A 57671-nucleotide genomic window follows, 5' to 3' on the forward strand; every position below is an offset into this window, starting at 1 on the left:
CTAAATCCTTATCTGGCAAGGGATTTAATTGATTAGTTCGCTCTAGACGAAAATAATTGACAAAAATCGCTAAATGCCTTTCTACATAGGGGTTCCATCCCTTATAACCCCCGTCCATTGCATAACACAAACCGAAGAGCCAGAATTTAAAGCAAGATATCCCGCAGTTCCTTGGCGAGATGCCAGCGATCTAAGAAACTTAACTATTCATGAATATTTTCGTATTAATCTAGAGATTATTTGGGATATTGTTGAAAATGATATTCCTCCTCTAAAAGGACAAATCGAAGCTATTTTACAGGAATTTATTTGACTAAACCCAACCCAATTACTTAAATTTCGGGTTTCACTATCGTTCAACCCCACCTACTTTATTCTTCGATTTACTTGATGGCTACCGGCAAAAGATAGCCACCAGCAATTATATTAATTTATCAAAGTTTTAACTTTTCCTATTCCCCTTGAGTCGCTTGTCTAACCTGTTCGATCTCTAATTCTAAAGCTTGTGCTATCTGTTCAAAGTTTAATCCTAAGGCCAATAAGCGAGGAATAGAGGCTAATTTTGCCGCTAATTCGCCTTCTTGTCGGCCTTCCTCTCTACCTTCCTCTCTACCTTCCTCTCTACCTTCCTCTCTACCTTCCTCTAAAGCTTCCTGATACACTTTAGTTTGTTTTAAATCACTTAAACTAAACATCGCTTCTATCTCCTTTCTACTGACTTGGGGTAACTTATAAACCAAGATTGTCTCTATCAATTCTAAAAGTTCTTGCTGTTGTTTGAACTTAGGGAATTCTTGTCTAATCCGTGGAATTAATTGTTTTCCTTGCTCGATCGCTCTGGCGGTTGGTGCTATAATTAATTGTAACATCGATATTCCCAGGGATTCCCCTTCTCTTAATTCCTCGAGATAAAAACGTAAAATCCTGCCTGAGTTGATTAACTCCCCATAACGAGCCGTCTCTACGCTTTCCACTGAACGCCGAGGATAAATAACTACTCCCTGCCAGTTGTTGCTTAAGTCCGTTTGGTGGAGATAGAGGAATATCTCACTGAGGTTATAATGTTAAATATTTAGACTATTGAGAGGTTTTTGATGGCTTCCATTACTGTTAATATCTCAGATGAGCAGTTTCGACGATTACAACAGTTAGCTCAGAACAGCCAAGTTTCCCCTGAAGACTTACTCAGTGCCAGCATAGAAGATTGGTTGGTGGGTCCTAAAAACGAATTTACTCAAGCATCAAGCTATGTACTCAAGAAAAACGCTGAACTTTATCGTCGTTTAGCATGATACGCTATCTAACATTAGTGGAAGTCCTCGATTTACATGATCAAATTATTCAACAGTCCCAAGGAGCTATGGGTATTCGTGACCTAGGTTCTCTAGAGTCTGCTATTGCTCAACCACGCATGACATTTGGTGGGCAGGATCTTTATCCGACAATTGTTGATAAAGCTTCAGCTTTGGGGTTTTCAATTGTGATGAATCACCCATTTCTTGATGGCAACAAGCGCACTGGTCATGGGGCAATGGAAACATTTCTGGTGTTGAATGGACTAGAGATTAATGCTTTTGTAGATGAGCAAGAACGAGTCATTTTAGCTTTAGCCTCTGGTGAATTAGAACGTGATGCCTTTACCAACTGGTTACGGCAAAACGTTGGAGCAAGCTAACACCGTGTTGGATTCGACCTTACCAAAGTGATTTATAAAAGCCAAAGTTTGGCTGTAGCAGCTCATCTCAATCGTTAGAGTGGGATGATGAGGTAAACGCTTTTTTGGCAAATTGTCCCCAATTAAGAGAAGGCTTGAGGGATTTTCGGTGTTGCTGATTTTTACTTGATGGCTACCGGCAAAAGATAGCCACCGGCAATTGTATCAATTTGTAAAAGATGGTTGACGTTTGTGCCAATCGGTGGCCTGTTCGTAGGCGTGGGCGACGTGAAATAATTGATCTTCGCGCAGCACATTACCCACTAATTGTAAACCAATTGGCAAACCTTGCCCATCAAAACCGCAGGGAAGACTTAACCCGGGTAAACCGGCTAAATTGACGGGAATAGTCATTAAATCCGATAAATACATACTCAGAGGGTCCGCCGTTTTTTCCCCGGCTTTAAAAGCTGTGGTCGGTGAAGTGGGAGAAACTAACACATCTACCGATTGAAAAGCTCGATCGAAATCCTCTTTGATCAAAGTCCTCACCTTTTGTGCTTTCAGGTAATAAGCATCATAATAACCCGCCGAGAGGGTATAGGTTCCCAACATAATCCGGCGCTTGACTTCCGCACCAAAACCCTTGGCGCGAGTCTTGGTGTACATATCAATCAAACTATCGGCATCTTCCCGAATACCGTATTTAACCCCATCGTAACGGGCTAAATTCGCCGATGCCTCCGAGGGGGCGATAATGTAGTAGGTGGGCAATCCGTAACGGAAACGGGGACAGGAAATCTCTTTAATTGTGGCACCGAGGGCCTTTAACTGCGCTAAAGCTTGATTAACTGCCTCAGCAACCACCTGATCCAAACCTTCCCCGAAAGTTTCCTTAATTACGCCAATTTTTAACCCTTTTAAACTGGTTTTCAGGAATTGGCTATAGTCGGGAATCGGCACATTGAGACTGGTGGAATCTTGGGGATCGTAACCTGCGATCGCTTGTAATAAAATCGCCGCATCTTCTACGGTACGACCAAAGGGGCCGATCTGATCAAGAGAAGAAGCGTAAGCCACCAAACCAAAGCGAGAAACTAAGCCATAGGTCGGTTTTAGCCCAACAACGCCACAAAATGAAGCCGGTTGACGAATTGAGCCACCGGTATCCGATCCTAGGGCCACCACGCATTCTTGAGCGGCCACAGCCGCAGCCGAACCCCCGGAAGATCCCCCCGGCACCCGGGATAAGTCCCAAGGATTAGCAGTAACGTGATAACCGGAGTTTTCGGTGGAACTACCCATGGCAAACTCGTCTAAATTGGTTTTACCGACGATAACTGCCCCTAAATCCCGTAATTTTTGGGTAACGGTGGACTCGTAGGGGGGGACAAAATTCTCTAAAATCCGAGAAGCGCAGGTGGTGGGGATACCCTTGGTGCAGAGATTATCTTTTAATGCGATGGGAATACCTGCTAACAGATGCAGAGATTCACCTCTGGCGATTTTCTCGTCCACTTTTTGGGCTTGTGCGAGGGCTAAATCCGGGGTTAAATGGAGAAAGCTTTTTACTTGTGGTTCGATCGCTTGAATACGAGCGAGAAATTCTGTGGCGATTTCGACGGCTGTTTTTTCTTTATTAACGAGTTGTTGATGCAGTTGACGAATCGAAGTCATGTTCAGTTACCGGTTACAACCACCGTCAGGAGCAAGCAACAACCCCGGACAGCAAAGACTATTTTAGCGTCAGTTTGGCTGTCGGTCAGCTAATCCCCTAAAATTAAAGGAAAGCCTGGGAGGAAAACTAGAGTTATGACTTTTAATATCCGACAATTAGATAATTTGGACTACGATGAAGCCGAACCCTTACTAGAAGATTATATTACTGGAGCGATCGAAGAATATATCAATTCGCCCGAGGGAGAAGCCTATTATCAAGAAAAACAAGAAGGTTGTGGTTGGATTGCTACCTTTGTCGAGTTGGGCTATCTCTATGAAGGTTATACCCTTGCTACCATGACTAAAGCATATGTGCAGATCTTAATGGAGAAGATTTTACCACGCAAAATTACTATCCTCGATCCGACGGAAACCGAAGATGCTATCCCTGAATTAATTAGTTTTTGGCAATTTTTGGGACGAGAATATAAATTAACTCAGGCTAAGGCTATTATTAAATATTTAGAGCAATTAGGCGATCGCTTTGGTCAACTGATGAACGATCCCAACAGTGCCGGTTTTATGAAAAATCTCCTGTTACAAGCGCATCAGCAGGGTTTTGATATCACCAGTCAGGAGGGTTTAACAGCTTTTCAAGAAAAATATAATGCTGAACAAAGTGCTAAACAGCAAGCGGCAGCAACATTGAAAAAAACGCCCCCAGCTGTTCCTAAATCGGAAAATGTTCCCAAGGCAATGCAGGCCAAATATCAAGAAATTACCGCTATTACCGATAAATTTGCCGCTAAATATCTTAATGAAGAATACGCCCAACTTATTCGCCAATTAACCGCAACTTTAGCTCGTAAGCGTCCCTCTCCCCTAGAAAAAGGTAAGGCTAATTCCTGGGCTGCCGGCATTACTCACGCCCTAGGAATGGTCAATTTTCTCTTCGATCCTACTCAAAATCCCCACATTTCGGCCACAGAACTTTATAAAGCTTTTGGGGTTGCTCAAAGTACAGGACAAGCTAAATCAAAACAAGTGAGAGATTTACTGAAGATGTCCTATCTTGACTCAGAATGGGCTTTACCAAGCAATTTAGAGAACCATCCTAGCACTACTGTCCGGCAGTTAATCAGTACCATGCTCGGTGATAGTTAGGGTTTGCGATAAAAAGTCTGTTGGTGGAGTCAGGAGGCACTCTTGCAGCAGTAGATTTCTGAATGACCCAATCTCGATCGAGCTTGCAGACTAGACTCTAGTTACCTCTCCAGTTAAACTATAGTAGTCAATAGTTATAAAGTTTTAAACGATCACCTATTGTCAGCCTTTTTAACTGGTCACTTTATTACCTACCTATGTTAGACAGTTTCTCCCCCCAAACCTCTAGCGTCGTCCTCGCTTCGGTGGCGGACTATTTCAAAGTCCTGTCGGAAGTCAGTCGCCTACAGATTCTCAGTTGCTTGCAATTAGGCGCGATGAATGGTAAAGAAATCGCTGAAGCTACCGGACTAGGTCAAGCCAATCTCTCCAAACACCTGAAAGCTTTAACCCAAGCGGGAATTATCTCGCGGCAACCCCAAGGAGTCAGCGTTTACTATCAAATTACCGACCCCGTGATCTATGATCTCTGTCAGGTGGTTTGCGATCGCATTAGTCAGCAAATGCGTCAACGGGCCCGAGAATTCGAGAGTCTGCCGGCTTTCCATCTCCCTAAATAAAAATCGCTAAACCCTTGACATTTTGCCTCAATTATGATAAGGAAAAATTTCCATGCTCGTAGAAAAACTTTGTCAACGCTATCGGGAGGGAGAAAGAGATTTTCAGGGGATTAATTTGCGGGAAGGCGACTTAACTAATATTTCCCTCCCAGAAGTCGATTTTTGCCGTGCAGATCTGCGACAGGCCCGGTTAGGAAAAATACGCCTCGCGCGATCGCTGCTGAGGGAAGCGGATTTAAGTGAGGCGATTCTCTGGGGAGCAGATTTAAGTCAAGTGGACTTTTATCGAGCTTGTTTACGCGATGCGGACCTAAGCGGAGCTAATCTCATCGAAGCCAATTTAGAAGCCACTTATTTAACCAAAGCCGTCTTAAACGGTGTTAATCTCAACAGTGCTAATCTCCAGCAGGCCCTATTAATCGATACGGATTTTCGCTCCACTTCCGACCAACGCACGGACTTGGGCAAAACTAACTTTTGCGGAGCCGATCTCAACTATGCTAATCTGAGCGGATCCCTGTTATATCGAGCCAATTTCGCTGATTGCCGACTTTGCCGGGTTAATTTTCGTGCTAGTCCCGAAAGAGACGGATTTATCACCGATCTCACCGGGGCCAGTTTCCGGGGTGCGGATCTCAGTTATGCGGATTTGCGCGGGGCAATTTTAGAAGATGTGGACTTAACTGGTGCTGATTTAACCGGGACTTTGTTTTAATCTGGGAAGCTTTTTCAGTAAACAGTAATCAGTAAAAAGATGTCATTTCACTTAAAACTCAAATCTGATCACTGATAACTGCTCACTGATAACTGATAATTGAAAGTCGATTTATTTAAAACCGACGGATGCTTGCCAAACAAAGGCCAGCAAGAGGAAAAATAGGGGAATCAGGGGCAACACATCGACTAGGGGGTCGAAAATTTGGTATGCTTCCGGCAATTTGGCGAACAAAAGTGCAGTTTCCATCTCTCTATCTACCTTGACAAGAAAATTTTCAAACGTTTCCTGAAATTTTATCACGTTGGGGTAACATCTACGGCATCCTCAAGCCAAGGGGCAAAATCTTGGGCAAAAGTCCCCCCTAAGATAGATTGACGAATTTCACGGGTAAATCTGATTAATTCGGCGATATTGTGCAGAGATAAGAGAATATAACCCAACATTTCCCCCGATTTAATTAAATGATTCAGATAGGCACGGCTAAAGTGTTGACAGGTGTAACAGGGACAAGTCTCGTCTAAAGGGGCGAAATCCTCCTTAAAACGGGCATTTTTGAGGTTCCAACGCTCTCCCCGCACCAAAGCTGTGCCATGGCGACCAAAACGGGTGGGAATAACGCAATCAAACAGATCTATGCCACTAGCGATCGCCTTGGCCATTTCTCGATAGGTTCCCACTCCCATCAGGTAACGGGGTTTATTTTCGGGGAGTAAAGGGGCAGTTATCTGGACAATGCGATGAATTAGGCTCGTTTCTTCCCCCACACTCACGCCACCGATAGCATAACCGGGTAAATCGAGTTTTACTAAAGATTCCGCCGCCGCTGCCCGTAAATCCTCATAGATTCCCCCTTGTACTATGGCGAATAAAGCCTGTTCTTGAGGTCGTTGATGGGCCGTCAGACAGCGCTCTAACCAGCGATAGGTGCGTTCTATAGATGCTTTCATGGTCTCATGACTGACTCCCGTGGGGGGACATTCATCGAAGGCCATAATCACATCAGCACCGAGGGCATTTTGAATCTGAATCGATTTTTCCGGCGTGATTTCGATTATTCTACCGTCCCGGGGCGATCGAAAGGTGACTCCCGACTCTTTAATTTGCCGGAGTTGACTGAGGCTAAATACCTGAAATCCACCCGAATCTGTTAATATTGGCTGATTCCATGCCATAAAGTCGTGTAAACCTCCCGCTTTCTCGATGATACTTTCTCCGGGCTGCAGATGCAGGTGATAGGTATTAGCGAGAATCATTTGCGCTCCCGTGCTGGCGATTTGAGCGGGGGTCAAACCTTTCACCGTGGCCAAAGTTCCCACAGGCATAAAACGGGGTGTTTCTACCGGTCCGTGGGGAGTATGCCAAACCCCAACCCGCGCACCAGTTTGGGGACACTGGGCGATTAATTCAAAGGAAAATCCCACTGTTTCAGTTATCAGTTATCAGTTATCAGTATTTTTGCTCGCTGCCTAAAAGGGGCAATCGTTGTCGTCTTCGTCTTCAAACTGCACATCCCACTTAGCAGAAAGAACCTGAGTAACCATAGCTTCAAGGGTATCGGCATTGAGACGGGCTTTCATATCGGGATCTTGCAGTGGATTACTCAGGGGAATTAGCCGTAATTGCCGATTGTCTTGAACCAGATCAAAATAGGTTTCACCGTCGGGAGAGCGGGTTAGACGCAGATAATCGAAGCTATAGGTATTCAGATAAAGACTGTAGTTAGCAACTAGGGTGCTTTGCTGATAATCGGCGAAAACTTCCACTATCCATCCCTCTCCTTCACTCTGAATCACCCCTTCGAGACTATGGATGTAGCGAACTCGTCCGATATCATCGAGGAGACGACGCATATCTTCTTTAGCGATGACCACGCCAGAGTCAATAATACAGGGGGCGGGCAGGGGCTGTGAGGGCGGATGATAGTTCATAGGGATTGCCAGTAAAAAAATTTTCGTTAATAACCCACCGGAGGGGTTTCCACCGATTCCTGTTGCAATTTTTTTCGGGTTACGTCTCGATCTTAACCCAATCCGCTAGAACTTTTCACTGTTACTTAAGATTAAGACCGAAGAGGGATGATTAATTTCTGCTTACTAAATATTTACCTAAAATGTCGGCTTGAAGGAACCCTCGGTTTTACCCTATCCCTTATGGATAACTTTCTTAACAATTTTGTCAGTAAGCACTCCAACCCTTATCCTGACTTGATTTCAGTTTTTTCTTTGTCAGTAAGGGTGTCAACAAGGAATATTACAGATTGTTAACCGAATCTTGAAAGCGCTGTGGTACAAAGGGTTGAAATGTTAAGAAAGATGTGACTAATGGACAGGGTTTTACCGAGGGATGAAAGGCCAACCAGTATAGAACAGCACTTCGACACATTTCGACTGCCAGCTAATGCTAAAACTCGATATTAGAGATATAACCCCACAATTAGAGCCTACTAAAAAATGTGTAGGTTTAGACGTGGGACTAAAAGATCTTGATGCTGACAGCAACGGGAATACAGTAGAGCCTCCTAAGTATTATCGAAAATCAGAAAAACGCCTTAATAAACTGAATAGAAGAAAGTCGAAAAAGTTTAACAGAAGACAAAAGCAGTCAATAACTACAAAAAAGCTAGACAAAAGTACGCCAAGGGACATTTTAAAGTAAGTAGGCAGCGAGAAGAGTTTGCTAAAAAATTGGCACTCCGTTTAATTCAGTCAAACAACTTGATAGCTCAGGTCGATTTAAAAGTCAAAAACCTTGTGCGTAATCAAAAACTAGCCAAGAGTATTAATGACGCAGGTTGGTCGCCATTAAGAAAATGGCTTGAGTATTTTGGTATTAAATATCGCCGATTAACTATTGCAGTTAATCTAGCCTATACAAGTCAAGAATGCCTTAACTGTGGTCGCTTAGTCAAAAAGTCTCTATCAGTCAGAACTCATGTTTGTTTGTGTGGGTATATGGAAGATAGGGACAAGATGGCGCCATTAAATATACTCAAAAAAGCTACGATAGGGCATATTGGAAACTGGCACCTCGACTTGCGCTCGGTTTGGGGAGATTTAAGCTCTATCTTGGTTGGTAGTAATACGGCTCGAGTGAGCCTCACCGAACTCCTACCAAGACAGCTTAAGTCAATCAACCAAGAATCCCTCGCATGATTGCGATGGGAGTGTCAACTCACTGGTCCAGGAAAGCTCAACTTTTCTCCTTGTATATAATGCTACTGACCGATGATCTACTTCTAGACTACCAACGTTGTCAACGCCGTGGGTTTTTAAATCTCTACGGCAATAGCCAAGAAAAAGACCCTGAGCGAGATTTTTTGCTTAAATTGCGTCAGGAGAGTCAAAGTCACGTTAAAAAAGTCCTGCAAGACTCCTATCCGGATTATTGTTCCTTGACTACTCCCAGCACGGATATTTTGGCCGCCGCTAGGGAAACGGAAGCTTTGATGGGTCAGGGGGTACCCTGTATTTATCACGGAGTCCTTTTACAATCCGGCTATCCCGTCTCTTTAACCGGTTCCCCCCATTTATTAATTAAACAGACAGGAGAGTCGAAATTTGGCGATTGGATTTATTATCCCCTCAATATTCAACTCGGTCGCCGTCCTAAGCCTGAATATAAGATGCTGGCTACTTTTTACGCCTATTTATTAGCCAGTATGCAGGGAGTTTTTCCCAATTACGCCGAAATTGTCCTACGTCGTCATAATCGCTATCGGGTGGAATTGAATCTCTGGTTAACTAAACTAGAGGAAATAATCAAAAAGTTCGGCGAAATGGTGATTAATCGGCAAGAACCAGAAGTTTTCATCTCGCGTCAGCGTTGCAGTTTATGTCATTGGTATAGTCACTGTTATGGTATCGCCCAAGCGAGTCAACATCTTTCTTTAGTCCCGGGGGTAACTCCCAGTCGTTACCAATTTTTACAGTCTTTGGGGGTTTCCACCATGGAATCCCTGGCACTTACCTGTCCTACTCGTACGCGGGAGGGGATGGGGTTAGAGGTGGCTAATCAGTTACAATTACAGGCCCAAGCAATTATTGAAAATCGGGCCTTTCGCAAAAGCAACGGCAAAACTGCCTATTTGTCCCCCCTACCGAGGGCCGAGATTGAATTTTATTTTGATATCGAAGCGGAACCAGAACAGAATTTAGATTATCTTTTGGGGGTTTTACGCGTTGATTATCGGGTTAATACCCAGCAATTTTATCCCTTTTTGGCAGAAAAGCCAGAAGATGAAGGCAGGATTTGGCAGGAGTTTTTAACCTTAGTCATGCAGGATTATCAAGCACCAATTTTTCACTTTTCTGAGTACGAAGTGGAAACAATTAAACGATTAGGTTATCTTTATAAAACCCCTTCTTCTTTGATTAATCAGTTAGTTTCTCGCTGTTTTGATCTGCACTATCATGTAGTTAACTCGGTAACTTTTCCCGTGGAAAGTTATTCTTTAAAATCCCTGGCTAACTGGATTGGCTTTCAATGGCGCGATCGAGGAGTAAGCGGGGATCAATGCGTTTGGTGGTATGACCAGTGGTTAAAAACAGGAGATCGGACTTTATTGGCGGCTATTTTACGTTACAATGAGGATGATTGTCGCGCCACCTTTAGGCTAAAAGACTGGCTTGTAAACTTTTTAATTTGATTCTAAAGATTTATGACAAATAGGGAAGAATGTAACCGCTGCTACCCGTAGCCGTCAAGGGAAAATGATAGGCTATGGATGTGAAAACAGTCCCCTCACCCAATGGTGATCCCCATGTTCTCCCCACTTTTTCCGCTTCTACTCCTACTGCTTTCCTTCCTTAGTCTTCTCTGGTATCAAAAGACCGATAATGATATTTTTAAAGCTCTTGCCGTTAGTAGTTTGATTTTTGCAATTATTTGGGGCTTAGTTCTCGTTCATTGGTCAATTCACCTGCTGGGACTGCTGTTATTGTTAAAATTCAGAACCCCCGCTTTCAGTTTGGTGCGCGTGCCTAGATGGTGATGGTTTGACCCTAATCTTCTAACTGTTGGCTAGGTACTTCGATCGCCTGTACATCGATCGTACCGGGAGGGGTGAGAATAATAAACTTACCCCCTGCCACTTTTAATGGTTCACCACAGTTAGGACATTGGCATTCCGTGCGATTAAAACCCGTAAATTCGTAGCTACAGACAGGACAGCTATCTTCAACTAAATTGCGTCGTAACCACCAGCGAAAAATCCCCCAAGCAATGACGGGGGAAATTATTAGGAATGCCACGAGAATTAAAAAACTATTGACTAACCAACCTAGTCCGATCGAGCCTAACAACAATCCGACTAAAATCAAAGATAAGAAACAACCCAAACCAGAATCATTGACAGAATAGCTGCGGAAAAAGTTGTTATTCACGGCTCAACCCTCGATTCATCAAAGCTGCAATTATCTTTAACCTAACACACTCCCAACACATTGCCACGGTTAAATTTTCTTTTTGACTCACCGGTTCCTCACTCTATTCTGCCTTGGCTTTAGTTTTGAGCGAGATTATCCGGAATAAACTACCTCAACCCGCTATGCTGAGGAGTGGGTCGTCTGCTGGCTTCAACTTGTTATAATAGTTACTGCCTACCCACCATATCTCTAAAAACCATGAGTGATCCTCGTTTATCTCTAGTGGCAGCTGCCCGAAGATTTTATCAACTGGGTTGGATGCTTGGCACGGCAGGTAATTTGTCCGCTAAAGTTGATGATCATAGTTTTTGGATTACTGCCAGTGGCAAAAGTAAAGGTAAACTCACAGAAGAGGATTTTGTGCGCGTGGATCTGACGGGAAAAGTCAGGGAATTAGCTCATCTGGATAATCGTCCTTCGGCAGAAACTAGCATTCATCAGGTGATTTATTGTCTCTTTCCCGAAGCACAAGCTTGTTATCATGTTCACTCGGTGGAAGCGAATTTAGTTTCCCGTTTTGCTCGTGAGGACAAGTTATCTTTACCTCCCTTAGAAATGTTGAAAGGTTTAGGTATTTGGGTAGAAAATCCTCAAGTATTTATGCCGGTTTTTGCTAACTATCTCGATGTGCCGAAAATTGCCGCAGAAATAGAAAGTAGATTATCAACTTTCCCCCCAGAAATTCCCGCTTTACTGATTTCCTACCATGGCGTGACGGTGTGGGGTGAGTCTCTAGAAACTACCGAGAATTATTTAGAGATAGTCGAGTATATTTTTCGCTATTTAGTGGCAGCCTATCAAGTGAAACCTTGCTAAACCTTCATTTAGACAAGGCAATCAGAAAAAAAATTGCCGATATTTGCCAAGGCGCCACCCAGATTCGAACTGGGGGTAAAGGTTTTGCAGACCTCTGCCTTACCACTTGGCGATGGCGCCGATCAATCATTATTCATATTAGCATAACAGATGACAGTTTGCCAAGAGTGGAATACAAGGGTCAAGCGATCGATCTATAATTTATGGAGCGGTTCTCTAATCTAGTGGGGTATTTTAGGCTTTAAAAAGCGATTATGATGAGAAATCCAGGATATTTACTAACTTTTATCGGTTTATTGGCTTTATCCTTGCCAGTAAAGGCTAATAATGCCGTTTACCTTAGCCAAAGTTCTAATACTGCCGCTACTTTCGACAGTTATCGTCAAGAATGTTTACAAAGAGCGCGTGGGGAGGGATTAGCTGCTGATGTGGCAAAAGATCTATGCGACTGCACGATTAAAAAATTCCAGGCTCGTTACAATCTACAGCAATTCCGCGCCCTCGTGCAGAAGTCGAAAACCGATAAGGCTGCCGCTAGGACTTTATCCAGTGTGGGAGAAGCTTGTTTTGATGAGATTTTGTATGAATAGCAGTTATCAGTGATCATTTATCAGTAAACAGTTATCAGTTATTAGCTTTTTCTCTCCCTTCTTCCCGCTCCCTTCTCCCTTCTCCCCAATTCATAATTCATAATTCATAATTCCCCTTTCCCCTCTCCTAGGGTGTTGAAAACGCTTACAGACCTTTTTAACCGCAAACACGCACCCTACAAGCTGTATTAAGATTAAACTAATACAAGTATATCAGAGGCGGTAAGAGTGGGTTTAGAACTAAGAGTTGCAATTTGAATAGCTGCTAGTGTACCTGTCCCGTCCCCATCAAAGAATAATCCTCCAGTGATTGTATTATAAATAAAGCGATTGCTGGCATTTAATGCAGTTGTTCCTAACACAAATTGAGCAGATGTAAGGGGAACTCCTGCGGCTAAACCACCGCCAAAACCCGCAGCAGAGACAGTAATTTTATCCCCCTGACTGGAGAGAAAATCAGTAATTGTGTCAATCCCTTCATTGCGGTTGTTGAAGGTGAATTTATCGCCACCCGCACCCCCTGTTATGGTATCGTTACCAGTACCACCAATCAAGGTATCATTCCCATCACTACCATTAAGGATATTGTTACCACTATTACCGGTGATAATGTTATTTAAGGTGTTACCAGTTCCATTAATATTTGTAGTACCAGTGAGGGTGAGGTTTTCTAGGTTATTACCGAGGGTATAAGTAACCGATGATTGAACAGTATCTGTACCTTGGTTGGCATTTTCCGTAATCGTATCGGTAGTAGTATCAACTTGATAAGTATCATTCCCTAAACCACCTACCAAAGTATCAATTCCTGTTGCACCATTAAGGATATTGTTACCACTATTACCGGTGATAATATTATTTAAGGTGTTACCAGTTCCGTTAATATTTGTAGTACCAGTTAACGTGAGGTTTTCTAAGTTATTTCCCAGGGTATAAGTAACCGATGATTGAACAGTATCTGTACCTTGGTTGGCATTTTCTGTAATGGTATCGGTAGTAGTATCAACTTGATAGGTGTCATTTCCTAAACCACCGATGAGGGTATCAATTCCTGTGCCTCCATTAAGGGTATCATTTCCCGCACTTCCTGTAAGGGTATTTTTACCACTATTACCCGTCAGGATATTGTTAGCAGCGTTACCTGTCCCGTTAATATTTGTAGTCCCAGTTAGGGTCAAATTTTCCACATTAGCAGGTAGGGTAGTGGTGACATTAGCGTTTAAGGTGTCGCTGATGGTGACAATTCCCTTGTTATTGGTAAGAGTTGCATTGACGGGATTACTGAGGTTAATGGCAAAAGTTTCGTTTGCTTCATTAAGGTTATCATTGAGGATGGGGATGCTAATAGTAGCAGTAGAAGTATTAGCAGCAATGGTGAGAGTTCCAGTTTTGCTAGTGTAATCTACATTAGCGGTAGCGTTAATGGGTGCAGTAGTATAATTGACGCTAATTGGTTGTGGATTGGGGTTGTTGACAGTGACGGTGAGGATGGCATTATTATCTTTACCCTCGACAACGGTGATATTATTGATGGAGAGTTTGGAGAAATCATCATTGGTGATTGTCCCAGTAACTGGAGTGGTTGTACCTACTTTATAACCTGTCCCCGCAGCGAGGGTTAAAATAACAGTTTCGTTACTTTCTACTATTGTGTCAGGAGTGGGGTCAATTGTTACGGTAGCAGTGGTTGAATTAGCAGCAAAGGTGACTGTATTGTTAGTCCCTGTACGAGTGTAGTCGGTATTAAGAGTCGCTGTCCCTCCCAGGGTGTAATTGACGGTTAAGGGATTAGTGGTTACTCCGTTACGGGTGAAGGTATAAATCAGATTTGTTGTCCCGTCTTCGGTAACGCTTGCGGGAGCAACTGCTAGGGTGATATTACTTATAACATCACCGACACCGAATAATTGAACTGAATCAATTTCTTCCCAAGTCCTAGTATCATGATCAATATCAACGTTTATTTTTGCGCCAACAACCAGATAATTAGTTGGCTGAAAATTGACTCTAAAATTGACTGGATTTCCTGGTAAACTAGGATCAACTCCAGACCAAATAGAGTGATAAACACCTTGATTATCTAATAAATCAATGCTTCTGACAAATCCATTTCCCCAGGTTTCGCGAATTTCTATACCGTCAGCATAAACTGGTGTAGAAAAACCAACGGTGATAAATTCATCAGCTTGTGCATCTCCATCACCATTTCGTGTGGATGGGGCCCATGATGTTGAAATATCTCCATAGCTAAAAGTATTGGGTTGACCTAAAGCTTGTTCTGCACTCCATGAAGATGAAGAATATTGAGAACTAAAAGCAATAACACTAGAAGCATATTGTCCAGTTGCAGAAGCGTTGGTAATTGTCCCCGTCACTGGAGTGGTGGTCCCTACTGTATAACCTGTCCCGGCAGCGAGGGTTAAAGCGACGGTTTCGTTACTTTCTACTATTGTGTCAGGAGTGGGGTCAATTGTGACGGTAGCAGTGGATGAACCAGCAGCGAAGGTGACTGTATTGTTAGTCCCTGTACGAGTGTAGTCGGTATTAAGGGTAGCTGTCCCTCCGAGGGTGTAATTGACGGTTAAGGAATTAGTGGTTAATCCACTACGGGTGAAGGTATAAATCAGATTTGTTGTCCCGTCTTCGGTGACACTTGCGGGGGAAACTGCAAGAGTAATACTAGGGAGTTCATCATCATTAATTGTCCCCGTAACTGGAGTAGTCGTACCTACTGCATATCCTGTCCCCGCAGCGAGGGTTAAAATAACAGTTTCATCGGGTTCAACTATTGTGTCAGCAGTGGGGTCTATTGTGACGGTAGCAGTGGATGAACCAGCAGCAAAGGTGACTGTATTGGTAGTCCCTGTACGAGTGTAGTCGGTATTTAAAGTAGCTGTCCCTCCGATGGTGTAATTGACGGTTAAGGAATTAGTGGTTACACCAGTACGAGTGAAGGTGTAAATGAGGTTCTGGGTGCCATCTTCTTGAAGACTGCTAGGAGAAACAGCCAGGCTGACACTGGCATCGTCATTGATAATTGTTCCTGATACCGCGTTCGTCGTTCCAATTTTATAGGAACCAGATGTCAAGGTAAGGGCAACAGTTTCATCTGGCTCTACAGTGGTATCTACGGTAGGATCAATTGTGAGAGTGGCTGTACTAGAACCAGCAGCAAAGGTCATTGTCCCAGAGGTGGCGGAAAAACTCGTCCCTCCGGTTTGGCTGTAATCCGTATTAAAAGTAGCCGTACCGCCAACTGTGTAATTGACTGTTAAGGCCTCGCTTGTATTGCCCGATCGAGTGAAGGTATAGATGAGATTGGGTGTACCGTCTTCTTGGACATTGCCGGGAGAGACCGCCAAGGTAACGGTAGAATCGTCATCCGCGATCGCCCCCGCTACAGCGCTTGTGGTACCGATGTCGTATCCTGTACCCAGTGCCAAGGTGAGAACTACGGTTTCATTGGCTTCAATTGTGCTATCGGCGGTGGGGTCAATCGTTACGGTCGCTGTACTTGAACCCGCCGCAAAGGTAACAGTGCCAGCCGTCGCGGTATAAGTTGCGGCTCCGGTTTGGGTGTAGTCAGTGTTGAGTGTAGCTGTACCACCAACGCTGTAGTTGACGGTTAGAGGCGTTGACAGCCCTCCTCTGCGGGAAAAGGTGTAAACGAGGTTGGTTACACCATCTTCAGTGACAGAGGAAGGGGATACAGCGAGGGTAACAGCCCAGTTATTGCCGACTTCAACCGATCCCCCCTCATTGAAAATCCCGTTCAGTGTTTGATTGCTGAGGATTGCACCGGAATTGTAGATAAACTCCCCTAAAGCAACGCCACCTATACCCGCTGTTCCTGGATTACCACGGGCTGCAAAAGAGCCACTGGCATTGCGCCCACCTGAGCCTCCTGAACCAGCAGAGCCGCCCGTTCCATCGGTGACGGAATGGCTGCCAACGACTACATTGGTGAGCGATGCCTGACCAGCATTGAAGATGCCACCACCCCGTGCATCACCGCCATCACCGCCATCACCCCCATCACCCCCGCGACCGCCGACAAAGTTGCCGACACCAGCGGCCCAACTTCCACTGCCGCCACTGCCCCCAAAACCGCCACGACCGCCTTTCGCTTGGTTATTACCGATGGTGCTGTCGGTAATTGTCATGGAGCCACTGTTGTAGATTGCACCACCCGCAACATCACCTCCATTGCCACCATTACTTCCATACCCTCCTTGGCGCGTCCCATTACCACTTCGTGCATCACTGCCCCTTGTGCCATTAACGCCGTCAATACCCAAGGCTTGACTATTTTCAATCTTGCTATTATGGATTCTCAGGTTGCCGCTGTTGTAGATGGCTCCTCCAGAGGTTGATCGTCCATTGATGATCGTTACTCCCGAAAGAATAAGAGAGGCACCGCTATGAATTTCAAAGAAACGATCCAAGCTGTTACCATCAAGAATAGTTAGATCCTTGCCTTGTCCTTGAATCCTTAGGGTTTTGCCTTGAAGCTGAATGTCAAGGTCATCGGCGGTGGCGAGTGTGTAGCGTCCCTCTCCCAACAAGATGGCTACATTGATGTTAGCGGTATTGGCTTGGGCAATAGCCTCTCGTAGGGATAAAAATCCGTCTGTACTGCTGGTGATGTCTTGCAGAGTGGTGACGATTTGGGTCGGCGTCGCAGATGAGACTACGCCAATGGTGAAGGCTTTATCAAAACTCAAACCGCCCTGGTCGGTGGTGCGAAGGCGGATGTTGTAGCTATTTTTAGTTTCAACGTCAAAGATTGTGTTGGTTTTGAGTTGGTTATTGGTAATGGTGAAGGCGTTGTTGTCGGTGCTTCCCGTCCCTGCGACTAGGCTATAGGTGAAGGTATTGCCAGTGTCGGGATCGGTACTGATCAGTTCACTGACCACTGTACCCACTGGTTGATCTTCAAGAATGTTCAGGTTAGCGAGGATGAGGTTTGTCGGTGCGTCGTTGTTAAGAATCGTGCCAGTGACGGCGTTAGTAGTGGCGATCGAATAGCCCGTTCCTGAAGCGAGGGTTAAAGCAACGCTCTCGTCACTTTCTACTTCAGCATCATTCGTGGGGTCAATGGTTACTGTGGCTGTACTTGCGCCTGCCGCAAAGGTGACTGTTCCTGTCGTCGTTGTGTAGGCTGTCGCGCCAGTTTGGCTGTAGTCGCTGTTGAAGGTGGCAGTACCGCTAACCGTATAGTTGACGCTGAGGGCGTTGCCAATAGATCCTGTGCGGGTAAAGGTATAAACCAGATTGGCGGTGCCTTCTTCGGTGACAGTGGAGGGAGAAACCGCTAGGGTAACAATCGTATCATCGTTGACAATCGTGCCTGTTACTGGGGTCGTCGTACCAATGGTGTAACCGGTTCCTGATGCGAGACTTAAAATAATCGTTTCATCAGCTTCAAAATTGTTGTCAGCAGTAGGGTCAACTGTAACTGTAGCGGTGGATGAACCAGCAGCAAAGGTGACACTTGAGCCAATGCTACTGTAATCATTGCCATTGATTGCCGTCCCCCCAATGAAGTAGTTAACTGTTAAGGCATTACTGGTGAATCCATTGCGAGTAAAGGTATAAACCAGATTTGTAGTCCCGTCTTCCGTAACACTGGCAGGAGCAACCGCAAGGGTAACAATCGTGTCATTATCAAGAATGGTGCCTGTTACCGCAGCGGTGGTGCCAATGTTGTATCCAGTTCCAGAAGCTAAGGTCAGAGACACTGTTTCATGGTCTTCCGGTGTTGTGTCAGCGGTAGGGTCAACTGTGACGGTAGCGGTGGATGACCCAGCGGCAAAGGTGACGCTTGTGCCAATATTATTGTAGTCACTACCGTTGGTTGCAGTTCCTCCAATAGTGTAGTTTACCGTGAGGGTGTTAGTGGTGGAACCAGTGCGGGTGAAGGTGTAGATGAGGTTCGATGTGCCGTCTTCTGTAACACTGGTGGAAGAAACAGCCAGGGTGATGGTTGGGAGGTCATCATTGGTAATTGTTCCTGTGACTGCACCTGATGTGCCAACGGTGTAACCTGTTCCTGATGCTAAAGCTAAGGTGACAGTTTCATCCGCTTCCCCTATGGTGTCAGCAGTGGGGTCAACTGTAACGGTAGCGGTGGATGACCCAGCAGCAAAGGTGACGCTTGAGCCAATGCTACTGTAATCATTGCCATTGATTGCCGTCCCCCCAATGGTGTAGTTTACTGTTAGGGCATTACTTGTGAATCCATTGCGAGTAAAGGTATAAACCAGATTTGTAGTGCCGTCTTCCGTAACACTGGCAGGAGAAACCGCAAGGGTAACAATCGTGTCATCGTCAAAAATAGTGCCTGTTACCGCAGTGGTGGTGCCGATGGTGTAACCTGTTCCAGAAGCTAAGGTCAGAGATACGGTTTCATGGTCTTCTGGTGTGGTGTCGCCAGTGGGGTCAACTGTAACTGTAGCGGTGGATGACCCAGCAGAAAAAGTAACGCTTGTGCCAATATTGTTATAGTCAATACCATTAGTTGCTGTACCCCCAATGGTGTAGTTGACAAGGAGGGTGTTAGCAGTGGGACCAGTGCGGCTGAAGGTGTAGATGAGGTTAGATGTGCCGTCTTCTGTAACACTAGTGGGAGAAACAGCTAGGTAGATGAAAGTTGAAGGAACCAGGCGATCGTCATTAAATGGGTCGGCAAAGGATACCACCCCACTGGTCAATTGACTGCTCACACTACTGCTGTTCCCTCCCCCATCAGAGGAACCCCAGGTAACAACAGAGCCATCGCTTTTTAGCGCCGCAAAGGCAGCACCATTGGAGAAAATCTGGGTGACGCCGGATGTGAGTCTGCTGCTCACACTACTGCTGTTCCCTCCTTGGAACGACTTACCCCAGGTGACGACAGAGCCATCGCTTTTTAGCGCCGCAAATGCCCAACCATTGGAGAAAATCTGGGTGACACCGGATGTGAGTCTGCTGCTCACACTACTGCTGTTCCCTCCATAGTCATTGTAACCCCAGGTGACAACAGAGCCATCGCTTTTTAGCGCCGCAAATGCATATGTATTACCAACCTCATCCCGTGTCGCATAGTATCCATTTGCAATACTTCCCCTAACCACAGTCCCCGGCGCCACATCGTTATCCAAAATGGTGCCAGTCACCGCACTACTACTACCTATCGCATATCCCGTCCCTGCTGCCAAGGTTAGTGCTACCGTTTCATTCCCATCACTGACGGCATCCGAACTGGGATCTAAACTGAGAATAACCACACTAGAACCTGCGGCAAAAGTGACACTACCGGAAGTCGTGCCAAAACTGGCGGCTCCCCGTTGCACATAGTCGCTGTTAAAGGTGGCATTTCCACTGACGGTGAAGTTAACCGTTAGGGAATTGGTGGTATCCCCAGTGCGACTAAATACATAAAATAGGTTTTGTGGTCCATCTTCTGTAACCGTGCTGGGTGAGGTGAGGGATAAACTCACTGTTGGGTTGTTATACTCTACCTCCAAGTTTTGACCATTTACCTCTAGCCAACCTTGATCATCTTCGGTCTTCAATTCCGCTAATACAGTGGGAGATAACACCTCACCCTGCACTAATGCCGCAAAAATCGCCCCCTCATCTCCCGGACTATCAGTCTGATTGATTTGAGCATCCACATAATGCCCAATTTCTTCTAAAATTACATTAATTATCGCTGCTGACGAAGCTGTATTTAAAAAAGATGCTGATAGATAAATCTTATTCTTACTGCTGGAATATGCACCATTCGCCGTCCCCAAAACCTCATCACTGAGTACCTCAATCGGGGGAATTTGACCAAAATTTCGACTTTGCCACTGTTGTCGTAATTGCGTCGCTTTAACCACATCACAACTTGTGCCAAAAGCACTTTCTAAATTCACCCAAAAACCATCAGATTGAGCGAAATTGAACAAAACATCGTCAACAACAGGAAGAATCGGCAACAGTGTAGAAGTCATGACATTAACTGCAAAGGTTTATTGCTAACAGTTTTAGCCCAACAATCCCCAATTTTTCAAGGGTGCTATCACAAAAATTAACATTTATTACAAGAAAACGGGTTTCTCAAAGAAACCCGTTTTCTCATTTGTTGCGAAGATGCGATCGCTAACGTCAAAACTAGGCAGTTAAAGTATTTAACCAATTGATTAAATCTTCAACTGTAGAGAAATCGAATAAAGCTTCTGCTAATGCTTCGACATCATCAATACTTAACTCCATAATTTTAGTTTCTAATGAAGGATTAATCTCCCCTAACTTGCGTTTAAGTTGACGAAGAATCAATGTCTTTTCACGTTCAATACCTTGTTCGATACCTTGTTCGATACCTTGACGCATCCAACTGGTGGTAATTTGCATAACTCCCTCCTGTACAGGTTGACTAAATGTGCTAATCTCTTCTTGAAATTGTCTCTCTTCCACTGGATTAAGATTGAGATATGTATCAATAAATCCGGAAATTAATTGCATTCTCGCTGAATCTAACCTTAAAGTAATTAACAAGCGCAGACATTCCGCTTTTACCTTGGCTCGCTCTTTCTCGGCAATGTTCATCCTAGCCATCAAAGCTGAAGCAACCGGATTCGGTTGATTAAGAAAATCTCGCCAATTTAATCGATTTAACTGCACTACTTGATAGTTAAATTCTAATACCTTAAAATCGGGAAAATCAACCACATACTGACTAATCGCTTCTCTTTTTGGCTTTGAATAAGAAAAAATTACAATCGGATAAATCGGGAGAACAAATTTCTCATGAAAGCGAGCAAAATAAGTAAACATTCGCCGGTTAAACCACTTGCGGGAACTTTCCTGCGCCTCCAGATGAATCAGAAAAAAAGATTCTTTTCCTCGAAACTTAACCTGTGCGACTAAATCGCTTTCATACCTTTCTCCTTCCGTGACATCGGTAAATACTTCTTTGTCTAAAAAAGTAATCGAGTCCCTATCTAAATAATCTATCAATTGAGGGAAAAACAACTCGATAAATTCGACAAAAAATGTGGATATTAACTCCTTAAATAATCGATCATGGTCAATATTATTAGTCATGTAATGTCATCTTAACTAATCTGAGCGATGAATGACTACTCTTATCTATTGTATTCTGAAAAGTCGGTTTTGGCAACGGATTGTTATGACCTCACCCCCTTAACCTACAGCGATTGTCAAATTCGCCCAAAAACCATCAGATTGAGCTAAATCGAACAAAACATCGTCAACAGCAGGAAGGCTCGGCAACAGGGTAGAAGTCATGACATTAACTGCAAAGGTTTATTGCTAACAGTTTTAGGCCAACAATCCCCAATTTTTCAAGGATGCTATCACAAAAATTAACATTTATTACAAGAAAACGGGTTTCTCGTAATGTTCACTACCCGATGAAATTGCTATGGTAAAATGTCCATAATAGACAAGAGAGAATTTACTTATGAGTGTAGCCGACGAAATTTACAAAATCGTGAAATCAATGCCTGAAGATCGAGCGAATAAAATTTTGGATTTTGCAAAGTTTTTGCAAGCTAAACCAGAGTTAGAAGATAAGCCATTAGATTTCCGCGATGCGGCGGGATTGGGGCAAGAAATGTGGCAATCAATTGATGTAGATGCTTATATTCAGCAGGAGCGATCATCATGGGAATAGTTTTACAACCTGAAAATATTGTATTTTTAGATACGGCTCCTTTTATTTACTTTTTCGAGCAACATCCCATCTTTTTTCCTTGTATGGAAAAGTTATTTTATGATGTCTCCATTTATCAGGTTAAGGTTATCACTTCGATGATCACTTTTATCGAAATTGTTACCCATCCAGCAAGGATAGGTAATCAGGAGTTGGTAGAACAATACCGGACATATTTCACCCGTTCGAGCCAAATTACTCTGTTACCAATCGATTTATCTATTGCTAATGAGGCGATCACTCTTCGTACCCAATACACTCTCAAAACACCCGATGCGATTCAACTGGGAACAGCGCTCGCATATTCAGCAACCTACATTATCACTAATGATAGGCAATGGAAACAGTTAACTCCTCAAAATGTATTGCTAGTAGATGAAATGTAGCGAATCAGTTCTGGAAATGAATGATTTGACCTCTCCCCCTAACCCCCTCTCCTACGAGGAGAGCGGGAATTGCGACTCCTGCGAGGAGATGGGGAACTACACTGATAACTGTTAACTGTTATCAGAAAACGGGTTTCTCGAAGAAACCCGTTTTCTAAATAAAGGCAATCACTCTCCCCAATTCATAATTCCAGGCTCCCTTCTCCCTTATCATACTTTGTGCTTTTTGTCAAAAAAACTTTTTTTTTGCAATAAAACTACACAAAAAAAAGATCATCGTTGTGGGCGAAATTGACTGATTTACCCGTCTTAATTAGAATCATCTTCTAGGTGTGGCAAGGGTTTTAACCATTGCTGCCCAAAAAAGCACAGAATAGCCCATTATGAAATTCTATCAAATCGCTGTAACCATGATAACGTCGTTGTTAAATAAAAATCTTTCTCAATTAATTCTTAAGAATTTATAAATATTGCGGAATGTTAATTTAAATATTCTCAAGTTTTTGCAGTCAATAAATAATTTTTGCTTATCTTTGTCGGAAAATAGAACTTCTGCAAAAATCCAACATCTACCATTGGGTTAGGAGTCTCCGAGTCAGGATTCAGGAGTCAGGATTCAGGAGATTATTTTATTTATTCTCCCCACACCCCACACCCCACACCCCACACCCCACTTATTCAACAAAGATGAAAGAATCGTGGCGAGAACGTCTGAATATCTCTCGAATAGCGATTAATGCCCCGAGGTTAACCATTGCCTTCTGGTTAGCGGTGGCCGTGGCGGGAATTTTGGCTTTTAGTTCCTTAAAATACGCTCTTTTCCCCGATATAAGCTTTCCAGTCGTCATAATTAACGCTCAAGCGGATTTAGCTACTGCTATCACCACGGAACAGCAATTAACTAAACCCCTAGAAAATCCTCTTTTCTCTCTCCCCGGTCGTCGCGATGTTTCCTCGACTACTTCCCCTGGACAGTCAGTAATCAGCGTTTTCTTTAAAATTGGCACAAATTTAGACAAGGCCACCGCAGCAGTTAAACAGGCTATCTCGCAAGTCCCTTTACCCCCTCAAGCTACCACAGAAGTTATCCCCGTTGATTTAAATGAGTCGGCAACAGTCACCTATGCGCTGGTGAGTGAGCAGAAAAATCTAGAAGAATTAAGCCAAATCGCCCAAGATAATTTAATTCCGCCCTTAAAAGCTCTCCCTGGTACGGCTAAAGTTAATTTACTCGGTCAAGGTACAGTTAGGGAAGATAATCCCCATAAAAGCTTAACCCGACCATTACCCACACTGGTACGCTTTAATGGCCAAGAAGCAATCGCAGTGCAGGTAATCAAAAAAGGTGCGGCTAATAGTCTCGATCTGGCCGCTCAAGCAGAAAAACTGGTTAAAGACATAGCACAAAAACTGCCCGATGTCAAGATAATTTTAGCTGAAACCCAAGCGGAATATATTCGCGCTGCCCTACAAGGCACGATCGATGATTTACTTTTGGCAGTTTTGCTGTCAGTGCTGGTTATATTGATATTTTTAGGCAGTTTCGCCGCTACAATCATTTCTGCTCTGGTTATCCCCCTATCTCTTTTGGGGACTTTCATTATCATGGCCATCTATGGCTTTAATCTGGAAACCCTGACGCTGCTGGCTCTCGCTTTGGTGATTGGCATTGTCGTGGATGATGCGATCGTGGATGTGGAGAATATTTCCCGTTTAATCGATGCGGGGGAAACCCCGAAAAATGCGGCACTCAAGGGGACAAGGGAGATCGGATTAGCTGTCACCGCCTCCACTTTAACCATTGTTGCCGTGTTTATACCCGTGGCTTTTATGGGGGGTGCGGTGGGACAGTTTTTCCAACCCTTCGGTTTAACTGTCTCGGCTGCGGTGATTTTTTCTCTGTTGATCGCCCGAACTTTATCGCCCGTTTTGGCAGTATATTGGCTGAAACCGCAGTCACAGGCAAAAATGACGAAACAAAAGCGACCGGTTGAGAATGCCTATCGACGGCTCTTAAACTGGTCACTGCGTCATCGTTTGCTGGTCATTGCTATTGCCCTAATTACCTTTTTTGCGGGTATTGCCTTGATTCCTTTTATTTCTAGGGGATTTATTCCCCGACTCGATCGCGGCGAGTTTAATCTGGTTTATACGTCTCCTTTGCCGAAAATAACGCAAATTAGTCCTAATAAACCGACGGCTAAGAGTTCTAGCGATAGTTTCGCTTGGATTTCTCAGTTAGCGAGTTCTCCCGAAAGTTTTCTTTTGCGTCGCACTATCCGCGATGGCAGCAAATTAGAAGCGCCGATTTTGCAGGATGGGGAAGTGGAATCGACTTTTATGATCGCCGGTTTACGCGGTGAGCCGAATCGGGGCAAAATTCACGTTACACTGAAGAGCGATCGTAAATCTCACACCAGTGCCGTGCAGCAACGGATTCGGCAAATTTTACCGCCAATTAGAGGGGTGAATGTCAGTATCGAGGACATTCCTTTTGTGCAAACGGAAGCGGAAAAGCCGATCCAAATTGCGATTAAAAGCGATAATTTGCAGCTATTGCGCGATAGTGCCGAGAAATTGCGGGTTGAGGCTGCTAAAATCTCTGGTTTAAAGGATATTTCCCTATCATCTAGATTAAATGAGCGGGGGGATTTTTTGGCGATCGAGCGTTTAAATGGTCAACAGGCGATTTTTCTCAGTGCTAATCTTAGTCCCGATTTAGGATTAGAAGATGCGGCGATTAAAATTGAAGGGATTCCTTTACCGGAAGGGATAACTTTACAGCGTTGGGGTACTTCTTCTCAAAGTAGCGATGTTTTGGGCAGTTTTGGTCGCACTTTAATCCTAGCGACAATTTTAATGTTAGGAGTTTTATGGTTATTATTCAGAAGACTGCTAGAAACTATCGTCATCGCTTTATGTTTACCTTTAGCGATTGTGGGGGCAATGTTGGGGTTATTGGTAACGGGTAGTGAGTTTAGTATGATTTCTCTGATCGGGTTTATCTTCCTCTTGGGATTACTGGATAAAAACGCTGTGTTATTGCTGGATTATACTAACCAATTGCGTCAACAGGGTTGGAGTCGGGAGGAAGCGGTTTTAGAAACGGGAATGATTAGGTTAAGACCGATTTTAATGACCACTTGTTCGACAATTTTAGGCATGATTCCGATCGCTTTGGGATTGGGTACTGGTGCGGAATTGCGGCAACCCATGGCGATGGTGATTGTGGGAGGTTTAGTCACTTCTTCCCTGTTGAGTTTAATTGTTGTGCCTGTGTTATATCTAAGTTTAGAGGATGTTTGGAACCAGATTAAAGCCAGTCAAAAGTAGCTAGTTTTACCGTCGCTTTAGTTAGGGTTGGCTGAATAAATCTAAAAACCTTGTTGGGTAAGGCTTTTATACTTTTTGTCAATCAAAAAGTACCGGATATGGGAGTGAGCGGGGGGAAAATTCCGGGACTTTTTCCCTAAAAATTAGGTAATTGACCCCCTCAAAATCGGTAAAACCCCACACCCCACACCCCACACCCCACACCCCACACCCCACACCCCACACCCCACACCCCACGAAAAACTTTTTGCTGCAAACCCTAGTTATTGTTTTGGCTTCTGATTGCTATAGAGTCGTTTGAACTCTTTTTGTTGTTGATTATGATCGACAATTGGCTCAGGATAACCACAACGATGTCTTTCTAAACGGGGGATTTTCCCGGTTACTAAATATTCCGTATCTACGGAAGCTAATTCCGGCAACCATTGACGAATATATTCCCCTTCTGGATCGAATTTTTGTGTCTGACTAGCGGGATTAAAAATTCTTAAAGGTTTCGGATCCATGCCACTAGAGGCACTCCACTGCCAACCACCATTATTAGCGGCTAAATCGCCATCAAAAAGTTTCTGCATGAAGTATTTTTCGCCTTTTTGCCAGTTAATAATTAAATCTTTGGTTAAAAAACTCGCCACAATCATGCGACAACGATTGTGCATCCATCCCGTTTCATTTAATTGTCGCATCGCCGCATCAACGATCGGATAGCCGGTTTTTCCCTGGCACCAAGCTTGAAAATGTTCTTCGTTATCCTGCCAAGGAAAATGACGAAATTCTTTTCTATAAGCACCGACCGCCAATTCTGGGAAAAAATAGAGACAATGCTGGTAAAATTCCCGCCAAGCTAACTCTTGCTGCCAAGTGATAATACTATTTTTTGCTTCCTGGGCCCGGCAATTTTCTAATAACTCTAGGGTTGCCGTCCAAATTGTGCGAATGCCAATCGCCCCAAATTTTAAAGCGGCACTCAAGCGCGACGTCCCATCGAAAGCGGGGAAGTTACGATCTTCTTGATAATTGTTAATAACCCCTTGACAAAATTCTTCTAATCTGCTATCGGCGGCTTTTTCTCCGGGGGTGAGGGGTAAGGGGTTTTGCCAGGTAAAACCTAAATTTTCTAGGGTTGGTAAATTAATAGTTTCTGTGAGTTTCTCCCCCTCATTTTCGTCTAATCCTTGCAGGTTTTCTAGGGTTTTGGGGCGGGCTTTGGCTAATTGGCTCCAATTTTTCCAAAAAGGAGTATATACGGTGTAGGGGCTTTTTGAGAGGGTGAGGACTTGTCCTGGAGCCTGGAGAAGTTGATCCCAGAAGGTTTCTACTTCAATTCCTTTTGTTTGTAAAGCGGCAATTACCTGTTGATCCCGTTGACGCGCGTAGGGTTCAATATCGAGGTTAAAAAAAACTGCTTTTGCCGATAAATTGCCGGCTAAGTTGACGAGTGTTTGACTGGGGTTGCCGCGAATAATCACTAATTGACTACCTTTTTGGCGATAATTTTTTTCTAATTCCTCTAGACAACCGAGCAGATAGGCAACTCTAGCAGGGGCGATATCATCCCCTTCTAAAATAGCAGGATCGAGGCAGAAAACCCCGATGATTTTCGGACTACGCTCCCTAGCTTTACTCAGTCCAATATTATCCGAGAGACGTAAATCGCGACGATGCCAGAAAAGGATTAGGTTTGACATAAAGTAAGGTGATGAGAAGATTATCAGGAGGGAGATTATTGGGGTACAGTTAAGAACAAATTCAATTCAAAAATACTCTTTCTGTCATTATAGGACAGTGGATCAAGAATAATTGTCTAATTGGGTGCATCTCATTTTTGTAAATCTACTGAGTTGGGATTTTTAAAGGGAAACTATCTTCTAAAGTTGGTCATTACTTCCGATTTTATCATTCAATGCAAGCCTTTGGGGGGTAGAACCCCCCAAACCCACCGTCGGGGGTAGGGCTGTTTCATTCTCCCATCAGAATATCAAAAGTAAAAGCGATCACAGTCAGATAAAATGAGGGTAATGATTCGGTAGTAGTGCCGTAGCCCTCTTGCTTATCTGGTATGAATTGTGTAGAATATTTGTTAATAAAAATAATTGGAACCCGATCAGTCTTTAAACCTCTAGCTTGATCATGACTTTTCTGATAAATATCTTTTTCTGGCTCCTGTCTGGCTTACTCAAATATCAGTCTAGCACCGAACAAAATCCCCCCCTAGTTCACCTCTATTCCCCTGTCCTAATTGTGGTTCTCACCATACGATCAAGAATGGTTCTACTCATAATGGAAAACCCAAACGTCAATGTAAAGAATGTGGTCACTGAGCCTTTACATTGAGCTTTTACATTGAGCTTTTACATTGAGCTTGTCGAAATGTGTCGAAATGTGTCGAAGTGTGCTGAATTTAATCCCATGTATAGACGAGAATTACTGCAATTTATAGGCTCTCATGCTCTTTTTGGGGCTATTAATCCAGAATTTACTTGGAATTATCAAAATATTGACCATTGGGGCGAATTATCAACGAATTATCGCCTCTGCACCACGGGAAAGCAACAAACACCGATCGATCTGAGTATAGTGACTGAAAAAGAGCTATACCAACCCACCTTTAATTATCGTCCTATACCCCTAAAAATTCGCCATAACGGTCATACAATCTTGGTTCAGACCGAAAAAGTTGGAAACATGAGTTTTCACGGCGAAAACTGGGATTTATTGCAGTTCCATTTTCATCACCCCAGCGAACATCAGATTAAAGGTCAGTCTTTCCCTCTAGAAATTCATTTAGTGCATCGAAATGGGAAGGGAAATTTAGCGGTTGTGGGCATCTTAGCCGAAATTGGTGCTTTTAATCCCTATTTACAAACCATTTGGGATTATTTGCCCCAAGAACCTTCTCCTGAAATGATTATCCCCGATACTTGGGTCAATGTCGGGCTTTTACTGCCGGAAAATAGCGGTTTCTATGAATATCAGGGGTCTTTGTCCACTCCTCCCTGTAGCGAGGATGTTCTCTGGTTAGTCTGGCAAAATACGATCAAAATTTCTCCCCAACAACTGCAACAATTGGCCGCAATTTTGCCCCGTAATGCGAGGAATATTCAACCCTTAAACGGGCGATCTATCCTGCATTCTTAGGCGAAATTGTCGGCATTTTGGCTAATTTAGATAATTTTATTAACTTTTAGACCAAAAATGGTAAATAACTCAGGAATGCGCTCAATAACTAAAGCTTCGGTCGCTGTCCAGTCACTTTCTTTAGTGGCTAAAACCCCTAGAACACTCAGAGGAACCTGTAAAAATAGGTGACTTAAGAGGAGAGCGATCGCAGCGATGACTAAACCTAAAAGCCGCCATTGGGGGAGATAGGCGGCCACGGCAGCCGCTAGAGGGGCAAAATTATAGATAGGCCAAGCGATGAGAATTAAGAGGACGACTCCCAAAAGAGTCAGAAGACGATGGCGAGGACGTTGAAAAAGAGAGAGAATTTTTAACTGTTCGGGGGTGAGTTGACTCGGTTTCAGGGCGACCAACAAAAGACTAAAGATATCAAAAGGTTTTGTCCACTGCATCCAAAAGACGGGAATAATAGCGATCGCTCCCAGAAATAGCCATTCTAGCCAAAGAAAAGGCAAGGGATCACCCACAGCTAAACCAATCCAAGCGATTTGTAAAAAGATTGGCAAAGCCGCTAACCCTGCCAGATGAATCCACAAAAAAGGTTCTGATTTCATAGAGGGAAATGAGAATTATAAATTATAAATTATGAATTATGAATTATGAAGTGGGGAGATGGGGGAGTGGGGGAGTGGGGGAATTATGACTGATAACTGATAACTGATAACTGACTCCCGACTCCCGACGGTTCAAGTGTAATTAACTGGATAAAGTGCGACGTTTCATGACCATTTCGTAGGCTTCGATAATGTCGCCTTCTTTCCAGTCATTGAATTTAGAAACACCGACACCGCACTCGAAACCGGTGGCTACTTCCCGGGCATCTTCCTTCATCCGTTTGAGGGAATCAAGAACCCCCTGATAAACAATTTCCTTGCCGCGACGCACGCGCAGGAAGCGATTCCGCACCAGTTTACCAGATTGGACATAACAACCAGCCACGGCCCCACGACCGACGGTGAAGACGGCCCGCACTTCGGCAAAACCGAGGTGTTCTTCCACTTCTTCGGGGTCGAGAAGACCTTCCATCGCCCCTTGAATATCATCGAGAAGCTTGTAGATGATATTGTAATCGCGGATATCAACTCCTTCCCGATCGGCGGATGCTCTGGCTCCACTGGCAAGGGTGGTATTAAAACCCACCACCACCGCACCACTAGCGGCGGCCAGATCCACATCGGTTTCGGTGATTTCCCCCGGAGAGGCGAGGAGAACCCGAATCTGCACTTCGTTTTGGGGTAACTGTTTGAGCGCACCGAGGATAGCCTCAACGGAACCTTGCACATCTGCCTTGAGGATAAGATTAAGTTCCTTGAGTTGTCCTTCTTGAGCTTGGATAGAGAGGGTGCTAAGGCTAACGCGACGGGAGGAGAGGGCCTGTTGTAAACGGGTGTTGCGTTGTTCGATCGCCCGTTGATCAGCGATTGATCGGGCCTCTTTTTCACTTTCATAGACATCGAACTCATCGCCGGCGGCCGGAACATCACTAAGACCGAGGATTTCCACGGCAAAGGAGGGGGTGGCCGCTTCGACTTTTTGGCCGCGATCATCGATCATCGCCCGAATTTTGCCGAAAACCGAACCAGCGACGATGCTATCACCGACGCGGAGAGTGCCATTCTGGACGAGCAGGGTAGCCACGGGACCTTTGGTGCGATCGAGGTTAGCTTCGATCACGGTTCCCTTAGCCAAGCGATCGGGGTTAGCAACCAATTCCTCTACTTCTGCCACCAAGAGAATCATTTCCAGCAGATTATCGAGATTTTCCCCCCGCAGGGCGCTAACGGGAACCATGATCGTCTCACCGCCCCAATCTTCGGCCACCAGTCCCTGTTCGGTCAATTCCTGTTTAATTCGGTCGGGGTTAGCCGAGGGTTTATCGACTTTGTTAATCGCCACCACGATGGGGACTTCGGCAGCCCTGGCGTGACTAATTGCCTCTTTCGTTTGGGGTTGTACACCATCATCGGCGGCCACCACCAGCACCGCTATATCGGTGACTCTCGCCCCACGGGCCCGCATGGCGGTAAAAGCTTCGTGGCCGGGGGTATCCAAAAAGACAATCTGTTCCGGTTTGCCGTTATGTTCCACATCGACGTGGTAAGCGCCGATGTGCTGGGTGATGCCGCCGGCTTCTCCTTGGGCGACTTTGGTTTTGCGGATCGAGTCGAGGAGGGTGGTTTTACCGTGGTCAACGTGACCCATAATGGTGACGACGGGGGGACGACGCTGGAGACTTTCCCAGTCGGAGACATCGATCATCTCCGTGGTTTTGATCGCCGCCGACTGGGTGCTGGGGGTTTCCACGGTCATCTCGAAGTCCCTGGCGATCATTTCGATCGTGTCCACGTCGAGAGTTTGGGTGATATTAACCGCCATCCCTTTAAAAAATAGGGTTCTGATGATCTCGGTTTCCGGGACTTTCATCAATTCCGAGAGGTCGCGCACGGTAAGACTGCCGGTGATGACGATGCTTTCCGGGCGTTTTTCCTCTTGGGGTTCTTGACGCTCGCTTTTCGGGCTGCCAGTGTGGGCGGTTGGTTTACTGGGCCGCTTAACTTTGACTGCTGTTGGGGTGCCAGGGGTGGCAGCTTTAGCGCTGGGCGGTTTGGGGGGACGAGCGGTGGAAAGGGTAAAACTGGGGCTATTGATTAACCCGGATAGTTCCGATTCTAGATCATCGTCATCTTCAAAGAGAGCTTGGGTGCGGCGTTTGTTTTTGCCAGCAGTTTTGGCGGTTTTGGCCGCTTTTTTCTCTTCTTCTTCTTCTTCTTCCCAGCTAGATTTTTTGGCCATGCGAAGGGGCATGGTCGGTCGTTTGAGTTTTTTGGGCCCGTCTGCTCCGAGCAATCCGGTATCTGTATCGATTTCTGTGCCATCAACACCGGATTTCTTGGTGGTGTCGGTTTCTTCCTCGCCAGTAGCCGAGATTTTAGCGGGCATACCGGGGCGAACCGGGCGCTTCAATTCCACCGTCTCCCGCACTTCTCTAGCTGGTTCCGCCAGTTTCGGGCTTTTTCCGTCGGGTTTGCGGTTGAGGGTCGGTTTTTCTGGTTTAGCCAAGCTAACCCTGCGCTCAGGACTAGGGGCGTTTTCACTCTCGCCGCGCTCGCGTTTTTCTCCCCGCGGCCTGTCGTTACTGCCGGCGGCATTTTTAGATCGGGGTTCTGGCCGGCCCGAGGCGATGCCCGGGCGTGGTTTCGGGGTGAGGGAGGGTCGATTAGGTGGGGCGATTAAGCTGGGGGATACTTCTGGCACTAGCGGGGTTTCGGTCGGGGTTTCTTTAACACTGGCGGACTGAGATGGCATCTGTGCAGCGGTGGGGGGAGTTTTTTCGGCCGCACCGTCGCGCCCTGGGGCAGCAACGAGGGGTTTAACTGGGGGACGGGGAGGACTGATTAAAGTCGGTTTAGCTGAGGAACCGGCAGGTCCGGGATAGATTTCCCCTTCTTCGCCAGTTTCGGGGCGGTTGTGTTTATGCAGGGCTAAAATCTTTTGTTTTTTTTCTTCGGCAGGACTAACCGATTCTCGCTGACCCGTACTATTTTTACTGGTACTCGAAACAACTCCCTTCGCAGCAATTGCCTTGATGCGTTGGGCATCCTCTTCGCTGATCGTGCTACTGTGGCTCTTGTACTCGATGTTCAACTGGTCACAGATGTCCAAAATGTCTTTGTTGTCTAGATTCAATTCTTTTGATAAATCGTAAATTCTGACTTTCGCGTTACTCATCCATTATCCCCCGGCTAAAGTGTTAGTGATCCTATAAGTTGGCTGATTTTTTGATCCTGTCAGGACTGCCCCCTTTCCATGGTAACGATTTTGTGGCTATGATCGTCAATTTTAATCCTGATTTGGACGACCTTGTTTGGCAGTCCCGAGGCGCTCTTGCAAGGATTCATAGAGCGTTTCGGGAATATTGGCTTTTAGGGCCCGTCCGAGACGATTTTTTTGCCGGGCCAGTTGTAGGCAATTAGGTTGCGGACAGATATAGGCAGCCCTTCCCATGCCTTGATCTAATTGTATCTGTCCAGACGGGTGTAGTCGGACAATTCGCCAAAAGGATTCCTTCGGGGCGAAGAGACGGCAGCTAATACAGCGTCGATAATTGACGAAGGGGTTCATTCTTGGTCTAAATCCTGCGCTTCTGGGTCGGTTTCATCGGTTTTTACCTCTTGTTCTCCTTTATACAGGGCGATATCCTTAATATCGATTTTCCAGCCCGTCAGACGGGCGGCTAAACGCACGTTCTGCCCTTCTTTGCCAATCGCTAAACTTAATTGATCCTGGGCTACCAGTACCAATGCTTGTCTTTCTTCGGCATTAGTGAACAAAACTTGGTCAATGCGGGCGGGACTAAGGGCATTGGCGATGTAGGTGGCGGGATCTGGAGACCAGCGAATCACGTCGATTTTTTCGCCCCGCAATTCGTTCACCACGGCTTGAATCCGCGAACCTCTGGCCCCAATACAGGCCCCAACCGGATCCACGTCTCTTTCTAGGGTATCGACGGCGATTTTTGTCCGCGAACCAACGTGACGGGAGGGGGGATTAGCTTCCCGAGCGACGGCGACAATACGCACGATTTCCTCCTCGATTTCGGGAACTTCGTTGGCGAACAAATATACTACCAAGCCTGCCGCCGCTCTGGAAACAATTAATTGCGGGCCGCGTTGAGAACCTTCCAAGACTTTTTTGAGCAGAACTTTAAAGGTGGCGTTGGCGCGATAGTTATCGTTGGGCAGCTGTTCCCGTTTGGGTAGTTCTGCTTCCACTTCCGGTTGACCGTAGGTACTTTGTACCATGACAATGGCGGCCTGTCTTTCAAAACGGACGACCCGGGCCTGTAAAACGGTTCCTTCCAGATCTTGGAACTCCTCTTGAATCATTTTGCGTTGGTTATCCCGCAGTTTTTGCAGTAAAACCTGTTTAGTTTGAATCGCCGCCATGCGACCAAATTCTCTTTGGTCGGGGGTGACATCAAGAACTACTTCATCCCCTAATTGGGCTTCATCGGCCACTTCCTGTACTTCTTTGAGACCGATGTGATGGTCGGGATTGGTCACTTCTTCCACAATAGTTTTAGTAGAAAGGATGCGAAACCCTTCTTCTTCTACGTCTAATTCCACATCAAAGTTATTGAAATAATCTTCATGAAATTGAGCGGCTTTTTCTAAACTTTGGGCGCGGCGATAACGTTCGTAACCCTTGATAAGTGCCTCACGCAAAGCCTCCTGTACGGCATTTTTGGGCAGATTATGTCGTTGGCTAATTTCTTCGAGCATTATTTTTAAACCGGGCAAATTAACGGTAGCCATAATTATTTTTTCTCCTTACTTTTGAGTTATTAGTTTTTTATCTGTCAGCCTTGTATCAGTTATCAGTTATCAGTTATCAGATGTAAGTTATCAGTTATCAGATGTAAGTTTTAAGTTAATCAGTTAGTTATAGCGTTTCCTGTTCGCAAGAAGTACATTGTCGATGGTGAAAAGCTTAATCAGCAAAGGTTTAACTGTACCACACAGGTGTGAGAAACGCTATAGTTATTTATCTTCATCCTTATCCCTGTTTACTGTTTACTGTTTACTGTTTACTGATTACTGATTACTGATGATCCCGCTGCTCATCTAAACGGACGCTGATTACAGTGGTGCGATCGATGGTCAGGGAGCGACCCTTTTGGTTAAGATAAATAGATTGCTCATCTCTACCTTGCAGTTTTCCGCGCCATTCTTTTGGTTTTCCCTGGCTATCTTGGCCGGTAATGATGACGGGAAAACCTTTAAAAGACTGAAATTCACGCTCACTGCTCAGTTGTCGAGAAATGCCGGGGCTAGATATTTCCAAAACGTAGGCACCGGGTAAGATTTCTTGACTGTCGAGGGCGGTTTCTAAAGACCGACTCATCTGCTCACAGTCCTCTAAACCAGTATCTCCCGCAAGATTGCGAATATCAACGCGCAGGACGGGAGGCCTTTTATTGGTTTGGAAAACGATATCGACCACTTCTAGCCCCAAGTTTTCAGCGATAGGGGTGGCTAGGTGCAGCAGGTCGGGGATGAGCGGATGGGTCATGATTTAGACAATAAAAAAAGCGGGCGAAACCCACTTCCCTAAACTGTTAGTGATTGGGATAGGCAGTTGTTAGACCACCTAGCTGAATACAGTATAGCAAAAAACCGTCATCACTATTTGCCCTCAGGGTCTTGCCGGGGAAAAACAGAACAGTGGTCACGATCGAGTCGATCTGTCACAATGAATACAGGGTAACTAGATATAGAGTCAATTATGGATCAAAAATCTCCACTCACCGTAGTTAGAGCCAAGTCAGCTAAGAATCGTGGTCATCGGCCAGTATGGAAAGGGATTGTCAGCACTTGGATGATTCTGCAAACCTTTGGCCATGTCAATCCTGCTTGGAGTCAAAAAAAACCAAATACCCTCACCTACGGTGAATTGTTAGAGAAAATCGAGCAAGGCAAGGTAAAAAAGGTGGAAATCAATCCTTCTTTGCAGCAGGCAGCAGTTACCCTCGTCGGTCAAACGGATAAGGATACCCCGAAAGAAGTTAATTTATTTGACCAAAATCCCGAATTAATCAAGAAACTCGATGCTAAAAAAATTGAGTATGGTATTCTCCCCACCACTGACAATTCGGCCTTGATCAATGTTCTCACTAACCTGTTAGTGATTATTATCGTCTTGGGATTATTGGTGTTTATTATCCGTCGTTCTGCCAATGCTTCCGGTCAAGCGATGAACTTCGGTAAATCAAGGGCGCGGTTTCAGATGGAGGCGAAAACTGGCATAGAATTCAATGATGTGGCCGGTGTGGATGAGGCCAAGGAAGATCTAGAGGAAGTGGTAACATTCCTCAAACAACCGGAAAAATTTACGGCTATTGGTGCGAAAATCCCCAAAGGAGTCCTGTTAATTGGTCCCCCGGGGACGGGAAAAACTTTATTGGCTAAAGCGATCGCAGGAGAGGCGGGAGTACCTTTTTTCAGCATCTCCGGGTCGGAATTTGTGGAGATGTTCGTCGGGGTTGGTGCGTCGCGAGTGCGAGATTTGTTCCGAAAAGCCCAGGAAAATGCCCCTTGTTTGGTTTTTATCGATGAAATTGATGCCGTTGGTCGTCAACGAGGGATCGGTTATGGGGGAGGTAATGATGAACGGGAACAAACCCTGAACCAATTATTGACGGAAATGGACGGTTTTGAGGTCAATACTGGCATTATCGTCATTGCCGCCACCAACAGGCCTGATGTTTTGGATTCGGCCTTGCTGCGTCCGGGTCGTTTTGACCGACAGGTGGTGGTGGATTATCCAGATTCTAAGGGACGTTTGGCCATTTTGGAGGTCCATTCTCGCGATAAAAAGGTGGCTGCTGATGTGGCTCTGGAGGCGATCGCCCGGCGCACCCCCGGTTTTACCGGGGCAGATTTGGCTAATATGCTCAACGAAGCGGCGATTTTTACTGCCAGACGGCGCAAAGAGGCGATTACGATGGAGGAGGTCAACGATGCGATCGATCGGATTGTGGCCGGTATGGAAGGGCGCGCTTTAGTGGATAGTAAAGCCAAGCGTTTGATCGCCTATCATGAAGTTGGCCATGCGATTGTCGGTACTCTCTGTCCCGGCCACGATCAAGTGGAAAAAGTCACCCTGATTCCCCGGGGTCAAGCGCAGGGGTTAACTTGGTTCACTCCCGATGAAGAACAGGGTTTAACCAGTCGTTCCCAGTTGTTGGCCCGAATTGCGGGATTATTAGGGGGACGGGTGGCGGAGGAATGTGTCTTCGGTGAGGATGAAGTGACCACCGGTGCCGGTAATGATATTGAAAAAATTACCTATCTGGCCCGACAGATGGTAACGCGTCTGGGAATGTCGGAATTGGGATTGATTGCCCTAGAGGAGGATGGTAATTCCTATCTCGGTGGTGCTGGCGCTGGTTATCATGCCGACCATTCTTTCGCGATGATGGCGAAAATTGATGCACAAGTGCGGGAACTTGTCAAGCAATGCCACGATTTAGCAACAAAACTTATCCTTGACAATCGTATGGCGATTGATCGCTTGGTGGAGATACTGATTGAACAGGAAACCATTGACGGCGACGAATTCCGGCGTTTATTGACGGAATTTCAGCAACAAGCGGATCGGTCAATGGTGACTATGGTTTAATTTGCCCTTCGTCTCCTTGCTTCATTCAGTGGTTAGGAGACGATTTCAGCCAAAAATCTGCTAATCAGTCGGACAAAGCCAGAATTAACGACTAACATTGTGAGCGGGGATTTTACTCATGGAATGACCGTTATGATTGCCTTTGGTGGAAGCAATAATATTAGCTTCTAAAGCTGAATTGATCTCGGCCAACATTTCTAGATTGAAACGATAGCCGACGTTGCGGACGGTTTGAATTAAATTAGGTTGTCTGGGATCGGTTTCGATTTTTTTCCGCAGAGAGAGAACATGAGTATCAATTGTCCGGGGGTTATCGATTTCCTCGGGCCAAGCGCGACGCAGTAAATCGGCTCTTGATAGGGGTGTTCCCTCCGCTTGGGCTAAAACGTAGAGTAGGCTAAATTCTTGGGGCGTTAATTCGATATACTCCCCGCGAAATTGTACCCGTCTTTGGGCTAAATCTATTTTTAATTGTCCATAATCCAAGTGTAGGGGAGCAGCCCTACCGCCTAAACGACGGGTTAACACTTCTACCCTAGCCATAAATTCTTGCATTCCAAAGGGCTTTTTCAGGTAGTCGTCGGCCCCGGCTTTTAAACCATTGACCACATCTTTTTCGCCATTGCGGGCCGAGAGAATCAGTATTAGAGAATGTTTTTGTTGATAAAGCCAACGGCAGAGTTCGATTCCATCCCCGTCGGGTAAGTCGGAATCGATAATTGCTAAGGTTGGTTGACGGTGAAGGAAAGCTTGACGCGCACTTTGCAGGTTTGCCGATTGATTGACCAAATAGCCGGCCTGTTGCAGATGCCAAGCTAATAGCGATCGCAAGTGCGGGTTGCCCTCAACAATAGAAATATGGATCGATACCACTTGAGTTTCTGCCCCATTACTGCACAGATTGACACATTGTCAGGGTATCAGAATTAATGTCAAGATGTTGTAACAATCGTAACATTCGTCAGCCGTCAGCTTTTTAGCTATCAAGCATCGGTGGTCGGTGGTCGATGGCAAATTAGGTTACATTTCATCTTTGTATCGTTGACAATTAAAATTAAATGGAATTAAGCGATCGCATCCTCTTGGTGGATGATGTACCAGAAAATCTCTTACTCACTGAAGTTAACTCAACACTAACCTTGTTTGAGAACACTGGTAGGCAATTCCCGCCCATGGTTAATTAAGAAAAATAAACTGTAGTGAAATATACGGTTTTGACCTGTTCTAATGGGGATAGATAGGGGAAAAAAAATCATGTCGAAATCACTCTTTACCGATGCCAGCAGTCGCTTAGAACGGGCCCTTAAGTATGTCTCCATTTCCGATGATGCGATCGAGCGGTTAAAATATCCCAAAGCTAGTCTTAGCGTCTCCATACCCGTCCGTATGGACAACGGCACTTTAAGAATCTTCCAAGGCTACCGCGTCCGCTACGATGACACCCGCGGCCCCGGCAAGGGGGGTGTGCGCTATCATCCCAACGTCAGCATTGATGAGGTGCAGTCCCTGGCCTTTTGGATGACCTTTAAATGCGCCCTGCTGGATTTGCCCTTTGGTGGGGCTAAGGGCGGCATTACCCTAAATCCGAAAGAATTGTCAAAAGCCGAGTTAGAACGCCTTAGCCGGGGCTATATCGAGGGTATAGCCGACTTTATCGGTCCCGATGTCGATATTCTTGCCCCCGATGTCTATACCAACGAGATGATCATGGGTTGGATGATGGACCAGTACAGCATCATTCAGCGTAAAATTAGTCCGGCGGTGGTGACGGGGAAACCTTTAACCATGGGAGGCAGTCGCGGCCGCGATACGGCGACGGGAACGGGGGCTTTTCATGTTATTAACTCTCTTTTGCCGAAATTAGATAAAAAACCCGCTAATACTACCGTAGCCGTGCAAGGATTCGGTAACGCTGGGGCTGTAGTAGCGGATCTCCTCGCCAAAGCCGGTTATCAAGTGGTGGCGGTAAGTGATTCCCAGGGCGGCATTTATCGGGAAAAAGGCCTAGATATTGCCAGTATTCGTGAGTATAAACAGGAACATCGCGGAATTACTGCTATTTACTGTGAGGGTACTGTGTGTAATATCTTAGAACACGAGGCGATTAGTAATGAAGAATTATTAGCCCTAGATGTGGATGTTTTGATTCCGGCTGCCCTAGAAAACCAAATTACCGCCGAAAATGCCGATCGCGTGCGGGCAAAATATATCTTTGAAGTGGCCAACGGTCCCACTACCTCAGAAGCCGATCGCATTTTAGACTCAAAAGGAATTCTCGTTTTCCCCGATATTTTGGTTAACGCGGGTGGGGTAACGGTGAGTTATTTTGAATGGGTGCAAAATCGCAGCGGTCTTTATTGGCAATTAAACGAGATAAATGAGCGCTTAAAAGAAAGAATAGTGACAGAAGCCGAAAAAGTCTGGTCTTTCGCTCAGGAATTCGATATATCTCTGCGTACCGCCGCCTACGCCCACGCTATTGATCGTCTCGGTGAAGCCCTAGATGCCAAGGGAACCCGCGACTATTACCAAAATAAGACGAGAGCTTAAGGTCGTCGGTCGTCAGGAAATAGGGTGATAGGGTTTTGGGGTGATAGGGTGATGAGACAGCTTCCCCACTTCCCCACACCCTGTCCCCAGGAAAAACTTTTTGCCGCAAACCCTAAATATGGTCGAGCATGATGCCAGTTCAATTATCGTTGCCGTTGTATCATCAACTTTCTCAACCAGAGGTGATTGAATACTTGACCAGCGATGGGTCAACGGGCTTATCAGCAGAAGAAGTGGCTAGTCGCTACGAAAAATATGGCCAGAATGAACTGCGATTTAAGCCGGGGAAACCAGCTTGGCTGAGATTTTTGGGGCAATTTCATCAGCCACTACTCTATATTCTCCTGCTTGCGGGTACTATTAAGGCATTTTTAGGGTCTTGGACGAATGCCTCGGTGATTTGGGGAGTTAACCTGATCAATGCCATTATTGGCTATGTGCAGGAAGCTAAGGCGGAAGGTGCGATCGCTTCCCTAGCCAAGGCCGTAACCACAGAAGCGACCGTGTTGCGAGAGGGACAAACCCTCCGGATTCCATCTCGGGATTTGGTGCCGGGAGATATCGTTTTATTGGCATCGGGGGATAAAGTACCGGCGGACTTGAGGCTGCTGAAAGTCCGCAATTTGCAGGTGGATGAGTCTGCCCTGACCGGGGAATCCTTGCCCGGGTCAAAAGCGATCGAACCCTTACCCGGGGATACGCCCCTAGCAGAACGGACAAACATGGCCTACGCAGGGAGTTTTGTTACCTTTGGACAGGGCAAAGGGATTGTTGTCTCTACGGCCAACGCCACCGAAGTGGGGCAGATTTCCCAGTCGATGGAAAGCCGAGTCAGCCTTAGCACACCCCTGACCCGTAAATTTGCCCAATTTAGCCGCACCCTACTCTACGCAATTTTGACCCTAGCAACCTTGACCTTTGCCATCGGGTTAGGACGGGGGAAATCTTGGATCGATATGTTTGAAGCTGCCGTTGCCCTGGCAGTGAGTGCGATTCCAGAAGGGCTGCCGGCAGTGGTAACGATTACCTTGGCAATTGGGGTCAACCGCATGGCCCGTCGTCATGCGATTATTCGTAAACTGCCCGCAGTGGAAGCATTGGGGAGTGCGACCGTCATTTGTTCCGACAAAACTGGAACCCTAACGGAAAATCAAATGACTGTACAGTCGATTTATACTGAAGGGCAATATTACGCCGTTAGTGGTGGTGGCTATAGTCCCAAGGGCGAAATTAGTCTGATTACCGATGGCAACCCCAGCAGCCCATTTGCAGAGGAATTACCGCCGGCCCTGGGGGATTGTCTGGTAGCTGGTTTGCTTTGTAATGACTCCGGGCTAAAACAAAGGGGAGAAGATTGGTCAGTGGTGGGGGATCCTACGGAAGGGGCGCTGATTGCGGCCGCTGCCAAAGCAGGTCTCAGTCAATTGGGGCTATTGTCTTTAACCCCACGATTGGATGCAATTCCCTTTGAATCTGAGTACCAATACATGGCAACCCTGCATGATGGGATACCTCGTCTGATCTATGTCAAGGGATCGGTTGAGTCGCTAATGCGTCGTTGTTCCCAGATGATCGATCGCTATGGTCAGATGACCGCGCTGAACGCCCAACAGATCGAGCAAGCGGTAGAAACGATGGCAGGGCAGGGTTTACGGGTGCTTGCCTTCGCCAAAAAAGCAGCCGCGACCCATCAGCATTCTATCGACCATGAGGATATCGAAACAGGCTTGGTGTTTCTAGGATTACAGGGCATGATTGACCCGCCTCGTCCAGAGGCGATCGCTGCCGTTCATGCCTGTCAAACTGCCGGGATTCGGGTCAAGATGATTACTGGTGATCATCTTGTCACGGCACGGGCGACCGCGGAACGGATGGGCATTAAAACGGCAGCACAAGTCTTAGCATTTGAGGGAAAAGAATTAGCGCAAATGGATAATCATCAACTGGCCCAAGCGGTGGTCGATGGATCGGTATTTGCCAGGGTTGCCCCTACCCAAAAACTGCAACTGGTGGAAGTACTCCAGTCTCAAGGGGAAATCGTGGCGATGACCGGCGATGGTGTCAATGATGCGCCGGCTCTCAAGCAGGCCGATATCGGCATTGCCATGGGGAAAGGGGGAACGGAAGTCGCCAGGGAATCTGCTGATATGCTCCTCACTGATGATAACTTTGCCTCGATCAAGGCCGCTGTCGAAGAAGGACGCACCGTTTATCAAAATTTACGCAAAGCGATATCTTTTCTCTTGCCTGTCAATGGTGGCGAATCGATGACGATTCTGATCAGTACCTTACTAGCACGAGATTTACCCATCCTCTCCCTACAAGTACTCTGGTTGAACATGATCAACTCGGTCACGATGACTGTTCCCCTGGCCTTTGAAGCAAAATCCCCCAGCATTATGCAGTCACCACCACGCAATCCCAATGAACCTTTGATCACCAAAAAACTATTGCGCCGAATTTTGGCTGTTTCATTGTTTAACTGGATTCTGATTTTTGGTATGTTTGAGTGGGCTAAATCGACCACAGGAGATATTGCCGTTGCCCGCACAATGGCAATTCAATCCCTTGTGGCAGCACGGGTTATCTATCTGCTCAGTATCAGCCAATTAGGGATGAGCCTAGTGGACTACCTACGTCGTCAGTCAACCTCGATTACTAATGCACCAATCCTAATTTTGGGGATTGTGGCTGCTGTTGCCCTACAAATTTTGTTTAGTCAATGGGGGGTGATGAACAGTCTGTTTGCAACGGCGACCCTAACCGCTTATCAATGGCTAATCTGTTTGTTGCCGATGCCGCTCATGGTACTTTGGGCAATTTTTGCCAATGTTATCGATCCTCCTGATTGTCAGGGGAAATAACTAGGGTTTGCGGCAAAAAGTTTGTTGGTGGGGTTAGAAGTAAGGAGCCGGTCGTCGGTCGTTTGAGGCTTTGTTGCCCTCTCTTTTTGTACCAGTTTATGTACTAAAAGAAGGATAATGCAAGGTTTTTGGCTCTCCCCGGTTTGGTGGGTAAAATGTATTCTAAGATACATTCCTCCTAGCGAGGGGGTGGAACGAACCACAAAGACACAAAGATCGATCGATCCTATGTAAGTCAAACTTATCACACAGAACCTAGAAGAGCCTAATTTTTACTTATCTGTAGCCAACATTGGGTTAGGAGACAGTATTCTCCGAGTCGGGAGTCAGCTTTATTCTCCCCACACCCCACACCCCACACCCCACACCCCACACCCCACTGTGCAGGGGGATTATTTTCTAGAGAATAAAACGTAAAAACAGGGAATAATAAACAGAGTTAACAGAGTTGCTAAAGACAAACCCGAAAAAACGACAATTCCTAAAGGTTGCAGGAATTCCCCCCCCTCTCCTAATCCTAAAGCGAGGGGAAATAAACCTAAAACCGTGGTCACGGTAGTCATTAAAATCGGTCGTAAACGTTGGGGAGCGGCCTTTAAAATGGCTTGTAGTCGAGTAAAACCGAATTCTTGCCGCAATTGATTGGCTAATTCCACCATAATAATCCCGTTATTAACCACAATCCCCACCAATAACACCACCCCGACGATGACAATGGCATTAATCGGGGTTTTGGTCAAATATAGTCCAAAAATTCCCCCCGCTAGGGCCAAAGGAACGGTTAACATAATCACCAAAGGGTCTATGAGCGAGTTATACTGGACGGCCATGACTACAAAGACTAAAAATACCGATAAACCCGCTAATAAACCCAAAGAACCCTGAATTTCTTGATTAGAGATGGCAGCAGCACTGGGTAAAATGCTGATACCATCGGGTAAGGGAGTGGAATTTAAAACCGATTGTACCCCTGCGAGTGCGTCACTTAATTTCGCACCCTCGACTAAACTGCCGATAATAATAAAAACTTGACGCTGATTAATTCTCTGGATGACTGCTGGGGTTTTTCCCCCTTCAATCCTAGCGATATCTGCTAATTTTAAGTCTTCTTGCCTATTGACAAAAATAGGTATTTGTGAGATATCACTAATTTTTTGCCGCGAGTTGGGGTCCAATTGCACTCGGATATCGATTAATCTTTCTCCCCGTTGCAGTTGGGTGGGGATTGATCCTTGAATAGCGGTCCGTAGCGTTTGTCCCACTTCCAGGGTACTCAATCCCAAACTATTTAAGCGGGTCCAATCGGGTTTAATCTGGATTTCCGGTTGTCTGGGGTCAGCATCGGGACGAAAACGCGCACTAGGGACTTTTTCATCGAGAATACTGAGGATTTCTTCACCAGCTTGCTCTAAAGTTTTCCCATCTCGTCCCTGTAACATCACATCCACGTCAGCACCAACGGAGGGAGAGTTATTAAGAATAATACCGCGCACTTGACCGGGGGTGAGACGCAAACGCACGTTAACGAGGTTTAATTGCTCTAGTGCTTTGCTCATGCGTTCGATATACGCTTCTGTATTAGTGCCTTGTTTGAGATTAATCGTACTAGAACCGCGCAAAATATTTTCATTGGTAGTTGTGCCAAAAAGAGAACCGCCACTGGTAGTAAAAACGTACTTAGTCTCTGGTTGTGATAATAAAATCTTTTCTACTTCCCGCATCACCTGACGGTTAGTATTTAAATTGGTACCAGGGGGAAATTGAGCAAAAACGTTCACCTGTCCGGTTTGAATACGACTAAAGACTTCCTGGGGGATATATTGCCAGAGATAGAAACTACTTCCCCCTAAAATTAAAAAGGCCAGCAGGATAACAGGTATTCTGTAGTGGATGATTTTAGCTAAAAAACGACCGTAGAGGATGGTTAAACCTTCTAGACGTTGACTAAAGACTTTTAAGAGCCAAAATCGCTGAATGCCACTAGAAACCCGCATATTTAACAAACGACTGGCCAACATGGGAACAACGGTTAACGCACACAGGAGAGAAGCAGCCACAGCAAAACTGATAGTGAGGATAATCTCGTTAAACAGTAGGGAAATAAAACCACCCAGTAATAAAAATGGCAGGATAGAGACGAGATTAGTCGCAGTGGAGGCCACTAAAGCGGATTCTACCTCTTGGCTGCTATTCCGGGCAATTTCTAAAAAATCTCGCTTATTTTGGTTTTGACTAACTTTGAGGGCAATATTTTCCAGCATGACGATGGAATTATCCACCACGATACCCACCCCTAGGGCCAATCCTCCCAAACTAAACACATTTATCGATAACCCGAATAACTTCATACAGATAATTGCGACGAGGGTAGAAAGAGGAATCGCTAGGATAATGATAAAAGTCTGTCGCAGGGAACCGAGAAAGACGAATACAGTCAATCCTGCTAGAATTGTCCCCGCTAGTCCCGAAGAAACCACGTTATTAACCGCGTTTTGGATAAATACAGACTCATCGCTAGTGGGGACGACTTGTATTCCCCCGGTCATTAACCCGGATTTTTTTAATTCTGTAATGCGTTTTTTGACCCCTTCTACCACAGCAATCGTGTTCGCATTCGGTTGTTTTTGGACGCTAACCCTGACGGCATTTTTTCCATTTAGGGTGACAAAAATTCTTTGTTCTTCTGTCCCATCGATAACTCTGGCCACATCCCGCAGATAGATTTTTTCTTCGGGATTATTACTATCGGTCAGTGCTAAATCTTGGATATCCGCTACGTTTTTAAATTTCCCCACCGCACGGGTTAAAGGTTCCCCAGTTTCTCCCTCTAGTCGGCCCCCAGAGATGTCCTGATTGCGTCTTTTTAGGGTGTCTAAAACCTGATTTAATCCCACTCCCAGAGATTGTAATCGCTGCAGGTCAATATTAACTTGAATTTCTTCTCTAACTCCCCCAATCACGTCCACCACTGCAACTCCTCCCACAAATCCTAATTCTCTCCCTAATTCTTCATCAGCAAATAATCTTAAATCTTTTAGGGGTAGGGTATCAGAAACGAGAGCAAATTCATAGACGGGTAAACGAGAGGGTTCAAATTTGTTTAAGCGCGGTTCCTCAATAATATCGGGTAAATTTTGTCGGACACGATTAAAACTTTCGGTAGCTTCATTTAAAGCGACATTTAAATCTCCCCCTGGTTGAAAAAATAAATCTACTCGCATCCTTCCCTCGCGAGTTTCTGAATAAACTTGCACTACTCCCTCGGTGGCACTCATTCCTTCTTCTAGGGGTTTAGTTACTTCTTCGAGAATAACTTCCGGGGAAACTCCCGGGACATTCATCCTTAAACTAATGCGAGGATAAGTGATAGAAGGAAGCAAATCTACTTGTAAACGATTTAGAAAAAAAAGACCGATGATGATAACTGCTATAGTTAACATCAATACTCCTATGTGACGACGAATTGATAGACCGCTTAGGGAGATGTTTTCTAACATGATTACCTATGGGGGAGAGTAAACAGTGAACAGTAAACAGTAAACCCATAACTGATAACTGATAACTGATAACTGATTAATTGTGCATAACTCGACCGAAACTCCATAATTTTTGATAATAATGACGACTGACGCTATCCCTATCATCGGTGAGTAGATTGATAGCGATACCATTGTTACCTGTTTCTTTTCCTGAACTGTGGATATATTGATTATTCCCTAGATATAAAGCCACATGATTAACTCTTTTATCACCAAAGAAAATTAAATCTCCTGGGAGTAATTCCTCTCGGTTTATTTTTTGACAAAAAGCCTCCTGTTGATAGGAATCCCTCGGCAACCAAATGCCAAAAGTGGCAAAAGCAGCCTGGATTAATCCTGAGCAATCGTAATTAGGTGCAAGGGTTCCACCCCAGAGATAATGATTGGTACAATTCATTGCTTCCTGAGTAAAAGAGATAATCTCAGGAATATGTTTTTCTATGTCCGAACGAGTTAGAGGAATTTTTTGATAAGCTGTGGTGGCCGCCGCAATTGCATCTAAATCTTCTCTGCATAACCAAGCTAAATAATTATCTTCCCTTAGCTGAATTTGTAGCCCTTTTTCGGTAATTTCTAGGGAAATAAATTTTAATTTTCTTCCCCGTTGTGCTTGGGTAGCTAACTCTTGACAACTGGGAGAATTGTAGAGATTTAAGTCTCTTAGACAGAGATATTCCTGGGTAGATGATGGGGGAAGGGAGATGATTTGCATAAAAAATAGCTCAGAATTTATTGACAGAAAAAACTGCATTACTAGCCAAAAGCAAAGGGATAACAACGAGGAGAATAACCTTAGTTCGTTCTGTCATCTTCAAGTTTCCACCTCTCTTAATTCGGCTCTCTTATTCTTTGTGTGAGCAGTTTAACTTACTATAGAAGCGATCAATCTTTGTGTCCTCTGTGTCTGGAGTGGTTCCTTCCACTCGCTCGCCAGCAGGACTGTATCTTAGAATACATTTTACCCACCAAACCTAAGAGAGCCTTAATTCTTGGCCATAAAGATAATCTATAACCGAACTGAATCCCTGAAAAATTATTAAACCTATGGCATAATTAACCTTTCAGGGTTCAAAAACTGCAAAAATAAGGCTTAAATGGCATACAATCGGTGAATAGAGCGTTTAATCGTTTATTATTCGTTTTTAATTTTCCTGACTACTGGCTACTGGCTACCGACACCTAACCCTAACAACAATTTTTGATTTTTACAACAGGTCTAGGATAGCCAGTTCCTTAACAATATGTTACGATAGCCGGCGAGAGGGGGTGGCCAATATCTGGAACTTTTGCTCTAGAGATAGATTCTAGGGATCAACAGTCACCTCCTAGAGTAAGCTTTTAATCAGATGTTGAGGTTAGTCTATGGCCAATGTTTCCGGGCGGTTTGAAAAGCAAGAATACAGCCAAAACTCAGAAAATACCGTCGCGGTGGTCAGTTCAGTCATGTCCGGTTTAAAAAAAGCATCTCCCCTGCAAAAGGGCTTATTTTGGGGAATAACCCTCAGTTTTACCGCCCTAGTTTCCGCCACTGTTGGGGCTGCCGTCGCTTTAATTAGTCCCTTACCCGCACCAATTGGGGCCATCTTCCAAAAAACATCTTTTCCCATCCAAACAGACATCCTTGAGGATCAAGCTTGGAATAGCTTAATCAATCAGCAGCTTTCTCGTCCTGTTAATATTTTAGTTATGGGCATCGATCGAGTTTTAGATGCCAAAAACAGCGACGATGTATTTAAAGGTCGCAGCGATACCATGCTCCTAGTGCGCTTCGATCCTAGCGATAAAACCGTGAGAATGTTGTCTATCCCTCGCGATAGCCGCGTCAGAATCCCCGGCCACGGTTTCACTAAAATCAACGATGCTAACGTTCACGGTGGACCAACTCTAGCGGCAGAAGTGGTCAATAATACTTTAGGGGATGTCACCGTTGATCGCTATGTGCGGGTGACTACCGATGCCTTTAAGGAATTAGTCGATTTAGTCGGGGGTATAGAGGTTTATGTACCCGAACGAATGTATCATAAAGATGTCACCCAAAAATTAGAAATTGATTTACAAGAGGGTTGGCAAAATCTCAACGGCGACCAAGCAGAACAATTTGCCCGTTTTCGTAACCCGCAATACGGCGATATTGGTCGCGTACAAAGACAACAAATTTTATTAAAAGCACTTCAAAAAAAGATTTTTAGTCCGACAATTCTCCCCAGTCTCCCGAAAGCAGTACAGGTTTTACAACAATATATCGATACGAACTTAAGCGTCGAGGAAATGCTGGCTATCGCCAATTTTGGCCGGGAAATTAAACAGGATAACTTAAGAATGATCCTACTCCCCGGCCGGTTTAATAACCTCGAGGAATACGATGGTCGCAGTTATTGGATTTTGAACCGTCGCGAAATTAGAACCATTGTGGCTAATAATTTTACCGATAACTATGGGGGGGGAGAAACCTCCGTTTATAGTCTGCGGATTGCCATTCAAAATGCCACCAATACCAAAGGTTTAGCCCGTCGTACTCGTGATTATCTGGCCAAACAGGGCTACACAAATGTTTATATTAGCGATGACTCCTCCCAAAAGCTAGAAACCACGGCGATTATTGCCCAAAAAGGTGATATTCAGTCCGCTAACCTCTTGAAAAATCAATTGGGAATCGGTAAAGTAGAATCATCCTCCACTGGTGCTTTAGACTCAGACCTAACTATTCGGGTGGGTGATGATGTGGCCCAGTTTTTTGACGCTCAACAGTAACAATGTTGAAAAATTTTTTCAGTCTGGTTTTAATTATTTTGCTGGCGATTCTTTGGCTACTTTTCGCGGCCCGTCCGGTGGCCTTGGCCCAAGATAAAACGATTAACTATAGTTTTGCCCAGCTGCAAGATCGGGATTTTTCCCATCAGGATTTGCGCGGAGGGGTTTTCGCAGCTGCCGCAATGCGGGGAGTTAACCTAGAAGGGTCCGATTTATCCTATAGCATTCTCACCGAGGCTGTCCTCTTAAAAGCTAACTTAAAAGGGGCCGATTTAACCGCCTCTTTGGTAGATAGAGTTACCCTCGATTTTGCCGATTTAACTAACACTATTTTTACCGATGCGATCGCTACTCGCAGCCGTTTTTATGACACAATTATTACTGGGGCCGATTTCACTAACGCGGTCATTGATAACTATCAGGTCAAGTTAATGTGTGAACGGGCCGATGGCATTAATCCAGTCACAGGAGTGGCCACCAGGGATAGTTTAGGCTGTAATTAGGGTTTGCTGAATAAATCTAAAAACCTTGTTGGGTAATAATTTTAGACTTTTTATCAATCAAAAAGTACCAGATCTGGGAGTGATCGGGGGGAAAATCCCTAGACTTTTTCCCTGAAAATTAGGTAATTGACCCCCTCAAAACCCCACACCCCACACCCCACACCCTGTCCCCACAAAAAACTTTTTGCCGCAAACCCTAATTAGCAATTCCGGGCAGATTCTGGCTGACGGCACAAAAATAGCCTACCCCCTACACTCCGGCTATCTCGATCAAGACAGCAGGGGTGTAGAATGAAAATACTGAGCGAGGCTAGAGAAAGGAGAGAGACTCTTGATAATCGTCATCGATAACTATGATAGTTTTACCTACAATTTAGTCCAGTATTTGGGAGAATTAGCCTCCGAGTTCCCGATCGCCTTGCCGATCGAGGTCTATCGTAATGATAAAATCGATCTGGCCACGATCGAACAAATGCGGCCGGATGGGATTGTCATTTCCCCCGGTCCTGGTCGTCCGGTCGATGCGGGCATATCTCTGGAATTAATCGCCAAATTTGGCCCCCATTTGCCGATTTTGGGGGTCTGTCTGGGTCATCAAAGTATCGGTCAGGTATTCGGGGGGGATGTGGTCCGGGCCCCGGTCTTGATGCACGGCAAAACTTCCCCAATCTATCACAACAGTGAAGGGGTATTTCAAGGCTTAGAAAATCCTTTTACTGCCACCCGTTACCATAGTTTAGTGATCGATCGCTCCACCATGCCGGATAATTTAGAGATCACGGCCTGGGTGGAAGATGGCACGGTCATGGGAGTCCGTCATCGGGATTACCCCCAGATTCAAGGGGTACAATTCCATCCCGAAAGTATTTTAACCACTGCCGGCAAGGAACTTTTAAGAAACTTTCTCCGATCCCTCTAGTGTTTACTAATCGCCAACCCCTGAAATTAACCTTAACTTGATTAATTCTGCATCTATATTTATGAAAAGGCGAGATTTTATCTTATCGGCGGGGACAAGTTTCTTAACCGTGGCAGTAAGCTCTGTTTTAGCGGAAACTAAACCCAAACCCACTAACCCCACTCCCGCTCAAAAACCCGATGATTCCCTCTTAGTTCAATGGTTGGGTCATAGTTGCTTTTTATTCACCGGAGGAGGACAAAGAGTCCTAGTTAATCCCTTCCGGGCCATTGGTTGTACGGCGGGTTTTCCTTTGCCAAAAGTAGAAGCAGATATCGTTTTAATTAGTAGTCAACTGTGGGATGAAGGGGCTGCCGAGGGTTTACCCGGTAATCCGAAAATTTTGTTTGAGCCGGGGGCCTACGATCTGGGTAAATTAAAATTCCAGGGTATTAGTATCGCCCATGATCGCATGGGAGGGCAACGTTTCGGCATGAATGTGGCCTGGCGTTGGACCCAAGCGGGGATTAGTATTGTCCATTTAGGGGGGGCAGCGGCCCCAATTGAATTAGAACAAAGAATTCTGCTGGGTTCGCCGGATTTAGCTTTTATTCCCGTGGGAGGTGGTCCAAAAAATTATAATCCCCAAGAGGCAAAACAGGCGATCGAAGTTTTACAACCGCGAATAGCTGTCCCGACGCAATACTTCACCAGTGCCGCCGATAAAAATGCCTGTGAATTGGTGTCTGTAGATGAGTTTCTCAAGTTAGTCAAGGATAAAAATATCCGTTTAATCGGGGACAATAAATTACGGATTCGTGCCGCCGATTTACCGAAAAAAGGGACGCTCATTCGCGTGTTTGACTACCGCAATCTGTTAGAGAAATCCTAACTTTTAGGAGCCATTGACCTAGGACTGCTTTAGAGCATCTCCTAGTTCTCTAAAAATTGCTTTAACAATCTTATTAAAAATGTTTTTGCTGAAAGAATCTCGCTCTTTTTTTAGACAGGGATGGACAATTGCAGTTTTACTAATTGCCCTGCTTGTTTCCCTGCCAATTTTATCGGTGGCCAGTAGTTTATTAACTAATTCCAGTCAAGTCTGGCAACATCTGATCGAAACTGTTCTCTGGGATTATCTAGTTAATTCTTTTTGGTTAATGTGCGGGGTGGGCAGCGGCGTTTTAATCATCGGTGTTGGCACCGCTTGGTTAATAACGATGTGTCAATTTCCCGGTCGTCAACAATTTCAATGGTTATTATTACTACCCCTTGCCGCTCCTGCCTATCTCTTGGCCTATACTTATACCAATATGATGGACTATTTTGGTCCGGTGCAGACGTTCTTAAGAAGTGTTTTCGCTTGGAATAGTGTCGAAGATTATTGGTTTCCTAATATCCGTTCTCTTTGGGGGGGGATTCTGATGTTAATACTGGTGCTTTATCCCTACGTTTATCTGTTAGCAAGGGTCGGTTTTTTAGAACAATCTGTCTGCACAGTGGAGGCAAGTCGCTCCCTGGGATGTAATCCTTGGCGCAGTTTTTTTACCGTCGCTTTACCCCTAACAAGACCGGCAATTATGGCAGGATTAGCCCTAGCTTTAATGGAAACTCTAAACGATTTTGGTACGGTGCAGTATTTCGGTATTAATGCTTTTACTACGGGAATTTATAATACTTGGTTCGGTATGGGTGATCGCATAGCGGCGGGACAGTTATCAACAGTTTTAATGGTATTTATCCTCGTTTTAGTTTTCCTTGAACAATCCTCCCGTCGTCAAGCTCGTTACTATGAAATGACCAATCGTTTCCAGTCACCGACTAAGTACGAACTAGGATTTGTTCGCAGTTTTTTGGCAATGTTATCCTGTTTTGTGCTGGTATTTATGGGGTTTATTGCCCCTGCTTTTTATCTAGCTTATCTAGCCTTTAATCATGCCCAAGAAACTTTTAATAATGACTTTTTTAGTCTCTCGGGAAACAGTTTTTTTCTGGCTAGTTTAAGCGCAATTATTGCGGTACTTTTAGCTTTAATTCTCGCCTACGGAGAAAGACTTAATCCGAATAAAACTCTTAAGGGTTCTGTGCGGATTGCGGCCGCTGGTTATGCTATCCCCGGCATTGTTATCGCCGTGGGGGTTTTAATTCCTCTCGGTAAATTAGATAACTTTTTCAATCAAGGATTAAATATCAATTTAATTCTGAGCGGCACGATTTTCTGTCTAATTTTTGCCTATATTGTCCGGTTTTTAGCCGTAGCTTTTTCCACATTAGAATCGAGTTTAAGTAAAATTAAACCTAGTTTAGATGATGCTTCCCGCAGCCTTGGCTATGGCACTGGTGCCACTTTAATTAAAGTGCATATTCCTCTTTTGTCGGGGGGGTTATTGACGGCAGCCATGTTAGTTTTTGTCGATGTGATGAAGGAATTACCGGCTACTTTGGTCCTAAGACCTTTTAATTTTGATACCCTAGCGGTGCGCGTTTATCAATACGCCAGTGATGAACGTTTGGTGGAAGCAGCAGCCCCGGCCCTGGCCATTGTCCTAGTGGGATTAATTCCAGTAATTTTTTTAAGTTGGCAAATTTCCCGACGGGCGATCGATTAAAGTGGTGGTCGATTCCTAGACCAGTTGGCGATCGGCCAGCAGCTTAGTTCTATTTAGGGTTTGCGGCAAAAAGTTTGTTGGTGGGGTTAGGAGACAGGAGACAGGAGACAGGAGATTATTTTATTTATTCTCCCCACACCCCACACCCCACACCCCACACCCTGCCTCCACGAAAAACTTTGTCGGTAAATCCTAGTTCTATAGTCTAGTACAAAATAATGTTACAGTTCTTGACAAGACTACTAGAGAGGGGGGGTGTCAGTGATAGGATTCCCTAAAACCCCTTTTCTTTATTTGTGTAGAGAGAACAACATCCTATGACAGAACTTTCTGGAAAAGCTCCCAAGTTCGGTGGCAGCACGGGCGGTTTACTCGCCAAAGCCGATCTGGAAGAAAAGTACGCCATCACCTGGACAAGCAGCAAAGAACAAGTCTTTGAAATGCCCACCGGTGGCGCCGCTATCATGAACGAAGGCGAAAATCTCCTCTATTTGGCCCGCAAAGAACACGCGCTCGCTCTTGGTACCCAATTCCGGACGAAATTTAAGCCCAAAATCGAAGATTACAAAATCTATCGGATTTATCCCAGTGGTGAAGTGCAGTATCTCCACCCTGCTGATGGTGTCTTCCCCGAAAAAGTTAACGCTGGTCGTGAATTTTTCGGCAAAAAAGACCGCAATATCGGCAAAAACCCCGAACCAGCGACAATTAAGTTCTCTGGTGTAACTCCCTACGAAGCATAAATAAACCCTAAAATCGAGAGTGGGGAGTTAGATTTAGAAGCTATTTAGCCCCAAGATTTGACTTCCGACTCTCGATTTCTCTGATCGCAATCGGCTACAAGTGTTGTGCTATCCGTTTCCTGAACCATCAAAATATGATCTTCCCCGACTTCGATCGCTTTCGTGAACTGGCTGGCCAAGGTAACTTTATTCCTGTCTATCAAGAATGGGTCGCTGACCTAGAAACACCCGTTTCGGCCTGGTATAAAGTTTGTGCCGATCAAGCCTACAATTTTTTATTAGAGTCGGTGGAAGGGGGCGAAACCTTGGGACGCTACAGCTTTTTAGGCGGCGATCCCGTCTGGGTATTGGAAGCGCGGGGAAACACCACCACCCAAACTTTTCGCAATGGTTCTCAAGAGATTTTTTCGGGGGATCCTTTCGAGATTTTAACCCAATGTTTAGCCCCGATTGTGCCGGTTAAATTGCCGCAATTACCCGCCGGAATAGGGGGGTTATTTGGTTTTTGGGGTTATGAATTAATTAATTGGATTGAACCGCGAGTGCCTATTTATCCCGCTACGGATGCGGATCTACCGGATGGTATTTGGATGCAGGTGGATAATCTGATTATTTTCGATCAAGTTAAACGGAAAATCTGGGCGATAGCTTATGCCGATATCCGGGGTAATAATCCCGATTTAGCAGCCGCTTATCAAGCGGCTTGCGATCGAGTGACACAGTTAGTTCTGAAGTTACGATTACCCCTACCAACTAATGCCAAAACCCTAGAATTATTACCAGTTGGCCAGGGAAAAGAATTAGTTTATGAAAGCAATACAACTCAGGAAAAATTCTGTCAAAATGTCCTAAAAGCCAAGGATTATATCAAAGCGGGGGATATTTTTCAGGTGGTTATTTCCCAGCGTTTAAATGCCAATTATCATGGTCATCCCTTCGATTTATATCGTTCCTTGCGTCTGATTAATCCTTCTCCCTACATGGCTTTTTATAACTTTAAGGATTGGCAAATTATTGGCTCTAGTCCTGAAGTGATGGTTAAGGCAGAACGGGACGAATTAGGTAAAATAAGAGCTACGGTCAGACCAATTGCTGGAACCCGTCGCCGGGGACAAAACTTCGGTGAAGATCAAGCTTTAGCAATAGATTTATTGCAAGATCCCAAAGAAATTGCCGAGCATATTATGTTAGTGGATTTGGGGAGAAATGATCTAGGTCGGGTGTGCGATCGAGGTACGGTCAAAGTGGATGAATTAATGATAATTGAACGTTATTCCCACGTTATGCACATTGTTAGTAATGTGGTGGGGGATTTAGCAACCAATAAAAGTGCTTGGGATTTATTAAAAGCTTGTTTTCCGGCGGGAACTGTCAGTGGGGCCCCGAAAATTCGCGCTATGGAAATTATTCATGAATTAGAACCCTGTCGTCGTGGTCCCTATTCAGGGGTTTATGGTTACTACGATTTCGAGGGACAGTTAAATAGTGCCATCACAATCCGCACTATGATTGTTCGTCCCCAGGGTAATCAAAATTATCTGGTTTCTGTGCAAGCGGGAGCGGGGTTAGTAGCCGATTCTGAGCCGGAGAAAGAGTATGAAGAAACCCTCAACAAAGCGAGGGGTTTATTGGAGGCAATTCGCTGTTTAAGTTAGGGTTTGCTGAAAAAGCTTTTCCTGGGGGCAGGGTGTGGGGTGTGGGGTGTGGGGTTTTACCGATTTTGAGGTAGTCAGTTGCCTAATTTTCAGGGAAAAAGTACCTGAATTTTGCCCCCGATCCCCGCAATGGCTGGCACTTTTTGAGGGGAAAAAAGTCTAAAAGTCTTATCCAACAAGGTTTTTAGATTTATTCAGCAAGCCCTAAGTTAGATTTTTTAGACCGGGATCATCCTTCTCTATTTAACCTCATTAGCAGAAACGATCGGAGCCTTGAATAACTTGAGAGGAAAAATACTTAATTGGTAGCTCTGGGGGAAACTCTGGTGCTGACAGAGTATTTAACTTTATCTTTATCGGTATCTCCAGTAGTCAGATTTACCTCAGCGTTGGCATTCAAAATCACTTGATTACCACCCGCGCGAATACAGGCATAAAAACCGTCCACAGTATCTGCGGGGATTCGGGTAAAACCCGTAGGACAATTGGGGTTATTAGCAGCCGCTGCTAACCTATCGGTGACGGGGGAAGGTATCCAAGAATTAATATCATAGTTGCCATCTTCGTCCAAGTTTGGACCATAGCGCCACAAGACTAGACCGGTCAAGCTATCTTGAGTCCGACTGTTTTGGGTATAGTAAACGATCTGGTTGGGGAGCGGCTGACTGAGATCGTTGGGGTTAGGAATTTGGAAAGCAAGAACTGCTCGCGCTTCTTCTGTTCGCGCTTCTTCAGGCACGCTCTCGATCGCCGCTGCCGTGGCTTCAGAATCAGCGATAGTTTTTGCCCGTCTCACTTCATCTGAAACAAACTCTAGAGTACGATTAAGATTATTTTGGATTTCAGTACCAGCATTAGCTCGATAGTTACTTCTGAGCAGGTTAGTTACGCCAATTCCCGCCACCGAGATGGCAATCAGCATCATCGAACTTGCTAGTAAAACCTCTGTAATTGTAAAACCTGCTTGTCGAACCAGTTGGTGAGCTTGTCGAACTGGTTGGTGAGCTTGTCGAACCAACCGAGCGGATTTTTTTGGTAAACGGCCTAGGTGATTGATGTACCCTAAATAAAAACGCATAGTTTTAACCCGTGCCAATTTCTCTGTTCTGTACCCCCCTAAATATTTGGTATTTATTGCAGTCACAGAGGTTTTATTCAACTATCGGTCAATCAACTCAAAAGGTGTTTTCAGAAACCACTGAAAACTTACTACCACCTACTGCCTTCAAAATTTCCCTAGAAAACTCCCGATCAAAAATTTCTTGACCTAACTAACTTCACCACTAACCACATCATAGCCTAAAAAAATTCCATAGATAGTAATTGAAGTATGGCCAGAGAGCTGATTTTGTTCACAGCTATTATGGGAGTAAGTGGTTTTACAGCTAATTCCGTACATTTGTATTAGTATAATTGTTGACCCTCAAGGAGATAAGAGGGCCCAAGGACTGGTTACAATCAAGGATAGGTAATTTTTCGATCGATGTCATCTAAATAATCATGCGTCTCTTACACACCATGCTCCGGGTCAATAACTTGCAGGAATCTCTACAATTTTACTGCGATGTGCTAGGAATGAAGTTATTGCGCCGGAAAGACTATCCCAATGGTCAATTTACCCTCGCTTTCGTCGGTTATGGCGATGAGGCTAATCATGCTGTCATCGAACTGACCTATAATTGGGGAGTTGATCGCTACGAAGTCGGCAATGCTTACGGTCATATTGCCCTAGGCGTGGATGATATCTATAGCACCTGTGAGAAAATTCAATCTCTTGGTGGCAATGTCACCCGGGAACCAGGCCCGATGAAACACGGTTCTACGGTGATTGCTTTCGTGGAAGATCCTAATGGCTACAAGATCGAGTTAATTCAACTAGGAACCCAGGGTGCTGCCGTGACTACGGCTTAATCAAAAACTTATGTCTGTTGAAATTGAACGGAAATTTCTGGTTAAAGGGGATGACTGGCGATCGCTTGCTCCTGGCAAGTTGTATCGTCAGGGATATATTCCTACCCAAGATGGATTGACAACTGTGCGGGTTCGTGTGGTTGGAGAGCGGGGTTATTTAACCATTAAAGGCAAGACTGAGGGCATTAGTCGTCAGGAATTCGAGTATGTAATTCCCCTAGAAGATGCGGCGCTCATGTTAGAAAACCTCTGTAAAAAACCTTTAATTGAAAAGATTC

At 45.1% G+C, this 57671-nt stretch carries 43 protein-coding genes, 1 tRNA gene and 4 pseudogenes (1 of these 48 running past the window's edge); 28 read left to right on the forward strand and 20 right to left on the reverse strand.

Translation table 11 applies throughout. The features are described 5' to 3' along the window. Positions 1-142: 142 nt before the first annotated feature. Positions 143-313: pseudogene (locus IM507_RS07230) on the forward strand (HepT-like ribonuclease domain-containing protein); the annotation flags it as partial. Positions 314-452: 139 nt separating this feature from the next. Here the strand turns inward: IM507_RS07230 and IM507_RS07235 are convergent. Then, positions 453-1052, reverse strand: a pseudogene (locus tag IM507_RS07235) (Rpn family recombination-promoting nuclease/putative transposase); the annotation flags it as partial. 42 nt (positions 1053-1094) lie between these two features. On the opposite strand from IM507_RS07235, the gene IM507_RS07240 reads away from it, so the two are divergent. Together IM507_RS07240 and IM507_RS07245 are read left to right on the forward strand one after the other, a co-directional pair. Then, positions 1095-1292, forward strand: coding sequence for a hypothetical protein (locus IM507_RS07240; RefSeq protein WP_002739031.1), 198 nt, complete (start codon positions 1095-1097; stop codon positions 1290-1292). Next, on the forward strand, positions 1289-1675 hold the full coding sequence (locus IM507_RS07245) for a type II toxin-antitoxin system death-on-curing family toxin (RefSeq protein WP_002738632.1): 387 nt from the start codon (positions 1289-1291) through the stop codon (positions 1673-1675). The genes IM507_RS07240 and IM507_RS07245 overlap by 4 nt, the downstream gene beginning before the upstream one ends. A gap of 204 nt (positions 1676-1879) precedes the next feature. Here IM507_RS07245 and gatA read toward each other — a convergent pair whose 3' ends face one another. After that, positions 1880-3331 carry an Asp-tRNA(Asn)/Glu-tRNA(Gln) amidotransferase subunit GatA gene (gene gatA, locus IM507_RS07250; RefSeq protein ID WP_004161859.1) on the reverse strand — a complete coding sequence of 484 codons (1452 nt, stop codon included), beginning with the start codon at positions 3329-3331 and terminating at the stop codon, positions 1880-1882. Between the two features lie 135 nt (positions 3332-3466). On the opposite strand from gatA, the gene IM507_RS07255 reads away from it, so the two are divergent. From IM507_RS07255 to hetL, 3 genes are all read left to right on the forward strand, one after another. Then, positions 3467-4477: a DUF6398 domain-containing protein gene (locus IM507_RS07255; protein WP_123231238.1), complete on the forward strand. Its 1011-nt coding sequence runs from the start codon at positions 3467-3469 to the stop codon at positions 4475-4477. A 197-nt stretch (positions 4478-4674) separates the two neighbouring features. Next, positions 4675-5037, forward strand: a complete 363-nt coding sequence (locus tag IM507_RS07260; protein ID WP_002738764.1) for an ArsR/SmtB family transcription factor — start codon at positions 4675-4677, stop codon at positions 5035-5037. A gap of 52 nt (positions 5038-5089) precedes the next feature. Beyond that, positions 5090-5752: a heterocyst differentiation pentapeptide repeat protein HetL gene (hetL, locus tag IM507_RS07265; protein WP_069474748.1), complete on the forward strand. Its 663-nt coding sequence runs from the start codon at positions 5090-5092 to the stop codon at positions 5750-5752. 111 nt (positions 5753-5863) lie between these two features. Here hetL and IM507_RS07270 read toward each other — a convergent pair whose 3' ends face one another. The 3 genes from IM507_RS07270 to IM507_RS07280 are packed head-to-tail and all read right to left on the reverse strand — an operon-like array spanning position 5864 to position 7683. Next, positions 5864-6001 carry a photosystem II reaction center protein K gene (locus IM507_RS07270; RefSeq protein WP_002739211.1) on the reverse strand — a complete coding sequence of 46 codons (138 nt, stop codon included), beginning with the start codon at positions 5999-6001 and terminating at the stop codon, positions 5864-5866. Positions 6002-6051: 50 nt separating this feature from the next. Further along, positions 6052-7176 carry a tRNA guanosine(34) transglycosylase Tgt gene (gene tgt / locus IM507_RS07275; RefSeq protein ID WP_002747714.1) on the reverse strand — a complete coding sequence of 375 codons (1125 nt, stop codon included), beginning with the start codon at positions 7174-7176 and terminating at the stop codon, positions 6052-6054. A gap of 45 nt (positions 7177-7221) precedes the next feature. Next, positions 7222-7683: a hypothetical protein gene (locus IM507_RS07280; RefSeq protein WP_002738355.1), complete on the reverse strand. Its 462-nt coding sequence runs from the start codon at positions 7681-7683 to the stop codon at positions 7222-7224. Between the two features lie 463 nt (positions 7684-8146). Here IM507_RS07280 and IM507_RS07285 point away from each other — a divergent pair. The 3 genes and pseudogenes from IM507_RS07285 to IM507_RS07295 all read left to right on the forward strand — a co-directional run. Continuing rightward, positions 8147-8907: pseudogene (locus IM507_RS07285) on the forward strand (RNA-guided endonuclease InsQ/TnpB family protein); the annotation flags it as partial. Positions 8908-8966: 59 nt separating this feature from the next. Then, a complete protein-coding gene (locus tag IM507_RS07290) occupies positions 8967-10400 on the forward strand; it encodes a TM0106 family RecB-like putative nuclease (RefSeq protein WP_002739370.1) in 1434 nt (477 codons plus the stop codon). Positions 10401-10502: 102 nt separating this feature from the next. Then, the gene (locus IM507_RS07295; protein WP_002738501.1) at positions 10503-10745 is read left to right on the forward strand and encodes a hypothetical protein; all 243 of its coding nucleotides are present in this window, start codon (positions 10503-10505) and stop codon (positions 10743-10745) included. Positions 10746-10755: 10 nt separating this feature from the next. Here the strand turns inward: IM507_RS07295 and IM507_RS07300 are convergent, their stop codons facing one another. Then, entirely contained in the window at positions 10756-11136 is a 381-nt protein-coding gene (locus IM507_RS07300) for a hypothetical protein (RefSeq protein ID WP_123231239.1), read from the reverse strand. Between the two features lie 240 nt (positions 11137-11376). Here IM507_RS07300 and mtnB point away from each other — a divergent pair, with 240 nt between their 5' ends. After that, positions 11377-11994, forward strand: coding sequence for a methylthioribulose 1-phosphate dehydratase (gene mtnB, locus IM507_RS07305; protein WP_024970145.1), 618 nt, complete (start codon positions 11377-11379; stop codon positions 11992-11994). Between the two features lie 49 nt (positions 11995-12043). On the opposite strand, the gene IM507_RS07310 is transcribed toward mtnB, so the two are convergent. Then, a tRNA-Cys gene (locus tag IM507_RS07310) sits at positions 12044-12114 on the reverse strand. Positions 12115-12248: 134 nt separating this feature from the next. Here IM507_RS07310 and IM507_RS07315 point away from each other — a divergent pair. Continuing rightward, positions 12249-12584 carry a hypothetical protein gene (locus IM507_RS07315; protein WP_036402579.1) on the forward strand — a complete coding sequence of 112 codons (336 nt, stop codon included), beginning with the start codon at positions 12249-12251 and terminating at the stop codon, positions 12582-12584. Between the two features lie 194 nt (positions 12585-12778). On the opposite strand, the gene IM507_RS07320 is transcribed toward IM507_RS07315, so the two are convergent. Together IM507_RS07320 and IM507_RS07325 are read right to left on the reverse strand one after the other, a co-directional pair. Next, positions 12779-20566 (reverse strand): Calx-beta domain-containing protein, encoded by a 7788-nt coding sequence (locus IM507_RS07320; RefSeq protein ID WP_287636832.1) that lies wholly within the window; start codon positions 20564-20566, stop codon positions 12779-12781. Positions 20567-20726: 160 nt separating this feature from the next. Beyond that, positions 20727-21659: a DUF4351 domain-containing protein gene (locus tag IM507_RS07325; protein ID WP_123231242.1), complete on the reverse strand. Its 933-nt coding sequence runs from the start codon at positions 21657-21659 to the stop codon at positions 20727-20729. A 379-nt stretch (positions 21660-22038) separates the two neighbouring features. Between IM507_RS07325 and IM507_RS07330 the strand changes: the two genes are divergently transcribed. From IM507_RS07330 to IM507_RS07340, 3 genes are all read left to right on the forward strand, one after another. Continuing rightward, entirely contained in the window at positions 22039-22251 is a 213-nt protein-coding gene (locus tag IM507_RS07330) for a DUF2281 domain-containing protein (protein WP_002738971.1), read from the forward strand. Beyond that, positions 22242-22676, forward strand: coding sequence for a type II toxin-antitoxin system VapC family toxin (locus IM507_RS07335; RefSeq protein ID WP_123231243.1), 435 nt, complete (start codon positions 22242-22244; stop codon positions 22674-22676). Before IM507_RS07330 ends, IM507_RS07335 begins: the two co-directional genes overlap by 10 nt. Positions 22677-23363: 687 nt before the next feature. Beyond that, complete coding sequence (locus tag IM507_RS07340; protein WP_287636833.1) at positions 23364-26009, forward strand: efflux RND transporter permease subunit; 2646 nt, start codon at positions 23364-23366, stop codon at positions 26007-26009. A gap of 263 nt (positions 26010-26272) precedes the next feature. On the opposite strand, the gene IM507_RS07345 is transcribed toward IM507_RS07340, so the two are convergent. After that, complete coding sequence (locus IM507_RS07345; protein ID WP_130757287.1) at positions 26273-27697, reverse strand: FAD-binding domain-containing protein; 1425 nt, start codon at positions 27695-27697, stop codon at positions 26273-26275. A 442-nt stretch (positions 27698-28139) separates the two neighbouring features. On the opposite strand from IM507_RS07345, the pseudogene IM507_RS07350 reads away from it, so the two are divergent. Both IM507_RS07350 and IM507_RS07355 read left to right on the forward strand, forming a co-directional pair. Next, positions 28140-28324: pseudogene (locus IM507_RS07350) on the forward strand (IS1/IS1595 family N-terminal zinc-binding domain-containing protein); the annotation flags it as partial. A gap of 94 nt (positions 28325-28418) precedes the next feature. Continuing rightward, positions 28419-29147, forward strand: a complete 729-nt coding sequence (locus tag IM507_RS07355; protein ID WP_002739303.1) for a carbonic anhydrase — start codon at positions 28419-28421, stop codon at positions 29145-29147. 26 nt (positions 29148-29173) lie between these two features. Here the strand turns inward: IM507_RS07355 and IM507_RS07360 are convergent, their stop codons facing one another. The 5 genes from IM507_RS07360 to rimP all read right to left on the reverse strand — a co-directional run bounded on the left by IM507_RS07360 (position 29174) and on the right by rimP (position 35261). Further along, positions 29174-29743, reverse strand: coding sequence for a low-complexity tail membrane protein (locus IM507_RS07360; RefSeq protein WP_002738450.1), 570 nt, complete (start codon positions 29741-29743; stop codon positions 29174-29176). A 142-nt stretch (positions 29744-29885) separates the two neighbouring features. Then, positions 29886-32918, reverse strand: coding sequence for a translation initiation factor IF-2 (gene infB, locus IM507_RS07365; RefSeq protein WP_002739404.1), 3033 nt, complete (start codon positions 32916-32918; stop codon positions 29886-29888). Positions 32919-33029: 111 nt separating this feature from the next. Further along, entirely contained in the window at positions 33030-33311 is a 282-nt protein-coding gene (locus IM507_RS07370) for a YlxR family protein (protein WP_002738851.1), read from the reverse strand. Next, the gene (nusA, locus tag IM507_RS07375; RefSeq protein ID WP_002738721.1) at positions 33308-34504 is read right to left on the reverse strand and encodes a transcription termination factor NusA; all 1197 of its coding nucleotides are present in this window, start codon (positions 34502-34504) and stop codon (positions 33308-33310) included. Before nusA ends, IM507_RS07370 begins: the two co-directional genes overlap by 4 nt. 286 nt (positions 34505-34790) lie before the next feature. Continuing rightward, positions 34791-35261: a ribosome maturation factor RimP gene (gene rimP, locus IM507_RS07380; protein WP_002738969.1), complete on the reverse strand. Its 471-nt coding sequence runs from the start codon at positions 35259-35261 to the stop codon at positions 34791-34793. Positions 35262-35474: 213 nt separating this feature from the next. On the opposite strand from rimP, the gene ftsH reads away from it, so the two are divergent. Then, entirely contained in the window at positions 35475-37370 is a 1896-nt protein-coding gene (gene ftsH, locus IM507_RS07385) for an ATP-dependent zinc metalloprotease FtsH (protein WP_002739047.1), read from the forward strand. A gap of 84 nt (positions 37371-37454) precedes the next feature. Here the strand turns inward: ftsH and IM507_RS07390 are convergent, their stop codons facing one another. Then, entirely contained in the window at positions 37455-38243 is a 789-nt protein-coding gene (locus IM507_RS07390; RefSeq protein WP_002739319.1) for a response regulator transcription factor, read from the reverse strand. 381 nt (positions 38244-38624) lie between these two features. Between IM507_RS07390 and IM507_RS07395 the strand changes: the two genes are divergently transcribed. Both IM507_RS07395 and IM507_RS07400 read left to right on the forward strand, forming a co-directional pair. After that, positions 38625-39920 carry a Glu/Leu/Phe/Val family dehydrogenase gene (locus IM507_RS07395; protein WP_287636834.1) on the forward strand — a complete coding sequence of 432 codons (1296 nt, stop codon included), beginning with the start codon at positions 38625-38627 and terminating at the stop codon, positions 39918-39920. 131 nt (positions 39921-40051) lie between these two features. Continuing rightward, a complete protein-coding gene (locus tag IM507_RS07400) occupies positions 40052-42784 on the forward strand; it encodes a cation-transporting P-type ATPase (protein WP_287636841.1) in 2733 nt (910 codons plus the stop codon). Positions 42785-43176: 392 nt separating this feature from the next. On the opposite strand, the gene IM507_RS07405 is transcribed toward IM507_RS07400, so the two are convergent. Both IM507_RS07405 and IM507_RS07410 read right to left on the reverse strand, forming a co-directional pair. Beyond that, complete coding sequence (locus IM507_RS07405; RefSeq protein WP_287636835.1) at positions 43177-46281, reverse strand: efflux RND transporter permease subunit; 3105 nt, start codon at positions 46279-46281, stop codon at positions 43177-43179. Between the two features lie 76 nt (positions 46282-46357). Then, positions 46358-47035 (reverse strand): C40 family peptidase, encoded by a 678-nt coding sequence (locus IM507_RS07410; RefSeq protein ID WP_002738550.1) that lies wholly within the window; start codon positions 47033-47035, stop codon positions 46358-46360. Positions 47036-47685: 650 nt separating this feature from the next. Between IM507_RS07410 and IM507_RS07415 the strand changes: the two genes are divergently transcribed. The 7 genes from IM507_RS07415 to trpE all read left to right on the forward strand — a co-directional run bounded on the left by IM507_RS07415 (position 47686) and on the right by trpE (position 55482). Beyond that, positions 47686-49074: an LCP family protein gene (locus IM507_RS07415; RefSeq protein WP_287636836.1), complete on the forward strand. Its 1389-nt coding sequence runs from the start codon at positions 47686-47688 to the stop codon at positions 49072-49074. A gap of 2 nt (positions 49075-49076) precedes the next feature. Further along, a complete protein-coding gene (locus IM507_RS07420) occupies positions 49077-49577 on the forward strand; it encodes a pentapeptide repeat-containing protein (RefSeq protein ID WP_002739277.1) in 501 nt (166 codons plus the stop codon). Positions 49578-49908: 331 nt separating this feature from the next. Continuing rightward, on the forward strand, positions 49909-50496 hold the full coding sequence (locus tag IM507_RS07425) for an anthranilate synthase component II (protein ID WP_002739409.1): 588 nt from the start codon (positions 49909-49911) through the stop codon (positions 50494-50496). 61 nt (positions 50497-50557) lie between these two features. Then, positions 50558-51367, forward strand: coding sequence for an MBL fold metallo-hydrolase (locus tag IM507_RS07430; RefSeq protein ID WP_002739400.1), 810 nt, complete (start codon positions 50558-50560; stop codon positions 51365-51367). 79 nt (positions 51368-51446) lie between these two features. Next, the gene (locus IM507_RS07435) at positions 51447-53084 is read left to right on the forward strand and encodes an ABC transporter permease (RefSeq protein WP_287636837.1); all 1638 of its coding nucleotides are present in this window, start codon (positions 51447-51449) and stop codon (positions 53082-53084) included. 317 nt (positions 53085-53401) lie between these two features. Then, a complete protein-coding gene (gene psaD / locus IM507_RS07440; protein ID WP_002740397.1) occupies positions 53402-53827 on the forward strand; it encodes a photosystem I reaction center subunit II PsaD in 426 nt (141 codons plus the stop codon). Between the two features lie 134 nt (positions 53828-53961). Continuing rightward, on the forward strand, positions 53962-55482 hold the full coding sequence (trpE, locus tag IM507_RS07445) for an anthranilate synthase component I (RefSeq protein WP_002738459.1): 1521 nt from the start codon (positions 53962-53964) through the stop codon (positions 55480-55482). A 298-nt stretch (positions 55483-55780) separates the two neighbouring features. On the opposite strand, the gene IM507_RS07450 is transcribed toward trpE, so the two are convergent. Further along, complete coding sequence (locus IM507_RS07450; protein WP_002739236.1) at positions 55781-56560, reverse strand: PulJ/GspJ family protein; 780 nt, start codon at positions 56558-56560, stop codon at positions 55781-55783. A gap of 189 nt (positions 56561-56749) precedes the next feature. Then, entirely contained in the window at positions 56750-56881 is a 132-nt protein-coding gene (locus IM507_RS07455; protein WP_256094043.1) for a hypothetical protein, read from the reverse strand. A gap of 101 nt (positions 56882-56982) precedes the next feature. Here IM507_RS07455 and gloA point away from each other — a divergent pair, with 101 nt between their 5' ends. Beyond that, positions 56983-57393 (forward strand): lactoylglutathione lyase, encoded by a 411-nt coding sequence (gloA, locus tag IM507_RS07460; RefSeq protein WP_016516529.1) that lies wholly within the window; start codon positions 56983-56985, stop codon positions 57391-57393. A gap of 10 nt (positions 57394-57403) precedes the next feature. Continuing rightward, positions 57404-57671 carry the 5' portion of a CYTH domain-containing protein gene (locus IM507_RS07465; protein ID WP_123231254.1) on the forward strand. Its footprint extends 200 nt past the window's final position, so the window shows 268 of its 468 coding nt (coding positions 1-268); it begins with the start codon at positions 57404-57406; its stop codon lies beyond the right edge, outside the window.

This window comes from Microcystis sp. M20BS1, from assembly GCF_020245305.1.
Taxonomy (GTDB): domain Bacteria; phylum Cyanobacteriota; class Cyanobacteriia; order Cyanobacteriales; family Microcystaceae; genus Microcystis; species Microcystis ichthyoblabe_A.

Coding starts and splice junctions, on each gene's coding strand:
- psaD (WP_002740397.1), top strand. CDS start 53,402: ATGACAGAACTTTCTGGAAAAGCTCCCAAGTTCGGTGGCAGCACGGGC.
- IM507_RS07280 (WP_002738355.1), bottom strand. CDS start 7,683: ATGAACTATCATCCGCCCTCACAGCCCCTGCCCGCCCCCTGTATTATT.
- IM507_RS07255 (WP_123231238.1), top strand. CDS start 3,467: ATGACTTTTAATATCCGACAATTAGATAATTTGGACTACGATGAAGCC.
- infB (WP_002739404.1), bottom strand. CDS start 32,918: ATGAGTAACGCGAAAGTCAGAATTTACGATTTATCAAAAGAATTGAAT.
- IM507_RS07395 (WP_287636834.1), top strand. CDS start 38,625: ATGTCGAAATCACTCTTTACCGATGCCAGCAGTCGCTTAGAACGGGCC.
- IM507_RS07415 (WP_287636836.1), top strand. CDS start 47,686: ATGGCCAATGTTTCCGGGCGGTTTGAAAAGCAAGAATACAGCCAAAAC.
- IM507_RS07400 (WP_287636841.1), top strand. CDS start 40,052: ATGCCAGTTCAATTATCGTTGCCGTTGTATCATCAACTTTCTCAACCA.
- gloA (WP_016516529.1), top strand. CDS start 56,983: ATGCGTCTCTTACACACCATGCTCCGGGTCAATAACTTGCAGGAATCT.
- IM507_RS07345 (WP_130757287.1), bottom strand. CDS start 27,697: ATGTCAAACCTAATCCTTTTCTGGCATCGTCGCGATTTACGTCTCTCG.
- IM507_RS07295 (WP_002738501.1), top strand. CDS start 10,503: ATGGTGATCCCCATGTTCTCCCCACTTTTTCCGCTTCTACTCCTACTG.
- IM507_RS07315 (WP_036402579.1), top strand. CDS start 12,249: ATGATGAGAAATCCAGGATATTTACTAACTTTTATCGGTTTATTGGCT.
- IM507_RS07405 (WP_287636835.1), bottom strand. CDS start 46,281: ATGTTAGAAAACATCTCCCTAAGCGGTCTATCAATTCGTCGTCACATA.
- IM507_RS07455 (WP_256094043.1), bottom strand. CDS start 56,881: ATGTACGGAATTAGCTGTAAAACCACTTACTCCCATAATAGCTGTGAA.
- IM507_RS07340 (WP_287636833.1), top strand. CDS start 23,364: ATGAAAGAATCGTGGCGAGAACGTCTGAATATCTCTCGAATAGCGATT.
- IM507_RS07270 (WP_002739211.1), bottom strand. CDS start 6,001: ATGGAAACTGCACTTTTGTTCGCCAAATTGCCGGAAGCATACCAAATT.
- IM507_RS07320 (WP_287636832.1), bottom strand. CDS start 20,566: ATGACTTCTACACTGTTGCCGATTCTTCCTGTTGTTGACGATGTTTTG.
- IM507_RS07325 (WP_123231242.1), bottom strand. CDS start 21,659: ATGACTAATAATATTGACCATGATCGATTATTTAAGGAGTTAATATCC.
- IM507_RS07245 (WP_002738632.1), top strand. CDS start 1,289: ATGATACGCTATCTAACATTAGTGGAAGTCCTCGATTTACATGATCAA.
- ftsH (WP_002739047.1), top strand. CDS start 35,475: ATGGATCAAAAATCTCCACTCACCGTAGTTAGAGCCAAGTCAGCTAAG.
- nusA (WP_002738721.1), bottom strand. CDS start 34,504: ATGGCTACCGTTAATTTGCCCGGTTTAAAAATAATGCTCGAAGAAATT.
- IM507_RS07335 (WP_123231243.1), top strand. CDS start 22,242: ATGGGAATAGTTTTACAACCTGAAAATATTGTATTTTTAGATACGGCT.
- IM507_RS07360 (WP_002738450.1), bottom strand. CDS start 29,743: ATGAAATCAGAACCTTTTTTGTGGATTCATCTGGCAGGGTTAGCGGCT.
- trpE (WP_002738459.1), top strand. CDS start 53,962: ATGATCTTCCCCGACTTCGATCGCTTTCGTGAACTGGCTGGCCAAGGT.
- IM507_RS07450 (WP_002739236.1), bottom strand. CDS start 56,560: ATGCGTTTTTATTTAGGGTACATCAATCACCTAGGCCGTTTACCAAAA.
- IM507_RS07430 (WP_002739400.1), top strand. CDS start 50,558: ATGAAAAGGCGAGATTTTATCTTATCGGCGGGGACAAGTTTCTTAACC.
- IM507_RS07410 (WP_002738550.1), bottom strand. CDS start 47,035: ATGCAAATCATCTCCCTTCCCCCATCATCTACCCAGGAATATCTCTGT.
- IM507_RS07260 (WP_002738764.1), top strand. CDS start 4,675: ATGTTAGACAGTTTCTCCCCCCAAACCTCTAGCGTCGTCCTCGCTTCG.
- IM507_RS07420 (WP_002739277.1), top strand. CDS start 49,077: ATGTTGAAAAATTTTTTCAGTCTGGTTTTAATTATTTTGCTGGCGATT.
- IM507_RS07435 (WP_287636837.1), top strand. CDS start 51,447: ATGTTTTTGCTGAAAGAATCTCGCTCTTTTTTTAGACAGGGATGGACA.
- rimP (WP_002738969.1), bottom strand. CDS start 35,261: ATGACCCATCCGCTCATCCCCGACCTGCTGCACCTAGCCACCCCTATC.
- mtnB (WP_024970145.1), top strand. CDS start 11,377: ATGAGTGATCCTCGTTTATCTCTAGTGGCAGCTGCCCGAAGATTTTAT.
- IM507_RS07240 (WP_002739031.1), top strand. CDS start 1,095: ATGGCTTCCATTACTGTTAATATCTCAGATGAGCAGTTTCGACGATTA.
- gatA (WP_004161859.1), bottom strand. CDS start 3,331: ATGACTTCGATTCGTCAACTGCATCAACAACTCGTTAATAAAGAAAAA.
- IM507_RS07355 (WP_002739303.1), top strand. CDS start 28,419: ATGTATAGACGAGAATTACTGCAATTTATAGGCTCTCATGCTCTTTTT.
- IM507_RS07330 (WP_002738971.1), top strand. CDS start 22,039: ATGAGTGTAGCCGACGAAATTTACAAAATCGTGAAATCAATGCCTGAA.
- hetL (WP_069474748.1), top strand. CDS start 5,090: ATGCTCGTAGAAAAACTTTGTCAACGCTATCGGGAGGGAGAAAGAGAT.
- IM507_RS07290 (WP_002739370.1), top strand. CDS start 8,967: ATGCTACTGACCGATGATCTACTTCTAGACTACCAACGTTGTCAACGC.
- IM507_RS07370 (WP_002738851.1), bottom strand. CDS start 33,311: ATGAACCCCTTCGTCAATTATCGACGCTGTATTAGCTGCCGTCTCTTC.